Source organism: Desulfoplanes sp. PS50, from assembly GCF_053851535.1.
In genome coordinates this window covers 57672-115342 of sequence record NZ_JBSPZA010000008.1, presented here as the reverse complement: position 1 = coordinate 115342, position 57671 = coordinate 57672, and the positions used below count along the sequence as shown (strand labels likewise).

At 55.0% G+C, this 57671-nt stretch carries 52 protein-coding genes (2 of these 52 cut by a window edge); 38 read left to right on the top strand and 14 right to left on the bottom strand.

Going from position 1 to position 57671, the window contains the following annotated elements:
• Positions 1–1682, top strand: partial view of an MFS transporter gene (locus ACTVJH_RS05630; RefSeq protein WP_455988338.1) — the 3' portion only. The gene continues 745 nt to the left of window position 1, outside the view; the window shows 1682 of its 2427 coding nt (coding positions 746–2427); its start codon lies beyond the left edge, outside the window; the stop codon is at positions 1680–1682.
• A 118-nt stretch (positions 1683–1800) separates the two neighbouring features.
• Complete coding sequence (locus ACTVJH_RS05625; RefSeq protein WP_455988336.1) at positions 1801–3378, top strand: hypothetical protein; 1578 nt, start codon at positions 1801–1803, stop codon at positions 3376–3378.
• Positions 3379–3445: 67 nt separating this feature from the next.
• Here the strand turns inward: ACTVJH_RS05625 and ACTVJH_RS05620 are convergent, their stop codons facing one another.
• Positions 3446–4600, bottom strand: coding sequence for an ABC transporter substrate-binding protein (locus ACTVJH_RS05620; protein WP_455988334.1), 1155 nt, complete (start codon positions 4598–4600; stop codon positions 3446–3448).
• A gap of 169 nt (positions 4601–4769) precedes the next feature.
• Between ACTVJH_RS05620 and ACTVJH_RS05615 the strand changes: the two genes are divergently transcribed.
• Entirely contained in the window at positions 4770–5420 is a 651-nt protein-coding gene (locus ACTVJH_RS05615; RefSeq protein WP_455988332.1) for an aspartate/glutamate racemase family protein, read from the top strand.
• Between the two features lie 12 nt (positions 5421–5432).
• Here the strand turns inward: ACTVJH_RS05615 and ACTVJH_RS05610 are convergent, their stop codons facing one another.
• From ACTVJH_RS05610 to ACTVJH_RS05600, 3 genes are all read right to left on the bottom strand, one after another.
• Positions 5433–6308 (bottom strand): cell division protein FtsX, encoded by an 876-nt coding sequence (locus tag ACTVJH_RS05610; RefSeq protein WP_455988330.1) that lies wholly within the window; start codon positions 6306–6308, stop codon positions 5433–5435.
• A 1-nt stretch (position 6309) separates the two neighbouring features.
• The gene (ftsE, locus tag ACTVJH_RS05605; protein WP_455988328.1) at positions 6310–7038 is read right to left on the bottom strand and encodes a cell division ATP-binding protein FtsE; all 729 of its coding nucleotides are present in this window, start codon (positions 7036–7038) and stop codon (positions 6310–6312) included.
• Between the two features lie 491 nt (positions 7039–7529).
• Positions 7530–8810, bottom strand: a complete 1281-nt coding sequence (locus ACTVJH_RS05600; protein ID WP_455988326.1) for an adenylosuccinate synthase — start codon at positions 8808–8810, stop codon at positions 7530–7532.
• 664 nt (positions 8811–9474) lie between these two features.
• Here ACTVJH_RS05600 and ACTVJH_RS05595 point away from each other — a divergent pair.
• The 8 genes from ACTVJH_RS05595 (at position 9475) to ACTVJH_RS05560 (ending at position 18302) form a co-directional block, all read left to right on the top strand.
• Complete coding sequence (locus ACTVJH_RS05595; RefSeq protein WP_455988324.1) at positions 9475–10875, top strand: transglycosylase SLT domain-containing protein; 1401 nt, start codon at positions 9475–9477, stop codon at positions 10873–10875.
• Between the two features lie 455 nt (positions 10876–11330).
• The gene (locus ACTVJH_RS05590) at positions 11331–12608 is read left to right on the top strand and encodes an IMP cyclohydrolase (protein WP_455988322.1); all 1278 of its coding nucleotides are present in this window, start codon (positions 11331–11333) and stop codon (positions 12606–12608) included.
• Positions 12609–12866: 258 nt separating this feature from the next.
• A complete protein-coding gene (locus ACTVJH_RS05585; protein WP_455988320.1) occupies positions 12867–14921 on the top strand; it encodes a ribonuclease catalytic domain-containing protein in 2055 nt (684 codons plus the stop codon).
• A gap of 501 nt (positions 14922–15422) precedes the next feature.
• The gene (plsY, locus tag ACTVJH_RS05580; RefSeq protein ID WP_455988318.1) at positions 15423–16013 is read left to right on the top strand and encodes a glycerol-3-phosphate 1-O-acyltransferase PlsY; all 591 of its coding nucleotides are present in this window, start codon (positions 15423–15425) and stop codon (positions 16011–16013) included.
• Positions 16014–16240: 227 nt separating this feature from the next.
• On the top strand, positions 16241–16669 hold the full coding sequence (locus ACTVJH_RS05575) for an NIL domain-containing protein (protein ID WP_455988316.1): 429 nt from the start codon (positions 16241–16243) through the stop codon (positions 16667–16669).
• A gap of 70 nt (positions 16670–16739) precedes the next feature.
• The gene (locus ACTVJH_RS05570) at positions 16740–17267 is read left to right on the top strand and encodes a PilZ domain-containing protein (protein ID WP_455988314.1); all 528 of its coding nucleotides are present in this window, start codon (positions 16740–16742) and stop codon (positions 17265–17267) included.
• A complete protein-coding gene (locus tag ACTVJH_RS05565) occupies positions 17264–17995 on the top strand; it encodes a hypothetical protein (protein WP_455988312.1) in 732 nt (243 codons plus the stop codon). Before ACTVJH_RS05570 ends, ACTVJH_RS05565 begins: the two co-directional genes overlap by 4 nt.
• Positions 17996–18038: 43 nt before the next feature.
• A complete protein-coding gene (locus tag ACTVJH_RS05560; protein ID WP_455988310.1) occupies positions 18039–18302 on the top strand; it encodes a hypothetical protein in 264 nt (87 codons plus the stop codon).
• 9 nt (positions 18303–18311) lie between these two features.
• On the opposite strand, the gene ACTVJH_RS05555 is transcribed toward ACTVJH_RS05560, so the two are convergent.
• From ACTVJH_RS05555 to relB, 3 genes are read right to left on the bottom strand one after another with little or no spacing between them, the layout of a single operon-like run.
• Positions 18312–18887: a tetratricopeptide repeat protein gene (locus ACTVJH_RS05555; RefSeq protein ID WP_455988308.1), complete on the bottom strand. Its 576-nt coding sequence runs from the start codon at positions 18885–18887 to the stop codon at positions 18312–18314.
• A gap of 35 nt (positions 18888–18922) precedes the next feature.
• Positions 18923–19195, bottom strand: a complete 273-nt coding sequence (locus tag ACTVJH_RS05550) for a type II toxin-antitoxin system RelE family toxin (protein WP_455988306.1) — start codon at positions 19193–19195, stop codon at positions 18923–18925.
• A complete protein-coding gene (gene relB, locus ACTVJH_RS05545; protein ID WP_455988305.1) occupies positions 19179–19406 on the bottom strand; it encodes a type II toxin-antitoxin system RelB family antitoxin in 228 nt (75 codons plus the stop codon). Before relB ends, ACTVJH_RS05550 begins: the two co-directional genes overlap by 17 nt.
• Before the next feature lie 533 nt (positions 19407–19939).
• Between relB and ACTVJH_RS05540 the strand changes: the two genes are divergently transcribed.
• From ACTVJH_RS05540 to ACTVJH_RS05515, 6 genes are all read left to right on the top strand, one after another.
• Positions 19940–21556 (top strand): FG-GAP-like repeat-containing protein, encoded by a 1617-nt coding sequence (locus tag ACTVJH_RS05540; protein ID WP_455988303.1) that lies wholly within the window; start codon positions 19940–19942, stop codon positions 21554–21556.
• Between the two features lie 172 nt (positions 21557–21728).
• Positions 21729–23102 (top strand): outer membrane homotrimeric porin, encoded by a 1374-nt coding sequence (locus ACTVJH_RS05535; RefSeq protein ID WP_455988301.1) that lies wholly within the window; start codon positions 21729–21731, stop codon positions 23100–23102.
• 658 nt (positions 23103–23760) lie between these two features.
• Positions 23761–24678: a transposase gene (locus ACTVJH_RS05530; protein ID WP_455988299.1), complete on the top strand. Its 918-nt coding sequence runs from the start codon at positions 23761–23763 to the stop codon at positions 24676–24678.
• Between the two features lie 148 nt (positions 24679–24826).
• The gene (locus ACTVJH_RS05525; protein ID WP_455988297.1) at positions 24827–25147 is read left to right on the top strand and encodes a type II toxin-antitoxin system PrlF family antitoxin; all 321 of its coding nucleotides are present in this window, start codon (positions 24827–24829) and stop codon (positions 25145–25147) included.
• Positions 25147–25608, top strand: a complete 462-nt coding sequence (locus tag ACTVJH_RS05520) for a type II toxin-antitoxin system YhaV family toxin (protein ID WP_455988295.1) — start codon at positions 25147–25149, stop codon at positions 25606–25608. Before ACTVJH_RS05525 ends, ACTVJH_RS05520 begins: the two co-directional genes overlap by 1 nt.
• Before the next feature lie 343 nt (positions 25609–25951).
• Complete coding sequence (locus tag ACTVJH_RS05515) at positions 25952–26224, top strand: ComEA family DNA-binding protein (protein ID WP_455988293.1); 273 nt, start codon at positions 25952–25954, stop codon at positions 26222–26224.
• 124 nt (positions 26225–26348) lie between these two features.
• Here the strand turns inward: ACTVJH_RS05515 and ACTVJH_RS05510 are convergent, their stop codons facing one another.
• Entirely contained in the window at positions 26349–27125 is a 777-nt protein-coding gene (locus ACTVJH_RS05510) for a lysophospholipid acyltransferase family protein (RefSeq protein WP_455988291.1), read from the bottom strand.
• Positions 27126–27281: 156 nt separating this feature from the next.
• Complete coding sequence (locus ACTVJH_RS05505; protein WP_455988289.1) at positions 27282–28391, bottom strand: hypothetical protein; 1110 nt, start codon at positions 28389–28391, stop codon at positions 27282–27284.
• A 280-nt stretch (positions 28392–28671) separates the two neighbouring features.
• Between ACTVJH_RS05505 and ACTVJH_RS05500 the strand changes: the two genes are divergently transcribed.
• From ACTVJH_RS05500 to ACTVJH_RS05485, 4 genes are all read left to right on the top strand, one after another.
• Positions 28672–29817, top strand: a complete 1146-nt coding sequence (locus tag ACTVJH_RS05500) for an MlaE family lipid ABC transporter permease subunit (protein ID WP_455988287.1) — start codon at positions 28672–28674, stop codon at positions 29815–29817.
• A 317-nt stretch (positions 29818–30134) separates the two neighbouring features.
• Positions 30135–30911 (top strand): ABC transporter ATP-binding protein, encoded by a 777-nt coding sequence (locus ACTVJH_RS05495; RefSeq protein WP_455988285.1) that lies wholly within the window; start codon positions 30135–30137, stop codon positions 30909–30911.
• 180 nt (positions 30912–31091) lie between these two features.
• Positions 31092–32093 carry an MlaD family protein gene (locus ACTVJH_RS05490; RefSeq protein WP_455988283.1) on the top strand — a complete coding sequence of 334 codons (1002 nt, stop codon included), beginning with the start codon at positions 31092–31094 and terminating at the stop codon, positions 32091–32093.
• Between the two features lie 26 nt (positions 32094–32119).
• A complete protein-coding gene (locus ACTVJH_RS05485; protein WP_455988281.1) occupies positions 32120–32743 on the top strand; it encodes an ABC-type transport auxiliary lipoprotein family protein in 624 nt (207 codons plus the stop codon).
• A gap of 286 nt (positions 32744–33029) precedes the next feature.
• On the opposite strand, the gene ACTVJH_RS05480 is transcribed toward ACTVJH_RS05485, so the two are convergent.
• Positions 33030–33752, bottom strand: coding sequence for a 4Fe-4S dicluster domain-containing protein (locus tag ACTVJH_RS05480; protein ID WP_455988279.1), 723 nt, complete (start codon positions 33750–33752; stop codon positions 33030–33032).
• Positions 33745–36801, bottom strand: coding sequence for a formate dehydrogenase-N subunit alpha (fdnG, locus tag ACTVJH_RS05475; protein ID WP_455988277.1), 3057 nt, complete (start codon positions 36799–36801; stop codon positions 33745–33747). The genes ACTVJH_RS05480 and fdnG overlap by 8 nt, the downstream gene beginning before the upstream one ends.
• Positions 36802–37197: 396 nt before the next feature.
• Between fdnG and ACTVJH_RS05470 the strand changes: the two genes are divergently transcribed.
• From ACTVJH_RS05470 to ACTVJH_RS05410, 13 genes are all read left to right on the top strand, one after another.
• Positions 37198–37905, top strand: coding sequence for a formate dehydrogenase accessory sulfurtransferase FdhD (locus ACTVJH_RS05470; RefSeq protein ID WP_455988275.1), 708 nt, complete (start codon positions 37198–37200; stop codon positions 37903–37905).
• A 101-nt stretch (positions 37906–38006) separates the two neighbouring features.
• Positions 38007–39251, top strand: coding sequence for a molybdopterin molybdotransferase MoeA (locus ACTVJH_RS05465; RefSeq protein ID WP_455988273.1), 1245 nt, complete (start codon positions 38007–38009; stop codon positions 39249–39251).
• A 358-nt stretch (positions 39252–39609) separates the two neighbouring features.
• Complete coding sequence (locus ACTVJH_RS05460; protein WP_455988271.1) at positions 39610–41544, top strand: molybdopterin biosynthesis protein; 1935 nt, start codon at positions 39610–39612, stop codon at positions 41542–41544.
• A gap of 91 nt (positions 41545–41635) precedes the next feature.
• Positions 41636–42883 (top strand): ABC transporter substrate-binding protein, encoded by a 1248-nt coding sequence (locus ACTVJH_RS05455; protein WP_455988269.1) that lies wholly within the window; start codon positions 41636–41638, stop codon positions 42881–42883.
• Positions 42880–44934 (top strand): ATP-binding protein, encoded by a 2055-nt coding sequence (locus ACTVJH_RS05450; protein ID WP_455988267.1) that lies wholly within the window; start codon positions 42880–42882, stop codon positions 44932–44934. The genes ACTVJH_RS05455 and ACTVJH_RS05450 overlap by 4 nt, the downstream gene beginning before the upstream one ends.
• On the top strand, positions 44931–45644 hold the full coding sequence (locus ACTVJH_RS05445) for a response regulator (RefSeq protein ID WP_455988265.1): 714 nt from the start codon (positions 44931–44933) through the stop codon (positions 45642–45644). The genes ACTVJH_RS05450 and ACTVJH_RS05445 overlap by 4 nt, the downstream gene beginning before the upstream one ends.
• A gap of 15 nt (positions 45645–45659) precedes the next feature.
• Positions 45660–46217 (top strand): peroxiredoxin family protein, encoded by a 558-nt coding sequence (locus tag ACTVJH_RS05440; RefSeq protein WP_455988263.1) that lies wholly within the window; start codon positions 45660–45662, stop codon positions 46215–46217.
• 52 nt (positions 46218–46269) lie between these two features.
• Entirely contained in the window at positions 46270–47997 is a 1728-nt protein-coding gene (locus tag ACTVJH_RS05435; protein WP_455988261.1) for a rhodanese-like domain-containing protein, read from the top strand.
• Complete coding sequence (locus tag ACTVJH_RS05430) at positions 47964–48479, top strand: MauE/DoxX family redox-associated membrane protein (RefSeq protein ID WP_455988259.1); 516 nt, start codon at positions 47964–47966, stop codon at positions 48477–48479. The genes ACTVJH_RS05435 and ACTVJH_RS05430 overlap by 34 nt, the downstream gene beginning before the upstream one ends.
• A 415-nt stretch (positions 48480–48894) precedes the next feature.
• On the top strand, positions 48895–49866 hold the full coding sequence (gene wtpA, locus ACTVJH_RS05425) for a tungstate ABC transporter substrate-binding protein WtpA (protein ID WP_455988257.1): 972 nt from the start codon (positions 48895–48897) through the stop codon (positions 49864–49866).
• Positions 49867–49956: 90 nt separating this feature from the next.
• The gene (locus ACTVJH_RS05420) at positions 49957–50745 is read left to right on the top strand and encodes an ABC transporter permease (RefSeq protein ID WP_455988255.1); all 789 of its coding nucleotides are present in this window, start codon (positions 49957–49959) and stop codon (positions 50743–50745) included.
• Complete coding sequence (locus ACTVJH_RS05415; RefSeq protein ID WP_455988253.1) at positions 50742–51782, top strand: ABC transporter ATP-binding protein; 1041 nt, start codon at positions 50742–50744, stop codon at positions 51780–51782. Before ACTVJH_RS05420 ends, ACTVJH_RS05415 begins: the two co-directional genes overlap by 4 nt.
• A 39-nt stretch (positions 51783–51821) precedes the next feature.
• Complete coding sequence (locus ACTVJH_RS05410; RefSeq protein ID WP_455988251.1) at positions 51822–52526, top strand: molybdopterin-guanine dinucleotide biosynthesis protein MobB; 705 nt, start codon at positions 51822–51824, stop codon at positions 52524–52526.
• A 52-nt stretch (positions 52527–52578) separates the two neighbouring features.
• Here the strand turns inward: ACTVJH_RS05410 and hflX are convergent, their stop codons facing one another.
• The 3 genes from hflX to ACTVJH_RS05395 form a co-directional block, all read right to left on the bottom strand.
• The gene (gene hflX / locus ACTVJH_RS05405) at positions 52579–54144 is read right to left on the bottom strand and encodes a GTPase HflX (protein ID WP_455988350.1); all 1566 of its coding nucleotides are present in this window, start codon (positions 54142–54144) and stop codon (positions 52579–52581) included.
• Between the two features lie 53 nt (positions 54145–54197).
• Entirely contained in the window at positions 54198–54797 is a 600-nt protein-coding gene (locus tag ACTVJH_RS05400) for an IMP cyclohydrolase (protein ID WP_455988249.1), read from the bottom strand.
• A 222-nt stretch (positions 54798–55019) separates the two neighbouring features.
• Positions 55020–55577, bottom strand: coding sequence for a tetratricopeptide repeat protein (locus ACTVJH_RS05395; RefSeq protein ID WP_455988247.1), 558 nt, complete (start codon positions 55575–55577; stop codon positions 55020–55022).
• Between the two features lie 394 nt (positions 55578–55971).
• Here ACTVJH_RS05395 and flgB point away from each other — a divergent pair, with 394 nt between their 5' ends.
• The 4 genes in view from flgB to fliF are tightly spaced (at most 57 nt apart) and all read left to right on the top strand, a layout consistent with a single transcriptional unit that may run on beyond the window.
• A complete protein-coding gene (gene flgB / locus ACTVJH_RS05390) occupies positions 55972–56382 on the top strand; it encodes a flagellar basal body rod protein FlgB (RefSeq protein ID WP_455988245.1) in 411 nt (136 codons plus the stop codon).
• Positions 56382–56819, top strand: coding sequence for a flagellar basal body rod protein FlgC (gene flgC, locus ACTVJH_RS05385; RefSeq protein ID WP_455988243.1), 438 nt, complete (start codon positions 56382–56384; stop codon positions 56817–56819). Before flgB ends, flgC begins: the two co-directional genes overlap by 1 nt.
• 12 nt (positions 56820–56831) lie before the next feature.
• Entirely contained in the window at positions 56832–57155 is a 324-nt protein-coding gene (fliE, locus tag ACTVJH_RS05380) for a flagellar hook-basal body complex protein FliE (RefSeq protein ID WP_455988241.1), read from the top strand.
• 57 nt (positions 57156–57212) lie between these two features.
• Positions 57213–57671: the start of a flagellar basal-body MS-ring/collar protein FliF gene (gene fliF, locus ACTVJH_RS05375; protein ID WP_455988239.1), read on the top strand. It continues 1140 nt past the right edge of the window; the window shows 459 of its 1599 coding nt (coding positions 1–459); it begins with the start codon at positions 57213–57215; its stop codon lies off the right edge, out of view.

The following is a 57671-nucleotide window of genomic DNA, read 5'->3' as shown; positions in this document are numbered from 1 at the left end:
CGACCGTGATCAGCATGGTCAAGCAGGATATCGACAAACTTCTGGCCAAAGATGTCCACCTGGAACAAATGCACGGAGTGGACACCTTTTTTTATGATATCATCAGGGTCACTCCGGAAATCGCCTCCATCAGCCTGACCGATACCCACAATCAGGTCATTTTTGCGGCCGACGAACATGGGCCGATCCCACCGCAATTCAAGACCATGCCTGAAAGGGAAAATTCCGAATACGATCTGGACATCGCCTTGCAGCCGACTGGGACCCATACGATCCAGGGGCATCTCAAATTGTCCCTGTCGGCCAAGGTCATTGATAAACGTATCCGAGCCATTGTCCTCGACACCCTGACCGTGGCGGTCATCGCCATTCTCTTTCTCATGGAGATGATCATGCTCCTCTCCCTGATTCTGGGGTTCAGCACATCGACGCGGGGAAAGCCACAACCCGCACCGGGCTTCAAGAGCGCGTTGATTCGACCCGTGGGATTCGCGGTCATCTTTTCCATGAGCCTGTGTTTCACCTTCATCCCGTTGCGCATGGGACAGCTCTACGAACCAATGTTCGAATTATCCAAGGAAATGACCATGGGGCTGCCTATTTCCATGCAGATGGCAGGTGCCGGACTGGCCATCGTTCTGGCCGGATTCTGGATTGAACGACGAGGCTGGCATGAACCCCTGCTCCTGGGGCTCGGAGCCATGTCCATAGGGTTTTCGGCCGCCGGACTGACAGGAAATCCCCTGGGCTACATCCTGGCCCTGGGCCTGTGCGGTGTGGGGTTCGGAATGGCCTTTATGGGTTCCCAGGGATTCGTGCTCAAACATGCCGATCCAACCCGCAAGGCGTCGGGACTGGCCACTTTTTTCGCCGGTGTCTATGCCGGCAACATCTGCGGCAGTGCGGCCGGGGCCATGATGGCAGACCGATTGGGCTACGGTCCGGTCTTTCTGGTCTCCGGCATTCTGTTCATTGTCACCCTGATCCTTGTTCTCATTTTTTTCAGGCCCATGTTCGGCATTCCGATCAAGGGCAGCGCAACAAAGATGATGCCCGCCTCCACCTCGGGCTTGAAGACCTATATCGGCAACAAAAACGTGTTCATTCTCCTTGTGTTCAGTATCGTGCCCAGCGCCCTGGTTCTGATCGGATTCATCAATTACGCCCTCCCTGTCTATCTTCACCTTGTGGGAGCGTCCCAGGCCGATATCGGGCGGATCATCATGGTCTACGGCATCTGCCTGGTCTATCTGGCCCCCATGATCAGCCGACTTATCGAGCGGGCCGGGAGCAGAAAACCCTTTGTCTTTCTGGCCGGCATCCTGGGTGCAGCCGCCATGGGCTGTTATCTTTTTCTGGACGGGCTGACCGCCGCCACCTTTGCGGTCTTCTTCTTCGGCCTTTCCAGCAGCGTGGGGTTTGCCTCCCAAAATGCCTATGCCCTCAATCTCAAGGCAACACAGTCCTTTGGTGAAAACAAGGCCATGGGTCTGTGCAGCGCCACGGAACGGATCGGACAGGTTTTGGGTCCCCTGGTCCTTGGTGGACTGATCACCCTTTTCGGAATGAACAAGGCCATCGTCACCGCCGGCATGGTCTATCTTCTGGTCACGGCCATCTTCTTCATCCTTGCCGGATCCGATAACCAGGGCAGTCCACAGAACACAACAGGACAATCCTGATTCAAAACACCAAACAATCATCCCATCCCGCAGGCAGCGGATCCGGGCATGCCAGGCCCCCGGATATTCCAACCAGAATCCGTATCGATCCGCTGCGCTGGAAAAAACAGGTCCGACCGTGGAACCCAACTCCCGCTCTCTTGACAGCATACACCAGGAGGTACTCTCCTATCGCCCCCATCTGGACGACCTGATCCGAACCCGCGGGGCCACTTCCTTGGGAACATGGTCCAAAGCGTTCTGTACACCCTGGGCCACTCCCCTGGGGACAGACGATCCCTTGTTTCACTCCGTGTACAGCCATACCGCCCGTATTCTCGGCACGGAGGCCGCCTCCCGCCTCACAGCTCATCTCGAGGCCATGCCCAATGTTCTCACCAGTAATCATCTGGGCCTGGACTGCTACTCCCAGACTCTCCAGGGCACCCTGCTCTTTGCCCTGGCCCGATTGCGTCATTCCCAAAAAGCACATCCTTTTTTTCCTGTTCTGGCCTGTGGAAACGTCTCTTTGAACAATCTGACCTATCCCCAGGGGATGCTCCTGGCCCGCAAAATCCAGACTCCATCCGGCCGCAACGAAAACAAATGGGCAGCGGCCAAAATCCCGATCTTTCCCCGCCGGATGCAGCATACCCTGGCCGGTAGACTGGATGCCTACACCCCGGAAATGCTCCAAAAGGCCCGAAGCATTGTCCGGGGACAATCCTCTTGTCTGCTGCCCTCTGAAAAGCAGGCCGTTCTCGAACTGCTCGATACGATCTATCCGGCTGCACTCGGGCATACACATTTTACCGACCAATGTACGCTGCTCAATGCCCGGGCCTGGCAACCGATGTTCTCCCCTGAACTCTCACCTATCCTGCCCCAGCCGGTGTACCTGGGACTGGAAACAATCTGCACCGACCTGCTGATAAACGATCTGAACGACGCCGACTCCCTGGTTCATGCCCTTTTTTTCGATACGGCCCTGTGCACCACCCTGACAAATATGCTCGATGGCATGGTGGGCTGCTGGTCGCGCAAGGGATTACATGCGATCCGCTCGAATCGACTCCCCGTACATAACCAAACCAGGGGCACCCTCTTTTTCTGGACCATCGACCACAAGGGCTGCAAAATGCCCATGGATCTGATCGAGGAAAAAACCGGCACGCGATTGATTCCTGTCAGATCAACCCCCCAGACCCGGGGCGAGGCGTGGACACCCGAAGGAATCACCACGGCATTGCAAGAGGGCCGCATTCTGCCATCGCTGTTCACCTGCTACACGGTTCTGTCCCTGGCGCGGAATAGTGTTTGCCATGGGGGAATCTATCAGACCGAATACCTCCCCGCCATGCAGGCAGGCATCTCAAAAACCCTTCGCAGCTGTGGATGCACTGAAAGGGCAAAGAAAGTCGACCGGGTTCGAACAAACGGTTTCTGTTCGGGCCACAATCTGGCCATGGCCCGTTATCCCGACACCACCTGCGTCCCGGCGGGCAGGGTCGAATTCATGGCCGGCGGCGGGATCACCCCGAGGCATCTGGAAAAAATGGCCGCATTGCCCCTCAAAGAGGCCAGCCTGGCCGCCCTTGCAGAAACCTTTGCGCCGTTTTTATCCCCCCACCTGCAATCCCATCAGGAATATATCCAACTCAACAACCGGATTTTGGCCCGCCTCGGCGATGCAATGCCCTGTTTCGACATCACATAAAAAAAGGGACACTGCGCGATCCGTTGTGCAGTGTCCCTGATATGGCAGAGGAGCGTTCTCCCCGGCGTTATTGAACGTGTTCGATTTTTTCGTAGATCTCGTCAGCTGAAAGCAGAATATCAAACGGAGGGTTATATTCGATCCTCTTGGCTGTCTCCAGATTCAGGGCGATCTTGGGCGGCTCCTCGTAGATCTGGGTCAGATATCTGGGCACGGCACCATTGATGATTTTGCCTATGGTGGAGGCATAAAAGGCTCCGATGTATTTATGTCCTGCCTGAGAAATGGACATGAGCACCCCCAGTTCGACCTCCCGGGAACCGGCCTGGGAAAAGGTCGGAAGCTTGTACTCGAACACCGGGGCCAGAATCGTCTCCATTTTCGGCTCCTGGATCCCCCGGTTTGCCGTTATATAGATGGCGTCCACCTTGGGAGCGAGGGTCTGCATAGCCTTGACCAGACGCTCATACGCCAGATCGAGATCCTTGATATCAAAGGCATCCTCATAACTCACCACGTTAAACCCTTCTTCCCGGGCCACCTTTTCCACCTCATCCACGGCCGCATAGGCGCGACCTGCCGGCGTGTTCTCGTACACCAGCCCCAACCGCTTGAATCCGATGACATCATGGAACAGGCGAACCTGTCGCTCATACCGGGTCGGGTCGATCTGGGCATGCAGATGATCGATGCCGGAATCTTCGGGACTGGTGATGATCCCGGCCTGCAGGGGGTTGCTCGTGGAGATGACCACCGTGGGAACGTGGTGGCGATCATTGGCCAGATCCTGACCGGCCCAGGTTCCCATGGCCATGATCAGATCGATATCCTTGTCCCTGTTCAGCCGGGCGAGCAGGTTCTCCTTGGTCTGCGAGCGCGCATCAGCGTTCCACTGTGACGTATAGAATCCGTCCTTGAGAAAACAGAGATAGTCGCTTTTGGCATGCTCGGCCACATAGTCCCACAGGGCCCGGGTCTCGTTGGGGTCCTTGGTCGGGGGAAGATCGATGGGTTCGATCCAGCCGAGTTCGGCCATGGCCGCGATCGTGCCGCGAAAACTCTTTTGATAATCCATATAGGGGCCGCCTTCCAGATAACCGATCCGAAAAAGAGGGCCCGTATGTTCACCCTCGGGTCGGGCACTCAACCCGTCATCGCGGGCAGCCAGGCCTGGGGAGGCCGTAACAAGGAGAAACAACAGGCAGCAGAAGATTTTTTTCATGATTGATCCGTGCTTTTGTATTGCGGCAGGGGAAGGTTATGCGCTACACATCCCTTTTCGCAATGAGTACACACCAGTTGACGTACATGCTGCACATACATTGTACTTGGTCAGGTACATTTTCAAAAATTGAACATTCTGAACATTCCCCTTGCCAAGGAGCGTGTGTTTGAAAATCGCCGTCATCGCAGGAACCCGTTTTGATACATCCCTGGGCTGCTCCATGCTGGAGCGATCCGGAATTTTTTGTCATCCTCTACCCATGGCCCGAACACCGGAAGAACAAAACCTCCTTCAATATCGTCACGCCGCGGAACTGCAACAGCGGGTGGAGCATGCCGTGTCCCGGCTGGAACACAGGGGATTTGACGGGGTGATGGTCTTTTGCAATTCGTTGGCGTCCTGTATCGATATCGACCGGCTCAAGCAGCAAACCACCCTGCGCATTGTCACCCCACTCGATGTGTACACGACACTTCCCGACACATGGGAGCGCATCTTTTTAATCACGGCCAACGGGCATACCCTGGCGGACATCGAAACCCTGCTCGTGGCCCAAAACAGGCATATGGAAGTGACCGGTTTCTCCAGTCTCGCGTTCGTCAAAATCATCGAACAAAAACCCGCCGATCAGGCCTTTGAAGACTTTCCCTTTGCCGACCTCGTTGCCCTGGCCGAGCTGCAGAACAATCAGGCCATCGTCCTGGGCTGCACCCATCTGACAAGTGTCTTTTCACGAATCCGCGCGATCAGTCGCCTCCCGGTCATCGATACGGGTACGGTCATGGCCGAAATGATCAGGACATCGTGTGCCGACTGATCCCACCGGTTCTCACCCCTCCTTCACAGCCACGAAACTGCTGATGATCCCCACGAACATGAGCACCCCGAGCATCCCCCCGATCTCCTCCAGCGAGAGAAAAGGAACCTCGATCCAAAGGGGCGGGAAGTAGAGCATATCCTGCAGCCCCATGTGGACCAGCCCCAGCAGCCCCAGGGCCAGGATGCCCCCGAGAAGTCCCTGGACAGCCCCGCCCACGATCAGGGGGAAGCGGATATACAAACGACTCGCGCCCACGAGACGAAGAATCTCTATTTCATCTCTGCGCTGGAACAGGGCCAGTTTGATTGTATTACCCACCACCAGACCAACCACAAGAATCAAGAAACAGATCACCGGCCAGAAAATCGTATTGCTCACCCGCATCCAGGAATGCACCAGATCGATCCTCAACGGATTGTAATGGACCTTGTCCACACGGGGCAGGGATTTCAGCCTGACCAGCATGGCCTTGGCCCAGCCGTTTTGATCCTCTTCGGGCAGGGTGAAGGTCAAGAGCGCGGTGGGGGGAAGGGGACTCGCCGTCTTGAATGTTGCCAGATCGACCTGATCTTCAAAGGCCTGGGCGAGAACGTCCAGTGCTGCGTCCGGAGAGAAGGTCTTGCTCGTGATGAGCCCGGGGAGTTCGTCCAGAGACTGCCAGACCTCCCGAACCTCTTCAAGGTCACTGTCCTGCTGCCAGTAGACCTGAAATTGCACCTCGGCCTGACGGCGCAGGATCTGATCCTCGAGGGTGTTCACCAGCATGAGGAACATCCCGGCCAGAAAGGCGACCAGGCTGACAGCGGCAATGGTCAGACACAACGCCCAGGGGGTTCGGAAAATATCCCGGATGCCCTGTTTGAAAAGTCCCGGCAAACCGCTCATCTCATCCCTCCCCGTGACAGCCGGAAGTTTTTTCCGCAAAAAGATTCTGACGGGAGATATTTCCGGATGCGTTTTCCGGATCAACCGGGGCGCCGTCGCGAAGATAGAGAATGTTCGCATGCGGGGTATTGGCCAGGATGTCCCGATTGTGGGTGGCAAAAACAATGGTCGTGCCGTGCTTGTTGAACTGATGAAAGACCTTCATCAACCGCCTGCCCAAATCGGCATCCAGGTTGCCCGTGGGCTCGTCGGCCAGCAGGATCTTGGGTTTGACCACCACGGAACGGGCAATGGCCACCCGCTGCTGTTCACCCCCGGAAAGTTCCTGGCATCGGCAAAGGGCCTTGGTATCCAGCTCGAGACTCCTGAGGACCGCCCGGACCCGACGCTGAACAATGGCGGGCTTTTCCCCCCGAACCCGGAGAGGAAGGGCCACATTGTCGAACACCGTCCTGGCCGGCAGCACCTTGAAATCCTGGAAAACCACCCCGATCTGACGGCGCAACCGGTGCAGGCGACCGGCACGCAGGGTGGACAGATCGATTCCGGCCACCCTGGCCTGCCCTCGCTGCAGGGGCAGTGCGCCATGCAGCACCCGCATGAGGGTTGTCTTGCCCGCACCCGAAGGCCCGACAAGAAACAGAAAATCCCCCTGGTGCAGGGAAAAGGAGATATCCTTGAGGGCCCAATGGGACCCAAAGGCGTAGGAAAGGGACGTGACGTGGATCATGATTGTCCAGAAGGGATGCAAAGTGTTCAACCAGATAATGTACATGGGGATCGTTCTGCGATCCGAACCGAATCTCCCATCTACCCAAAAGCACACAGGGATGCAACGATAACAGGGGCGGCGCCGGGACAAACCCGTTCTTGTTCAGACCTCTGAGACAGTATGGCCGGTTCGCCCTGTTTCGGGCGGCTTGAAACTCCCTCGCCGGCCTCGTACCATCAAACCGTTGCTCTGTAAGCGCAAGCCTTTCAATAGGATGTCAGGCAACGGCTTGATGAACGATGCCTGACTCGGTCAGACAGTCAAGCCGCCCGAAACAGGGCGAACCGGCCAGAAGAACGAATTGATCCGGGAAATAGCGATCACACGGCCGGGTGCGTGGAGGATGAAAGGGAGCTTTCCGTCACAGGAACAATTCCTGGGCACAAAAAAAGCGATCGGACATTCCAGAGTCCGACCGCTTTTTGGGTAGCATGATATGCATTGATGAACTATCGTCTGATGGTCTGATCCCTGTCAGGTCCGACGGAAACCAGAGAGATGGGGACCCCCAGGAGTTCTTCCACCCGGAGCACATAATTTCTGGCCGCTTCGGGCAATGCCGTAAAGCTCGAGCATCCGCTGATGTCTTCCTTCCACCCGGGCATGGATTCGTAGATCGGCTCCACCCGGGCCAGACTGTTCTCTTCCTGGGGGGGATACGTGATCTGCTGCCCCTTGTAGGTATAGGAGGTACACAGTTTGAGCTCGTCCAGACCGCCCAGAACATCCATTTTGGTCAGGGCGATATCCGTGGGACCATTGAGCCGGACAGACTCCCTGAGGATGACCAGATCGAGCCAGCCGCACCGTCTGGGCCGGCCGGTGGTCGCTCCGAACTCTCCACCCCTTTCCTGGAGAAAGGCCCCGGCATGGTCGCCCAGTTCCACCGGAAACGGACCGCTGCCCACCCGCGTGGTGTAGGCCTTGACCACGGCCACGATCCGATCGAGCATGTTGCAGGCGCATCCGCCGCCGGCCGAGGCATTTCCGGACACGGTATTGGACGAGGTCACAAAGGGATAGGTTCCGTGATCGATGTCCAGGTGGGTCCCCTGCGCACCCTCGAAAAGGATGGAACGCCCCCTGGCTGCTGTCTCCTGGATCATGCCGGAAACATCCCCGAGATAGGCGGCCGTGCGCTCGGCAAAGGGCCAGATCGCATCGAGAACGTCATCGGCCTTGAGGGGCTCGAGGTCGTACAGGGACGTAAACAAGGCGTTTTTTTCCACCAGCCCCTTGACGATCTTGCTGCGCACCAGGTCCTTGTCCACCAGGTCACCGGCCCTGATCCCCATACGCGAGGCCTTGTCCTCGTAACAGGGACCAATGCCCCGACCGGTGGTGCCGATCCTGTCCGTGCCGGATTTGAAGGCTTCCCGGGCGGCGTCGAGCATCTTGTGATAAGGCATGATCACATGGGTCTTCTTGCTGATCATGAGATGTTCCGGGCCGATCGTGCGGCCGTGTTCCACCAGTCCGTCCACTTCCTTGCAGAAAACTTCGGGATCGAGAACCACCCCGTTGCCGATGCAACAGATCTTGTCGGCATGCAGGATGCCCGACGGGATGAGATGCAGGATGCACTTGGTATCGCCCACGACCAGGGTATGGCCGGCGTTGTTTCCTCCCTGAAAACGAACAATGAGATCCGCCTCTCGAGTGAGCAGATCAACGATCTTGCCCTTCCCCTCGTCGCCCCATTGCGCTCCCATCACCACGGTATTTGACATAATACATATCTCCTTGAAAATGATCACAGTCCCCATGCAGACGGCAAATAGCAACTTTGCTTAAAAAACGGGCCGTACAAAGTCAATGTGCAAGATTTTCCGTCCGGGACAAAGCTGTTCGCATCCAAGCGTCATGAGAACCAATCAGCACTGTCGGGTCTGCAGGGCACGTAACTATTCAGGTCAAAATTTATCAGGCGGAACAGACTGCAATGTAATGTTAAACTTGAGTGCCGGCCCGTAAATTTTAGAGATTTAAGGATTTCAGAAATTTTAGAAATTAAGGACCTGCACGCTAACCGCCTGTAATTTATTAAATCTCTTAAATTTCTAAAATTTACAATTCTGATTCCCGGGAAATGCACCTGAATAGTTACCAGGGCACATTTGTTCTCATTAATGTACCTGAAATATGATGGCCGGCTTGTCCCGTTTCGGGCGGTTTGACTGTCTGAGCGAGCCAGGCATCGTTCATCAAGCCGTTGCCTGGCATCCCAGTGATAGGCTTGCGCTTACAGAGCAACGGCTTGATGGTACGAGGCCGGCGAGAGAGTTTCAAACCGCCCGAAACGGGGCAAGCCGGCCAGGAGAACCAATCAGCCCTGGTCAGACCTGTTCCTTGTCTTGCCAAACACGGCCCCCTTCTTTAGGACATGCCGAACCCATGCGCACACCTCTCATTCTCTCCCTGCATATACTCGCCCTGATCATCGTCGAGGCCCTTCTGGTCGGCCGGCTCGTCACGACCGGGGATCGGCCTGACGCTCTCCGGGTGGCCTTCATTCCCGGCGAAACCGTCACTTCGCAGCTCTCCCCGTACGGACCCGGATTCGACCGGGAACTGATCGATCGATTCTGTCGCGACCTGCATCTCTCCCCGTCATGGATTCCGGTGAAATCAGCCCGTGCAGGACGTGAAGCACTGGAGAACAACCGGGCCGACCTGTTCATCCACACGGGCGAACCGGTCTTTACCTCCCTGTCGGATAACCTCGCTGCCGGACCGAGCTATCGAACCAATCATCCGGTCATCATCCACAACAAATGGAAACATGACCTGCTTCGTCCCGAGGAGATCTGCGGCTACACCCTGCCGATCTCACGCAATCCCGATATGCTCCCGGCCCTGCGCACCCTGGACAATGTCCTTGATTGTTCGCTCATGGACCCCCCTCCCGTGGGCTCGGCCATGCGCCCCCTGCTTGAAGAGATGACCACGACCCGAACGCGGTTCGCCGTGGTCGGGGCGGAGGCATTTGAACTCTGGCAGCCTTTTTTCCCGGAAATCAGAACCGCCTTCGAACTTCACCACCATGTCTCGACCCGGTGGATCTGGGCCACCCGCTCCGATCTTCTGGCAAATCACCTGGCCGGATTTTGGTCCGCTATGCCCTCATCCCCCTTTCTCAGGGAGCTCGAGGAACGCTATTTCGGCTTTTTCCCGGGGAAGACCGATTATTATGAATTGTCCCACTTCACAGCGATCCTGAATGACAAACTTCCGCGTTACAGGGCAACCATTGCCCAGGCCGCCCGTGAAAACGAGCTGGATCCCCTGCTGGTGACCGCCCTGATCTACCAGGAGTCCCATTTCGACTCCCGGGCCACCAGCAAGACCGGCGTACGGGGGCTCTTGCAGATCAGCCGGATCACAGCCACGGAGCTGGGCCTCTCCAACCGTCTTGACCCCGAACAATCCATCCGGGGCGGGGTGAGCTACCTCAGAAGTCTCATGGACCGTCTGAAATATCTCGAACTCGACCCCTGGAACACCCTGTTTTTCGCCCTGGCCGCCTACAACCAGGGCATGGGCCATCTGACCGACGCCATCACCCTGGCTGAACAGCTCGGCCGCGACGGCCGTTCCTGGCGGGAGATCAGAGAGGTCTTTCCCCTGCTCAGTTACCAGAAATACTTCCAGCATGCCGCGCATGGATATTGCCGGGGCATCGAGGCTGTGGATTACGTGGACTCGATCCGCTATTACTATTATTATCTGACCGGACTGGTCAGATTGAACCGCCCTGAAAGCATCGATCTTGCCCCGCTGTTCGAGCAAAAGTGAAGCCCGGCACCAACCTGTCCTCCGCGCAACGGCTCGATGGTACGAGGCCGGCGAGGGAGTTTCAATCCGCTCGAAACAAAACAAATCGATCCTCCCCGCACCACCTGAAATATCCAGGCCGGCTTGCCCTGTTTCGGGTGGATTGACTGTCTGACCGAGCCAGGCATCGTTCATCGAGCCGTTGCCAGACATCTTATGGAAATATATGCTTTTATGGAGCAACGGCCCGATGGTACGAGGCCGGCGAGGGAGTTTCAATCCACTCGAAACAGGGCAAGCCGGCCTGGGAACCAAATCGCTCCGGGGAGGCACCCACCGGCCCATTTGCCCCTCGATATGGCATGTGCTAGATACATTCGCTTCATCAGAGGCACACCCGTAACAAACAAAACATCCGGCTCGTGATCCGCCATCTTCACCACCCATCCGCCAGGAAATAGTACAAGGAGTCCACTTTGAGCGACCTGAAACACATGTATAAAACCATCCAATCCGACCCCTTCCCCCCGACCATGACCCTGACCCTGGGAGAGACCACCCTGACCTTTCACAAACGGACCTGGACCATCAACGACCAGGAACAGGGACTCCGGTACGGGGAAAATCCCGACCAGCCCGCCGCCCTGTACGAACTCAGACAGGGTGCTCTCGAACTGGGCGGAGTCACTCTCCGGGGCGCAGGTCAGGGCCTGGTCTCCGGAATGACCGAAGAGCAGATGATCCAGGCGGGCAAACATCCGGGCAAGATCAACCTGACCGACGTGGACAACGGGATCAACATCCTTCAATACCTGACTGCCAAACCCGCGGCCGTGATCCTCAAACACAACAATCCCTGCGGAGCGGCCTGGTCGGACGAGGGTATCCACACGGCCCTGTCAAAAGCCTTTTTGGCCGATCGCATCGCCGCATTCGGCGGAGCCATCGTGGTCAACCGGCCCATTGATACGGCGACCGCTGCAATCATTGGAGGCGGCTATTTCGAGGTCGTGGCCGCACCCGCATTCGAACCCGGCACCGTGGAGACCCTCAAATCGCGCAAGAATCTACGTATCCTGGAGATCCCCGGCCTGGCCAGCCTGGAAACCCTGGTCAACACCCCCTTTCTGGATCTCAAGTCCCTGACTGACGGGGGCATCATCGCCCAGTTTTCCTTTAGAAATGCCATTCTCTCTTCGGACGATTTTCTGCCTGCCCAGGCCACGACCAAGGACGGTTCCACCTTCATCGCCCGGGGCCCCTCCAGACAGGAGGCCGACGACCTCGTGTTCGCCTGGGCCGTTGAGGCCGGAGTGACCTCCAATTCCGTGATCATGGCCAGAAACGGGGTGACCACCGCCATCGGCACGGGAGAGCAGGACCGGGTCGGATGCGTGGAACTGGCCATCACCAAGGCCTACACCAAATACGCCGACAATCTCGCCTTTGAGGAACAGGGCTGCTCCCTGTACGAGCTCAAGGAAAAGGCGGGCAGGGACGAGGCCGGCAAAAAGATCCTCGAGGACATCATGGCACGGACCGCCGAAGCCCGGGGGGGCCTGCCCGGATCGGTCATGGTCTCGGACGGCTTCTTCCCCTTCCGCGACGGGGTGGACGTGGCCCTGGCCCAGGGCATCACCGCCATTGCCCAGCCCGGCGGCTCCATCCGCGACCACGAAGTCATCCAGGCCGTCAACGAAGCCGTCCCCCAGGTGGCCATGGTCTTCACGGGACAACGGTCGTTCAAGCATTAGTGAAAGAAGTGCGCAAAAGTGCGCAGGGCCCAGTGCTCTAAAGTGCACAGTGCGCAGTACACAGTGCGCAGTGAAAACTACTCCGAGCGGGATCTGCTTCAGGCTGCCCGAAAATTGACGCACATTTGAAGATTCGAAAACAGATTACAGAAGATGTTTTTTCTGCGTACTGCGCACTGCGCACTGCGTACTTTTACGTACTTTTACCTACGTATATGCGTTCTCTAACCGCATAATTCTTTTTTTTATCAGGAACTAATGACAAATTTTCATTTCGCCCCCCTTCGTGCCGGTATGGTCGTTGAGTACATCCAGGACAACCAGCCCGTGATGGGGTGGGTTCAGGAGGTTCACACCGGCCGGGTCAGGCTCGTGAACATCAACCAGCGGGACATGAAGCTTCCTGCGGCCCGTATCCTGCCATGGACAGGCCCCTGCCTGCCCGAGTCCTCGACACGGTCCGACGTCCTGCAGACCCTCAAAACCCTCGACGCCAGGCGGGAGGAACTCGCCCGAAAGATCGATCCCATGGAATTGTGGGAACTCGCCCAGGGGGAGATCACCCAGGCCTCCCTCTCCTGGCTGGCCGGACTCCTCTGGGAGGATCCCGATGCGGACCGCATGGCCGCCCTGGGACGCAGACTCCTGGCCACCAAGACCCATTTCAAGTTCTCGCCGCCCCTTTTCGAGATCTATCCCCTGGAGACGGTGGAGAAACGGACCGAGGAGATGCGCCGGGCCCAGGAACGGGAACATCTTGTCGCCCAGGGTCAGGCCCTGTTCAAGGAGTTGTGGAAGGTCCATCGCAACGAATCCGTTCTGACCGCCAAACCGGACCCGGAAACAGCCTGCAAACTCGAAGCGTTGCTTCTGGATCGTATCGGCCTGCGTCAGGAAGGCGAAACCGAGGTTCTGTGGAAAAAGATGACCGCAGGTCTCCCGGACATCCCGTTTTTGGCCCTGTTTCTGGCCCAGGCATGGGGGATCGTTCCTGCCCACTACAACTATCTTCTGGAACAGGCCGGCTATGTCTGGGAGGATGCCGCCTGGTCAGCCCCCTTTGAAGGGGATGTCCAACGACTGCGTGCCCGGGTCCAGGCCATGGCCGAGCCCGTGGAATGCACCGATGCGGTGAGCATTGACTCGTCCTCCACCAAAGACATTGACGATGGATTTTGTATCCGGCGAACCGAGCAGGGATATCACCTGGAGATCATCCTGGCCTGTCCGGCCCTGGGGTGGGAATTCGGCTCTGCCATGGACAAAACGGTCATGGAACGGTTTTCGTCCGTGTATCTGCCCGAGGGAACCGCGAACATGCTCCCCCTGGGTCTGGGGACAGATTTCTTCAGTCTCCACGCAAAACAGGACCGACCCGCCCTGATCCTTGGCGTTGACCTGGACGACCAGGGACAAATTCTGGAATCCACGCCCAGACATGGCTGGGTTCGCCTGGACCGCAACCTGAGCTATACCCGGGTTCAGGAGAACCTGAACTCCGATCGGCCGGAGCCCATGCTCCAGGCGGCCCATGAGCTTGCCCAGGCACTCCGGACAAGACGTATCGAACAGGGTGCCGTGATCATGCAGCAGCCCGATCCCAGGATCTCTCTGATCCAGTCAAAGCAGGGGATCGAGGTGTTCATGGCCCCCGGACACGAGGAAAATCAGGCCCAGATTCTGGTCAGCGAGTTCATGATCCTGGCCAATTCCCTCATTGCCCAATGGGCCACAAAGAAGGATATTCCCCTGATCTTCAGGACCCAGAACATCACTCTGCCCAAGGAGAGTGCGGGCATCTGGTCCGCCCCCTGCGATATCTACAGGCTCATCAAATGCATGGGTCCCTCGATCATGGAGGCTGAACCCAAGCGCCACGCCACCCTGGCGGTCGAGGCCTACGCCCCCATCACCTCGCCCCTGCGGCGCTATGCAGACTTCATCAATTCCTCCCAGGTCCTCTCCGTGATCACCACGGGTGAACCCCTGTGGACAGCCGAGTCCATTGGATCCATTCTTCCCTATCTGAGTGCAAGGGCCCAGGCCGTGGGCAAGATCCAGCGCTTCCGCCCCCGGTACTGGAAATATCTCTTTTTCAAGCAGCAGGCCCCAGCCCATCGCTGGACCGGAGAGGTCGTGGAGCATACCGACAGAATGGTCACCCTCTCGCTCAGTCAGGAGCAGCTCTTTCTCAAGGCCCCCAAATCCATCTTTAGCGACAAGGTCCAGCTGGGCCAGCGATTCTCCATCCGCATCGGCAAGGTCGATCCCCTGGCCAACGAACTACGCATTGCCGAGGCCTGGGAAGAGTGACTCCTTAACGAGCGACCTCGGAGGCCCACGAGAGGGCCCATATACGGCATGCCCGTATTCCCCCGTCTGATTCCCGCTTTCCGAGTGTCCCCGAGCTCATCCCGGGGCCGAGCTCGCTATGGCCGGCGAGGGAGTTTCAATCCGCCCGCAACGGGGCGAGCCGGCTATGCGCATTCAGGTGAAGAGTGATAAGAGGTCGGCCCGAAGGAACGCAAGGAACATGGTTGCGCTCGCCTCTGTCTTGTTCTAAAGAAAAAATTCAAATCGAAGTTCAGAAATTCGTGGATTTCAAGAAGTTGAGAAGCAGAGGCAGTCCCCATGCATAATTTCTCAAATCTCTAAAATTTCTTAACTCTCTAAAATCTCTTAAATTTCTTAACTCTCTAAAATCTTTTAAATCTCTTAAATTTCTTAAATCTCTTAAATCTCTAAAATCTCTAAAATCTCTAAAATCTCAAAAATTTCTAAATTGCAAACGTAAAACCCTCTACGGAGACGATCATGGTAACTCTCTTCTGGCTGGGACTCAGCTATCTTCTCGGAGCTATCCCCTTTGGTCTGCTCATCGCCAAGATTTTTTGCAAAACCGACCCCCGAACCCTGGGGAGCAAGAGCACGGGCGCGACCAACATCGCCCGAACCTGCGGTCTGGGGTATGGCATTCTGACGTTGCTTCTGGACATCTTCAAGGGGTGGCTCCCGGTCATCCTGGCCATGAGCTTCTCCGACTCGGCCACCTTTTTGACCCTGACCGCGCTGGCCGCTGTCGTGGGGCACATGTATTCCGTGTTTCTCAACTGGAAAGGCGGCAAGGGCGTGGCCACCACCGTCGGCGTCTTCCTGGCCTTGGCCCCCGGTTCCATCTTTTGGGCCATCCTGGTCTTTGCCGGAGTGATCATCATCAGCGGCTACGTATCCATGGGTTCCCTGAGCCTGGCCACCATCCTGCCCGTTTTCATTCTTTTGAGCGGCAAGTTCTCCCTGCTCATCCTGTCCATCGCCCTGATGGCCCTTGTCTTCTGGAAACACAGGGACAACATCGAACGCCTGCGCGCCGGAACCGAGCATTCCTGGAGAAAGAAAAAGGAATAATGCCAACGAGACAGCACGACAACTCGGTACGAGGCGGTGTCTTTCCCTGGGAACGCCGAGCGTCTGCTCGGGCCATCGGTGGCCGAATAGTCACGCAACTCTTTTACATCTCCACAATTTCTCAACGCTCTTAAATTTCTAAAATCTCTTAAATTTCTTAAATCTCTTAAATTTCTTAAATCTCTAAAATTTCTAAAATCTCTAAAATTTCTAAAAATCATACCTTCATGAAAAACTACAGTCGCATCATCTCCCTCTCCTTTCCCCCGATCGTTTCGGGCAATCCGGTCATCTGCAACCTGGCCAAGCGCTTCGACCTGACCTTCAACATCCTGAAGGCCAGGATCAATCCCCGGCACGAAGGCCATATGGTTCTGGAACTTTCAGGCAGGGAAGAGGACTACAACCAGGGAATCACCTATCTTCAGGAGCACGAGATCACGGTCACCCCGGTGGCCCAGCAGATCTCGCGCGACGAGGAATCCTGTCTGCACTGCGGGGTGTGTACGGCCCTCTGTCCCACCGGCGCCCTGCATCTCGATGCCGAAACCCGACGGATCGAATTCGACCGCGACAAATGCACGGCCTGCGGCCAATGCACCCGCATCTGCCCGGTCCACGCCATGCATGTCGAGGTGGAGGACAACGGATTCTAACCCATATCGTAGGGGCACGGCGCGCCGTGCCACCAGGACGTGCCCCACAGACCGGCCCAACAGGAGCGACATGGAAACCGAACGCAAAACCTACTCCCGCATCGACACCGCACTTCAGGCCTTCATGCGCAAGGTCGCTTCGCCCACGACTCGTCCGGAACTCAGAGGCGGCTTCTGCCAGGGGGTCTCGCATCTTCGCGACGAACTCCAGCGAACCTCCATTCCCGTCCCCCTGATCGACTACCTCGAGGCCATGAACACCAAGCTCGACACCATTCTCGGCCTCCTGCACCAGGACTCCATTCAGGCAGACTATCCCCTTGAGGCAACCATCACCCAGATAAGCGGCGCGGATCTGCAATTCATCTCGCCCCATGATCTGCGTATTGGAGATCATCTGGAACTGGTGATCACCCTGTCACGCTTTCCCCTCTATCTGGTCAATCCGGTAGGGACCATCACCCGGCGCGAGCAGACTTCGGAAACCAACAGCCGCTGGGTCCTGGAATTCACCACCATCCGGGACAACGACCGCGAAGCCATCATCCAGTATGTATTCAGGGAACAGCGAGAAATGATCCGGGGAGAACGACAATGAACAAAACCTTTGAAGACTGGATGAATCTGGCACGGACCTACCTGTCTGCGAATGCCGGCAGGCAGATCCCCGGCATGACCCACAACGCGAACAATTTCTGCCATGTCCTGGAAATGCAGCTGGAACTCTTTCAGAGCAAGATCAACCGACAGCCGGACATGCTGGCGGCCGAACTTTTGCCCAAATGCACCCGATTGAGTCAGGCGGTCGGCAAACTCGCGGAGATACTCAAAGATAACGAGCAGTTGAGTTTTTTTACCGATGAGGGTGTCGCCATGATCGATCTCAGTCAATTCATGGACTGGGTGGACAGATTCTGGACCAACAACCTCTTTTACAAGCACAAACTGGTCAAAACCATTGCGTGCGACGAGTCCGTCCCCACGCTTCAGCTCCCCCCCTTCATTCTGACCCTGGCCATTGACGAGGCCCTGAAAAACGCCATCGAGGCCTGTAAGATCAAGAACCCGGGAGGTCCACACAACGTGCACATGGAAATAGCGCCGCACAAAAAGGGAGCCGTGCTCACCCTGACCTCGCCGACCACCTTCCCCAACGATCTCGATCCCTGGAAGGAGTACGCAACAACCCAACCCGACCACCTCGGTCTCGGCCTTCCCATGGTCAGATTCTTGGCCGCTCAGGCGGGCTGGCAGGTGGATCTTGTGACAGACGGAGAAAACACCACGTTCAGGCTGGAGATTCCCGAACAAAGGACAAAATGGTAGGGGTACCCCTTGCGGATATCCACATCTGCGAAAGGGAAAACCTATGCAGGGCAATCAAAAAAAAGAGTTATACCTTATGGAATCCTTCGCGAACAAATCGCCTGAAATACTGACTGCGGTCACGATTCTCGAAAGCATCGACGAATCCCAAAGAACTCGAGCGGTTGAGATGCTGCGGCAATACGTTCAAGACATCCGGAATGAACAGAAATGGGACAAAATTCTTAGAGAGCACCCTCAACCGATGCTCGATCTCGCGGCCCAGGCTTTGGACGAACATACACAGGGAAAAACCAAAGAGATGTGATGCGATCATTCACTCCTTTTCCATTTCCTGTCTCCGGTCTCCTGTCTCCCTGTCTCCTGCCTCCCTGATTGCGCACCCCGCACTTTCCTCGATTTCCCTAACCACCTCCTCGCAGTCCAACTCCTCGCCCTCCTCAAAGAGCGCCTTGTACACGTTGATCTCCCTGAGTACGTGGCGGTTGTTCATGTCGAAATACCCTTCCCAGGCCTGCATGGCCTTTTCCAGATTGCCTTTCCTGGCCCAGGCCAGGCCGAGAAAGAGCTTAGCGGTGTGATTTTCCGGATTCTTCTGCAGCACCTGCTGGGCACAGACCTTGGCCGGGTTGAGATCGCCCAGCCGGTAATGGCAGACCATCAGCTGAACCCGGGCCTCCACATGTCGTGGTTCCCTGGCCAGAACCCCCTTGTACCCCTCCCGAGCCAGCTCCAGCTCCCCCTCGCCAAAAAGCCGGTCCGCCTCGCCAATCTCCCTGCCGATCCCGGAAACCGGCTTCGCAGGCTTCGGAGCCGCAACCGAAACCACATCATCCATATTCTGCCGTACCCGGCGCACCGCGCTGAATAAAAAATCTCGTCTGGAAACCATGGATTTCCTACTCTCTTTTCTCTGAAGGAAGCAATTCAATGACCGCCATACACTCGTCTCCGGTGCCCCACTCTCACGACAAGTACCGTCAACCGATCATCCCGGATATCAGCGATGATCCTATAATTACGAACACGATACCTCCACAATCCGGAAAGATTTTTCCTCAAAGGCGCCCCGAATTGACGAGGATTCTCGGCCGTTGCGATGCGCTCTTTTAAAAAATGCAGGATATCACGTTGGGCCTTTCTGTCTATCCGGGCCAACTCCTTCTTGGCCTCTCGGACAAACTCAATTTTCCAAGCCAAGTTCCCGCTCCACTTCTTCAAGTGTATAAACGTGTGCCTGGCCTTTTTTGACCTCATCAAGCCGTTTCTCGGCCAAAATAAAATCTTCCATATCATCAAGATATGAGGCAACGGCCTCCTGAATATAAAACGCCTTGGATTTCCCTGTTTCTCGTGAAAGGGAATCAAGCCGTCGCTCGTCTTCCTGTGACAATCGCACCGATGTCGGCATAATGGCTACCTCCTCAAATCAAAAAAACATCTCGTAGCTCGAATCAATACTATAAATTAGTTGCCTGAGACGTACGTGTCAACAAACCTTCCTCACTGGAACAGAATACATGTATTGTCATCCAACCACGTGAAACAGCATGACGGGCTTGCCCCGTCCGGGTCGGATTAACTGTCCGACCGATCCTGGCATTGTCGAGTCCTAAAAATTAGTTGTCACTTTTCTGGGATTCTCCTGTCTCCTTTCTTTTCCTCCTGCTCGTTCCGGTTTGGGCGAACACAAGGTTCGCCCCTACTTCCATTCTCCTTTCCCGTCAGCTTTGCATAAGGTCTGCTAACCTCGCAAGCTCGCTAAGCATTCACTTTTCCCGTCTCCTTTCTTTTAAGCCTAAAACCTAAAACCTAACACCTAAAACCTAACACTTAAAACAGTCCTCCTTGACAATCCCCCCCATCCCAACCAAAAGTCTCCCATCTTCTCCCGTTAAAAATCAGCGGACCTGTATCCGCCCACCCCTGTCTGGAGGAATATCCATGATCCTGCGTCTTACACTTATACTTTTCTGTCTTTTGAGCTTCTCGCCCCAGGCCCTGGCCGAGGAGGCCAGGACCTTTGCCGTGGCCCCGTTCGGCGTGCACGGTCCGCAAACCTATAGCTATCTCCAGCAGGGCATTCCCTCCATGCTCCAGACCCGGCTGACCTGGCCCGGCCATTTCAGCCCGGTTTCCTCGGACGTGGTCAAGGAGCAGATCCCCTCGCCCGTGACCGGCTTGGATGCGGCCGCAAAAGGGCTGGCCGGTCTTCAGGCCGACTATCTGGTCTACGGCAGCGTGACCATCATGGGCAAGGAGTGCAGCCTGGACGTCCAGCTGATGAACAAGGAAGGCACCACCACCCCGTTTGCCTCCCAGACAACCATCGACCAACTCATACCGTCCCTGGAGACCACCGCCAAGCAGATCAACGGTGATGTCTTCAAACGGCCCGAGGAAAAACCGGCCCAACAGACCAATACAGTCAATCAGATGAATCCCAACCTGGTCATTAACCAGGCAACGAGTGGGCAGGAAGTTTACCTCAACCCCAACATCAAATACCAGGCGACCTCCATGGACAATGGAAGATGGCGGAGCCAGTCCCTCAATTTCGTATCCCAGGGCATGGTAATTGGAGATGCTGATAACGATGGCGTAAATGAAATTTTTATCATTGGCGATCATTTCGTCCATGCATACGTGCACGAAAACAATCGCCTCATGGCTGTGGCAACCTATGAAGGGCCGATAAGCACACAAAATATCAACATCAATCTCCTGGATACCAACAGAGATGGGCTGAGCGAAATCATTGTTTCTTCCATCTGCGATAAAGAACCACGTTCCTTCATCCTTAATTACAATCAAGGATCTTTTACAGAAATAGCCACCAGAATTCCTCTTTTTCTCAACGTGATCCGCACCCCCCCAGATTTCATGCCAACACTTCTGGGACAGAAACAAGGTGTAACCCGAATATTCAAACCCGGAGTACATGAAGTCATCAAGATGTCGGGGGAATACTCTCTAGGGCGGAGGCTGGATCTTCCGGACCAATCCAATGTCTTCAGCGTCGCCTTCCTCCCGGAAAATGGTGATTACAAAATCATCCGATGCAACAGTCACGATCACCTTGAAGTGTACAGCTCCGAGAACAATCTCCAGGCTGCCACAAGTGAAAGCTACGCGTCCTCCTCGTTGGGGCTGGAAATCAGTGAAGGATTACCCGGCCTGCCGGTTCCAGAAAAGGCAGGGATTCCAAAAAATTACTATTTTGTGCCATCTAGGCTCCTGCCTATAAATTTAGACAAGGATGATCGGTTTGAACTTCTTGTCGGGCACAATATTTCTGTAGCATCACAGTTTTTCAACGCCTACCGCTCGTTTGCTCAAGGTGAAATTCATACCCTTTTCTGGGATGGTATCGGTTTGAATCTCGCATGGAAGACCAGACGAATAAAAGGCTCAATCATCGACTATGCTATTGCCGACACAGACAATGACGGTAACGAAGAGCTTGTTATCTGTATTCTAACCCATCCCGGCGCAACCGGTCTTGGGAACAAACGAACCATGCTTCTCAGTTATCCCCTTGAGTTGACACCACATAATTGACAATTGAGTTGGTTCAAAATTTTGTACCGTACAAAATTTTGAACTTTTGTCAAAAAAGAGTCAAAAAGTCCTTGCATCCGACAATGCTTGTGGCTAGAGGTTGATCACCCGGTTCGATCCGGGTGCGGCGATGGAAATCTGTTTAACCAACACACAAGGAGGAAGTATCCCTATGAAACGTGTAGCACTTCTCGCAGTGGCAGCACTTTTTGTCCTGTCCACTGTTTGCACGGCTTCCGCTGTGGAACTCAATGTCCGCGGCGGACTCGATGTGCATGGCGACTGGCTGGTCAATGGTGACCACAACTCTGACGAAAGTGATGGCGATAACTTCACCGCTCGTCAGCGTCTGCGCACCTGGTTTGATTTTGTTGCCAATGAAAATTTGAAGGCTGTTGTTGGTATTGAAAGCAACACATACTGGGGTGAATACAAAAAAGGCGATCTCAGCACTGATGGAGATTCCCTCGTTGTGAAACATGCCTACCTTGATTTTACAGAGCCCACTGCTGGCATCAACGTCAAGGCCGGTTTGCAGACCATTGCCTTTCCTGGCATATTTGGTAACCCCATCCTGGATGACGATGCTGCTGGTCTGCTCGTTTCCAAACAGATCAACGACATGTTCGCCATAACTGCCGGTTGGGTTCGTGGTTACGACCTGGATACTCCTTATGACGAAGGAACTGACAAACTGGAAGGCGACGATGTCGATGTTGCCCTCCTGGTTCTCCCTGTGACCGCTGACGGTTTTTCCGTGATCCCGTACTTTGCATATGCATGGATTGGCCAAGGTGCTACAGAAGCCCTTGTCGCCCTCGATGATACGCCAGAAGGCTTGGTCGCTTCCAACCCGAAACTTCCTCTTACTGACGATCTGTCCGCCATGTGGCTGGGCGCAAACTTCAGTGTTGACATGTTCGATCCCATTGTCGTCGCTGGTGATCTTATGTATGGTAATGTAGATGGTGATTGTGGTCAAAACGATCGCGCCGGTTACGTTTTCGACTTGGCCATTGATTACAAAATGGACATGATGACTCCTGAGCTGTTCTTCATATACGGCACGGGTGAAGACGATGACGCAACAGATGGCAGTGAACTCATGCCCTTCATTGACGATGCCAACTGGGGCGCTTCGGTTGGCGTTGGTTACGGTTCCATGTTCTGGAACAGTGCTGACGGAGTCGCCGTTGGCGCTCCTGTTGGTATCTGGGCCATTGGTGCTGCCTTGAAGGATATTACCTTCGTCGAAAAGCTGTCCAATACTTTGAAGGTTATCTATGCTCAGGGTACCAATGACGAAGACCTCTATCGCGGTGCTGGACGAGTAGATGCTCCCGGCTTGGGTAGCTCTGCTGGCCTGTCTGAAAATGATTCTTTCTTTGAAGTCGACCTGGTCACCAAGTACCAGATCTTCGAAGAACTTGTTGCCGCTCTTGAGCTTGGCTACATCAACCCCGATCTGGATGACGAAGATCATGGCGGATCCGTAGAAAGTGACGCTATCTGGAAGATCGCCACTGGTTTCCAGTACCGCTTCTAGTTTGACGTAATTAAATAGTTTTTCCACCGCCGCTTTACCCAAAACAAAAGGTCGGGTTTTTCCCGACCTTTTGTTTTGGTGAATCATTGAATAAGGGGACAGGTCTATATTGAAATAACTCGATCCATCTGTTACCCATCATCTCAATTCCTCATTTTCATACGCATCCGGCTTTTCGAGCTGTCGCTCTCTTTCCTCCTGCACCCCAATTCCGGAGGTCTTCACATGCCGCGCATGAATTATGGGGACATCCATGATAAGTAAGTCAAGTGAATATGGGGACAGGTTCCATATTGAAATAACTCGATCCATCTGATACCCCTCATCTCAACTCCTCATTTTTATCCGCACCCGCGTAATCAGGCCTTAACTCTTAAACCTTAACCCTTTCCCTGATACCTGCTGTCCCTTTTCCTCCTGCACCCTCAATTCCGGAGGTCTTCCCATGCCGCGCATCGCCAGATTTGTTCGTTCAGACACCCCAACAGAGCGAATATGGGGACAGGTTCCATATCAGAAAGAACATGGGGACAGGTTCCATATTGAAATAACTCGATCCATCTGATACCTCTCATCTCAATTCCTCATTTTCATACGCATCCGGCTTTTCGAGCTGTCGCTCTCTTTCCTCCTGCACCCCAATTCCGGAGGTCTTCACATGCCGCGCATCGCCAGGTTTGTTCGTCCCGACACCCCGACCGTGTACCATGTCATCTCTCGAACCGCTCTGGATGGATTTCCGCTTGGAGACAGAGAAAAAGACCATCTCCTCGATACGATACGGTTTCTCTGCCGGTTCTACTTCGCAGAGGTCCTTGGTTTCTGCATCATGTCGAACCACTTTCATCTGGTTGTGCGCATGCATCCCCCGGATCATCTTTCAGACGAAGAGATGAACAAGCGACTTGAAAAATGGTTCCCCGAAGGCCGGGAAATCACCCCGAAAACCATTGCCGATTTCAGGGAGAGGTGGTCGTCTCTTTCCAAACTCATCAAGGATATCAAACAGAATTTCACACGCTATTACAACGCCCTCCACAACCGCAAAGGCTATTTCTGGGGAGACCGGTTCAAATCCCTGATCGTGCAGAACGGTCATTCCCTGGTCAATCTCCTGGCCTATGTGGATCTGAACCCCATCCGTGCCGGGATCGTCAAACGCCCGGAAGACTACCGCTGGTGCTCACTTGGCTATCATGTCCAGACGAACAACCGGGAGAACCTGCTCTCCATGGATTTCGGGATGAAGGAGTGGGGCGAACACGAACCCGCTACAATCCTCCGGTCCTACAGACAATTTGTCTATGAAACCGGAGCGGTGGACACGGGCAAGGGCAAGCCCATGGATGCCGGGATCGTAGCCAGGGAGAGAAAAAAGAATTTCGAGCTCAAACGGTTCGAGCTCTTCCGCTACCGGACGAGATACTTCTCGGACGCCGGTATCCTCGGATCAAAAGAGTTCGTCCAGGAGGTCTTCGACCAGATCAAACACCTTCTGAAATCAAAGGACACCCGAAAATTCACCCCCATGAGCGGAGCCAACGGGGTCTATGCCATGAAGAGATTGCAAGCGTAAGGCGTAGAGGACCCCTTCAGGTGCACACCCCGCTACAAGCGAGCAGCCAAAGAAGACGTAAGATGCGATACGCTCCACCGAACACATATCCTCTCCTTGACCGTGTAAGAAAAAATTCTTACACAGATGTAAACCCAGGAGGCCCCACATGATGCCCATTCAGGAAACAGCAACAGTCACGTCCAAAGGGCAAGTCACCCTGCCCAAGTCAATCCGCAACGCTCTTGGGGTTACCAGTGGCAACAAACTCAGTTTCGAACTCCAGGGCGAGCAGATCGTGGTCCGTCGTTTGCGAACGGACGAACACAAAGACCCCGCCATCGCCAAATTTCTCACCTTGGTCGAAAAGGATCTTCGGACGGGAAAACATGTCCGCAACCTGCCTGAGCACCTGCAAAAATCCATGCTTTCCATGCTCGATGCCCCCATGGACCTGGACGAGGAAATTGATGGTGAGGTCGATCTGTAATGCAGCGACATGGCTGGACATTGCTCTTCCATGACGGTTTTGTGAATCAGATCGAAAAACTTGCGAAATCCGTCAGCCGGATCAAACAGAAACGCCCCCATGAGCTGAGCTCGAATGCGACGTACAAACTCTATGCAGCCCTATCTCATCTCGTGATGGACGTGATTCCCCAAGATCCGAACAGTGATCGATTCCGGCAAGGCAACACTTTGGGAACAGAACATCGGCACTGGAGACGAGCCAAAATCGGCAGACGCTTTCGACTTTTTTTCCGTTTCGACTCCCGTTCAAAAGTTATCGTCTTTGCCTGGGTCAACGATACACACTCCTTGCGCAGTGGGGGCAGCAAGTCAGACCCCTATGCTCTCTTCACCAAAATGCTCGAACAAGGAAACCCTCCTGACGATTGGGACACGCTTCTCGAGCTGTGCCGGCCGAACCCATCCATATTCCAAGAATAATACATCCCGCCATACAAAGAGATTACACAAAACAAACAAGCAGCGCCCAAATGCCCCCCTGGTTCACCGAGCCCGCCGATCAGGTGAGGTTCACTGGAGCTCCGACCTCCCGTCTGCAGTGGTCCTGCATCACTCATCGAGTTTTCCGACCGCTCTATTTTGTCAGACATACGCTACTTGCTGCACTATCTTTTTATTATAGCGCTAAGAATTTACAAAATAAAAATGTAAGACATCACAAAATAAATTTTTCGTGGATAAAATGTTCTCCTTGTGGCATGTGTATCACAATTTGTGATACACTTTTTTGTTCTCTCACTTTCACCGCACAAGGAGGATTCACATGTTGTCCATCAAAACCCGTATCGCAACCCTTGTTTTCATTTTTTCGATATGCTGTATCGGCATCGGAACAGGCCTCTGCGCTGACCAGGTGGACCTCAATACGGCGACACAGGAGCAGTTGCAGACCCTGCCCGGTATCGGCCCGGCCATTGCCCAGCGGATCATCGCCTACCGGACAGAACACCCGTTTCAAAGCGTTGATGAAGTGCAGCAGGTCAAGGGAATCGGCCCGAAAATATTCGAGCAGATCAAGCCGCTGATCAAAGTCTGATCCGATTGTCATGGCCGGTCGCACAAGCATGGCAGGCCGACCATTGGTCAATAGATCTTGCACCATCGCAAACGAAAAAGGCCGGGATTTCTCCCGGCCTTTTTCGTTTGTCCTGAACATTGTTCTACTTACCCCACGCCTCCAATCGCTCCCGCACAAAATTCACGCAGGCCTCGTGCTGCTGCTTGCCGTTCCCCGTGATGGCCATGGGCTCTCCAAAGGCAAACCGGATCGTTTTGTTCGGATCGATCCGGCCAAAGTCCTTGATCCACGTGCCGTTTCCCCAGGCATCGGTCTTCAGTGCCAGGGGAACCACCGGGACACCGGCCCGTCTGGCCAGTTTGACGCCGATGGAATTGAACCGGGCCGGATCAAAGTCGACCATCCGGGTACTCTGAGGGAAGACAATCACGGATCGTCCTGATTCGATCCGTTGCTCCCCTTGTTCGAGTACGCATCTGAGATCATCCCTGGGGTTTTCCCGACCCACGGCAATGGGATCCCATCCGGACGTGACTGCCCCGAAAAAAGGAATCTTGAGAAGTCCTTTCTTGACCACAAAGGTCATCCTCGTGTGCTGAAGAACGATCCAGGGGAGGACAAACGTTTCCAAGGTGCTCATGTGATTGGCCACGACCACACACGGACCTTTGGCCCTGTCCAGAGCCATGGCATTCTCCACGGCAACCCGGCATCCCACCGATTCCAGCGAGCGGACAATCCCGTAACTGCAACTGACAAATTTTTCAGGGGTAAAGGAACGCTGTTTGATAAGCACAAAGGCCCTGGCGATCTGGAACAGATCCCGGGTATAAAAACACAAACTGGGAAATTGCCGGGCCATAAATCCGGGATGGGCAGGAGGAGAGGCATAATCGTCCAGGACGGCAGGTAGGTGCATAACGTTTTCCTCATGATGACGATTCACATGGAAACCCAGCTGGTCGAACAGTCGGATAGTTTCAAAGCCATGAAGGGAACATAAAGAAAGGGAGCACCGATCGCAACCGGCACTCCCTGTTTTTTCCAGCTACCTGACTTTTCAGGAAAAGGCCCCTTATCGTTTCGAGGCAGTCCGCTGTCCGGCCAGGGTTCTGCAGGCCGAGGCGTCCACAGGGCTCTCTTGGCCCAGGATCTCCTTGAGATACCCCTGGACCAAAATCTTGACCATGTCCTCCTTGGGCATCTTTGCCAGATATTCTCCTGAATCGAGCATTTTCTTGAACGGGGATTTGCGAACCACGGGGTCATCCACGTTCTTGATCTGTTCGATATACGGCTTGACCAGCCCACGCAATTCGCCCGGAGTCAGATTTTCACAGATATCGACCTGCTCCGCCATCACGTCCTCGGAAGGCAGCTCAGGACTCTCCAGAATCGCCTGCATGGCGGTTGCAAAGCGTTCGCAGCCCTCCTCGATGTGATGGGGCCGGACCATATTGATTCCGGCCCACCCGGCCCGAAGCCATTTGAAGACCCCGGCCTTGATCGTCATCCCCTCGGGGGTGGGAACCTCGCAAAAAATGGTCACGGACATGGCACCGTACATGTATGAGCTGACCCATCCGAGTCCGCCCTTGGTCAGACCGTCCACACCGGAATAGAGATACTGCCAGTCGGCATCATTGCCAACCACAGCCCCTTTCTTGCCCACATCGGACTTGTCGTCCTGCCTGGTGATGGAAATAAGCACCGGCCCGGCTTCATGGGGCAGGAGGATCAGGGCCCGATCCATGTCATAGCTGTAATACCCGCCCGTGGACATATCAGGGGTGATCTCTTCGTGTTCCACGCCATGCACCACAACGGGCTCGTCCAGGTGACCCAGATGCTCCCAGAGCCTGGGCAGGGGTTTGTCCTGGCCGTTTACCGATGTCCATGCTCCGTGACGTACCGTGTTCGGGGCCAGAATATAATTGGGCAGATCGGGATTGTATCCGTATCTCAAAAGACGATCCATGGATACCTTGACCGAAAACGGATAATAGGCAGAGGTCATACTCTCCTTGTCCGGCAGTTCAAGTTCGGTCTCGTTGGAACTCGATCGAACCATATCCACGAGCAGATCGACCTCGTCACCGGCCGTAAAAACCGGGGGCGAGGGTTTGACCTGCGAAAGCATGGCCTCCAGTGCCTGGTCCAGGGCATCAGGTGTATGCTTCGGCATTCCGGACGAAGTCCATCCGGATGACAACATGCCAACCAAACACAAATATATGGTCAGTACCGTGAGTTGCATGTATCTTTTTTTCATTCACTCTTCCTTGGGGCTGTGCCCCTGCATGTTTCTCCCAAACACAAATAAATATAAGAGATGGCGGGCAAAGGCAAGAACACGATCGAGCCCTGAGGTACCCCTTCATCGTGGTGGACGAAACCGCCCGGGTCATGTATCCGGAGTCCATACATCTTTTCCCGCAGGCGCGCAGCCATCCGCTGGCCATCCCATGAACACACAGACCCATTCTCACGTCCTTCCTGCTGATTCCGGTATCGCCGTTTCCGTGGATGACGATTTTTTGACCATCGCCCTCAAAGGCCCGGTGGACAGATCGACCAGTGTCGCGCTCATCCAGTCCCTTTCCCGAAAAAATACCTTTTCCCAAAGGGCCCCGGTCCGCGTGAACATGCAGGAAGTGACCCATATGGATGATTTCGGGGCCGTGGTTCTCATGCATATAGCCCGCCTGTCCGACAATTTGGTCAGATTCGACCAGGTTCCTGCCGGCATGGATCGATTCGTGAACATGGTCCGCAACAACGGACATGCCTGCCCTCCCCCGGATCAGGGCCAAGATCGACCGGGGTGGATCGAAGGACTCGGGGACACGACCATCTCCATTTTGAATGACTCCCGAGCCATGCTTACTTTCGTGGGAGATGTGCTCCTATCGTTCGTGGTTGTGCTCCGCAATCCCCGCAGGCTGCGTGGAAACGACACCCTCATCCATTTGCAGCGGGTCGGGGCCGATGCCCTCCCCATTGTCGCCCTGATCAGTTTTCTGCTCGGATTGATCATGGCCTTTATGTCTGCGGTTCAGCTGGAACAATTCGGAGCCAATATATATGTAGCCTCTCTTGTGAGTTTGTCCATGGTCCGCGAACTCGGGCCCATCATGACCGCGATCATTGTTGCCGGTCGCTCCGGATCGGCCTTTGCCGCAGAAATAGGCAGCATGCGTGTTGCCGAAGAGATTGACGCACTGACGACCATGGGCTTTGATGTCACGGTCTTTCTCGTTCTGCCGCGACTCCTGGCCACGCTCATCGTTCTGCCCATGCTGACCCTTTTTTCAGATCTTTTTGCCGTTGCCGGCGGTCTTGTGGTCGGCGTAACCATGCTTGATCTGACCACCCACGGCTACATGGTCCAGACCATCAACACCATTTCTCCGGGGGATGTCGTCTGGAGCATGTTCAAGACCATGCTCTTTGCCATCCTCATTGCGGGAACAGGCTGCTTCAGAGGATTTCAGGTCCGCGGCGGCGCCGACGCCGTGGGTCGTGCCACCACATCATCCGTGGTCACGTCCATCTTTCTGATCATTCTGGCCGACTCCATTCTGGCCGTGATACAACGCTATTGGGGCTAATGCGGGCTGGCAGCAGTTTGAAGTTTTAGGTTTTAAGTTTTAAGTTCAAGCGGTTATAAAAATTTTTGTAACTATTCAGGTGCATTTCCCAAGAATCAGAATTACGAATTTAAGAAATTTAAGAGATTTAAGAAATTACAAGCGGTTAGCGTCCAGGTTCTCAATTTCTAAAATTTCTGAAATTCTTAAATCTCTGAAATTTACGGGCTGGCACTCAAATCTAACGATATATTCCAGTCTGTTGCTCCTGCTGAATTTTGACCTGAATAGCTACAATTTTTTTTATAACAGAACATCCTGAATAAGGTACTAAATGCATGTCCGATCCATCCTCTCCGGCCATAGATGTCCGTAACCTGACCATGGGATTCGGCTCACTCATCCTGCTCGAGGATGCCAGTTTCACGGTCAACCGGGGCGAAATTTTCGTTATCCTGGGGGGCAGCGGATGCGGCAAATCCACCCTGCTCAAGCATCTCATCGGGCTGCATGCTCCCCTGGAAGGTGACATCTTCATCCGAGATAAACCCATGGATCCGAACGATCAGAAAAGTTATCGAAAAATTCTGCAATCATTTGGTGTCATGTACCAGGGCGGGGCCTTGCTCGGTTCCATGACCCTGGCCGAGAACGTGGCCCTGCCCATCGCGGAATACACGGATTTACCCAAGCACGCGGTACGTGATCTGGCCTGCGTCAAGCTCGGTCAGGTCGGACTGCGAGGATTCGAGGATCACCTCCCCCTGGAGATCAGCGGCGGGATGAAAAAAAGGGCTGCTATCGCCCGGGCCATGGCCCTTGATCCGGCCATTCTCTTCCTGGACGAACCTTCAGCCGGGCTCGATCCGATCACCTCGGCCGAGCTGGACGAGCTCATCCTGGAGATCAACGATTCCCTGAAAACCACCATGGTCATCGTCTCTCACGAGCTCCTGTCCATCTATGCCATTGCCCATCAAGCGATCATGCTGGACAAGGAAACCGCCTCGATCATCGCCCAGGGAGATCCGCGATTTTTGCGCGATCACAGCGACAATCCGTTTGTGAATCATTTTTTCAACCGCAAACCGGGAACATCCCGTTCAACCCCCTGATCCGGCTGGAGTGCATGCATGTGATCAATACGATAGAGCGCCTCGGGTACGAACCGACCGGCTCATCACTCAACAACCTGCGCGTGTGTGATAAAAATCGTTTCAACGATCCCCAGACGCACCATGCAGGCTACAATCTGCGCCCTGTGCCCTGCGCACTTTTTTCCAACAGGACCATCCATGGCCACAGCCAGAACCAAATTTACCGTGGGACTCTTTGTCGTTGCAGGACTCGCATTGGGCGTGGTGATCATCATCACCCTGGGCATGACCAAATTTCTGGACCGGGGAGCGACCTATGTCACTTTTTTTGACGAATCCGTACAGGGATTGAATATCGATTCGCCGGTCAAATACCGGGGCGTTCCCATAGGACGGGTCAATTCCATTCAGGTAGCCCCTGATTCCCGACTCATCGAAGTGATCATGGACATTGACAAGGGCGTCACCATCAAGCCTGACTCCGAGGCCCGGCTGAGTGCCGTGGGGATCACCGGAAGCATGTTCGTCAACCTGGACATCCGCTCCCAGGACAGTCCCGGGCAATCCCCCATCCTCACCTTTGAAACCGACTATCCGGTCATCCCCTCGACCCCGTCGGACATAACCCAGGTCATGAACAGTATCTCCGTTTTGTACCACCGTCTTCTGGAGATCGATCTCAAGGGAATCGCCGATGGGATCAAGGAGAGCCTGGATCACTTCAATACCGCCATCGATGATCTCGCTCTGGCCGAGCTTTCCCGAGATGCCCGAACAACCCTTCAAGATATCGATGCCCTGGTCAACAACCCGGGCTGGAAATCCACCCTGACCTCGACCTCCGACGCAAGCCGGGCACTCAACACGGTCATAGAGCAGACCAAAACCACGCTGCAACATGCCACAGCGCTCCTTGTCCGGGTCGATGGGCTGATCGCCACCAATGAACCCGCTGTCAACGCCACTCTTCACGAGCTGCGAGATGCCGTGGCTCAGACGACCACCTTTGTTACCCAGGGAACGACCATGGTTGCAGGCAGCCAGGACAATCTCGAGGCCATGCAGAAACATCTGCTGGTGACCCTGCAGAACCTTGAAAAGGCCAGTCAGGGGTTGAACCGTCTTTTAGACGAACTCAAGGATCAACCCTCCCGTCTGATCATGAGCGACCCGCCTGAACCCCGAAAAATTGAAAAATGACCACCCTTTCATAGCGAGCATTGACCATGAAACTCTCGACCATCTCTTTTCTCCTGCTTGTCTCCCTGTTGCTGATCGCCACGGGCTGCATGCCTTCGGGTCGCACCCCCCCGAAGATCGATTTCTATACCCTGGAATACGATGCCCCGGTTTCGCCTCTGACCTCCGCTCTTCCCGTTGTGCTGGATATCCCCCGCTTTGCCATTGCTCCCGACTACAACACCGTACGCATCGTCTTCAAGGACACCCCGTTCGAGCGAAACGAATATGCCTACCACCGCTGGCATGCCGATCCGGCTGACCTGGTCACCGCGTTTCTCCGCAGGGACTTCATCCGATCCGGAAGCTTCCTGGCGGTCAACGATCCCGGGATGAAACTCTCGCCCACGCATGTCCTCAGCGGCAGTGTGGATGCCTTTTACGAGCAGGACCATGCCGATGGATGGGAATCTGTTCTTGAAGTGACCGTCACCCTGTCACAGGCCGATGAACCCGATGTGAGCCAACGCATCCTGTTCCAGCGTTGTTTTCAAAGCGTCCAACCCTGTCCGACAAAATCCCCCTCCGGTGTGGCCCGGGCCATGAGCATGGCTATGAAGGATATCTCACAACGGATTCTTGCCGAGGTCACTGCCGCCCTTGCCCGGTAATAAAACCTCTGCCAAACGTCGACCCAGGGCTGAGTTGTTCGCATGGCCGGCTCACCCCGCTTCGGGCGATTTGAAACTCTCTCGCCGGCCATCATATTTCAGGTAATTATTGTGTCTTGATCGTTGACCCTCTCAATTTTCTCGACTCTCTTAAATTTATTCAATCCCCCCTCCACGCTCAAACATACAAAAAGGGCATCCCGTAACGGGATGCCCTTTTTGTATGATGGTTTCTCCAAACAGGACCGCCCACACAGTGGGCGGTCCAGCAACAAGGGGAGGGTGTCTATCCAACCCGGCGTTTAAGGGCCGGGAAGATTTTTGCCAGGGCCTGGGCCCTGTTCATGGTTTTGGGATACTTGGCCGAAGCAACGGCAAAATTGTGATACCAGGAGGGCGGATAGATCGAGAGATAGATCGTACCCACGCTGTCCGGATCAAGCAATTGCGCATCGGGATAGTCTTTCTTCAACTCGGCCAGGCGTTTCTCAGCCAGGGCGAGCATCTCATCCCGTTCTCCAAAATTCATGGTTCCGGTGGGACAGGCCTGAACGCAGGCAGGCAAAAGCCCGTTCTGAACCCGGTCCAGACACATGTCACACTTGCTCCAGACCCCGGTTATGGGATCACGGCGGGGGATATTGTACGGGCAGAGATCCAGGGGGTCGAGGTCACCAAGCTTTTTGGTGTAATCGGTAAAGATGACCGCACCGGTATCCCGATCCTGGACGATCGCCCGTTCGTCATAATCGTCGGCCATGTACTTGCAGGGCGGATCAATACAATGACGGCACTGCTCGGGAAAAAAGAGCCATTTCACGCCGTCCTGGGCATCCTGTTCCGTATACCTGACCAGTTTATAAGTTGTGAAGGACAGATCCTGAGGATTCTGGTAACTGCCCATGTTTTTTGTTTTTTCTGCCGGGAGCTTGTGCCACTGCTTGCATGCAACCTGGCAACCCCGACACGCCGTGCACCGAGAGAGGTCTACAAGAAATGCTTTAGGCATTGATCTCACCCTCCTTTGCTTTGCGTACGTTGACCATGAACGCCTTGGTTTCCGGGATTCCCGTGTTGGGATCACCTACGGCCGGGGTGAGCAGATTGGCTGCGTCGCCTCCGCTTCCGTCCTGAGGGAACTGCCAGCCGAAATGCCACGGAATGCCGATCTGATGGACCGTATTACCCAGAACATGGAAAGGCTTGAACCGGGAGGTTACAATAGCCACGGCCCAGAGCTTGCCGCGCACACTTTCGAGCATGACTTTTTCTCCATTCTCGATCCCGCGCAGTTTAGCCAATTCCTTACTCATTTCACAGAACATCTGGGGCTGAGCCTCCAGCAGCCAGGGGGTGTGTCTGGTCATAAGTCCGGTCTGCCAATGTTCGGTAACCCGGTAGGTGCTGCAGACAAAGGGATACCTGGGATCACAGACAGCCTTTTCCTCGTTGTCGAAATGCAGGGCAACGGGGCTGCGCAGCCGTTTGGAGAAGGGATTCCTGTCCACAGGACATTCCATGGGTTCATAGTGCTCGGGGAACGGACCGTCGTTGCGCCCCGGACCGTAAATCTGCCCGAAACCTTCCTTGCGCATAATAAAAGGATATTTGGTCCCGGGAGCCCATCCGCCGTCGGGCACGTCGCCTTCCCATGTCTTGGCCGCAGCGTTCCAGGCGATGACCGGTTTTTCAGAGGCATACGGCCTGCCCTTGAGATCCACGGAAGCCCGGTTGTAGATAATCCTTCGGTTGACAGGCCAACACCATGCCCAATTGGGATACAGACCGATCTTGGCCTGCATCTCTGTCTGGGTCTTGTCCATCCGGGCGGCCATGTTTCCTTTCTCCGTGAAGGAATTACAATACAACCAGTTCCCGGAATTGGTGGAGCCATCATCCTGGAGAAAGGCAAAGCTCGGAACCAGGGTGCCCTTCTTGTAGGTTTTGCCTTTGATAGTGGTATCCTTGAGAAAATACCCATTGATCAGCTTGGCCGTCTTCTCGGCATTGAACCCGTGATCATCCTGCCAGGTGTCGATATCCAGATTCAGAATCGGACCGGCAAAGGCACCTCCGTCTTCCAGATACTTGTCTTTGACCCTCTGGGCCAACTCACAAATGATATGCCCGTCGGATTTGGTCAGTCCCATGGGTTTGGGACCGGCCGTGCGCCACTGCATCCAGCGGCCCGAATTGGTGATCGAACCTTCTTTTTCAATGGACGTACAGCAAGGCAGGAAAAAGACCTCTGTCTTGATCTCACTGGGCTTCATGCCGGGCCCACGCCAGAAGGAACCGGTTTCGTTGTCAAAGATGTTTACGTTGACCATCCAGTCCAGTTTGGTCATGGCCCGTCTGGTCTTGTTGGAATCGGCACCACTGCAGGCGGGATTCTGTCCCCAGGCAAAAAATCCCCGGAATTCTTCCTTATCCATGGCATCGAAAAGCTGGAGCCATGTATAGGTCTTGCCACTTTCGGCCTTGGGCAGCCAGGTATAGGAAACTTCCTGGTCCGTTTCCGGGTACATGGCCCGGAGCAGACTGACCGAGTACTTGGGGTAGTTCTGCCACCAATTGGCGCTCTTGGGATCGTTGCTGTGCGGGGTATAGGCTTCGTTGTACGCCTTGAGAGTAGGCAGGTTCGATTTGGGAACACTGAGGTATCCAGGGATGATATGCCAGAGCAGGCAATGGTCCGTGGAGCCCTGAACATTGGATTCGCCGCGCAGGGCGTTGACGCCGCCGCCGGCCACACCGATATTTCCCAGAAGAAGCTGAATGATGGCCATGGAACGGATGTTCTGGACACCCACGGTATGCTGGGTCCAGCCCATGGCGTACATGATCGTGGCTGACTTGTCCGGCGTGCCCGTTGCCGCATAGGTCTTGTAGACTTCAAGGATCTTGTCCTTGGGCGTACCTGTAACGTCGGCAACCTTGTCCACATTGTACCTGGAAAAGTGCTTCTTGAGCAGCTGGAACACGCACCTGCTGTTCTTCAGGCTCGGGTCTTTTTTGGGGTTGCCGTCCTTGTCCCGTTCAAAGGCCCAATAGGACTTATCGTAAATCCCTCGGTAGGCACTTCCGGGAGCGTTTTCCGTATATCCGGAAAACAACCCGTCCTTGAATGCGAACTTCTTGTTGATGATAAAGGAGGCATTGGTGTAATTGACCATGTACTCCTGGAAAAAGAGCTTGTTATCCAGAATGTACTTGATCATCCCGCCGAGGAAGGCGATGTCGGTTCCACCGCGCAGGGGGGCGTAGATGTCCGCCTGGGTCGATGTCTGGGTGAACCTCGGGTCGACACTGATCAGTTTGGCCCCGTTCTCCTTGGCCTTGTTGACCCATTTAAAGGAGATGGGATGGTTGGAAGCCGCGTTACTGCCCATTACCAGAATGACGTCACTGTTCTTCAGATCGATCCAGTGGTTGGTCATTGCACCGCGTCCGAACGACTCTGCCAGAGCCGCAACAGTTGCGCTGTGTCAGATACGTGCCTGGTGCTCGATCCAGACCAGGCCAAGGGATCTCAGAAATGCCTGATACACCCAGCACTCTTCGTTATCCATTGCGGCAGAACCGACATTGGCGATCCCGTCGCACCGGTTGACCTCTTCACCCTTGCGATTTCTGTGATTAAAGGTCGCGTCCCTGGTCTTTTTGACCCTGTCGGCGATCTGATCAAGGGCCCACTCCCAGGAAACATATTCCCATTTGTCACTAAAGGGCGCCCTGTACATAGGTTGCAGGGCACGGGAATCGTTTTCCGTGAGCTGCCAGATCGAAGCGCCCTTGGCGCACAGCGAGCCTTCGTTGATGGGATGATCCGGGTTGCCCTCGACATTGATCGACCGGTTCAACCCGTCCTTGGAGGTGTGAACCAGAAGTCCGCACCCCACAGCACAATAGCAGCAGACAGATGTAGTTTCCTTGGCCCAGCGAAGTTTCAACAGCTGCGCCCGGGCCAGGGTCGGTTTGAGACTGATGCCCAAACCACCCAGCGCCATGACTGTTCCGGCCATCGCCGAAAATTTGAGAAACACTCTGCGTTTCATTTTTCCTCCTTTGGTTACAGGTCAGAACCTGAATCCATGGTATTCCAATGCATATCCCCGGACGTGGGAATACGCAGTAGCAGCCAGTTTTTCCTAATGAATAGAGTCACCTATTTAGCACAACATTTCTCGATGATGCAAGATCTTTTTAAAAAAAATCAAATGATCTTAAACTTATATGCCGAAAGTGGCATAGAAGAATCTATCCCCCCGCCGGAACGGAACAGGCCGGCTATCATATTTCAGGTACTTGCATGAGAACAAATGCGTCCTGGCTGCTGTGCCCCCGTCCATGGACTTTTCCTTTCTGTCCGGATATTACTCCACGAGTCTGCATAAAACCAAGCAGTTAACAAAGATTTTGTTCCCCCTTGCTGTACATCAGAGGACGATTTCATGAATTCCCCACCTATCACCACCTACCCATGCCGCAGGTTTCATGACAATGCCTGGCATAAAATTGAAGACACTATTCCTCAAGAGACCCGAATCAATCTGGCCTGGCCCGGCAAACAAACGACCTTGTGGGCCTTTCCCCATGATCTGGATATGCTCGCGCTCGGTCACGCCCTTGTCGAATGGAGTTCTTCCGGTCAGATTCCGGTTATCGATCAGGTGAACCAAAACACCTATTTTCTCAAACCCTGTTCTCGTGAGCAGCCCGGCAATCGATCCATGGATTTCTCCATCTCCTCCAGGGCTCTTCTTCCGGCCATGGACCTCTTTTTTTCCCGCCCCGGGATGTGGGAAACCACCGGCTGTTTTCACAGAATGGCCCTTTTCGACCCCAAGACAGCCACGATCGTACACTTTGTCGAAGACATCGCCCGGCACAATTGCGTTGACCGACTTGCGGGATGGTCCGTCCAGACAAACCGCCCCTTGGATGACCTGGCACTTCTCTGTTCCTCGCGGGTGACCGGCTCATTGATGCGCAAAATCATTCGCCTGGACCTGCCCATGGTCGTGAGTCGATCCGCCACGACCATGGGGGCCATCGACCAGGCGAAAGATCACCGGGTAACCCTTGTTGGATTTTCCCGGAACACGCGATTCACCGTGTTTTGCGATCCGAATGAGATGATTTCTGCCGGGGAGAACTGACCGGTTGCCATCTGGCCCTTGTTCTTGCATACAAATTTCCCTATCATCCGGTACATGAACAGGAACATACACGTACATATATCACTCAAGGCATATTCATAATGAAACAGGATTTCTTCCAGGTTATTTCCCCCTGCGCTTTTCTCGATCTTCTCCAAACATTTCATTTGGTTGAAGAGGAACGGATCGATTTCCAGGAGGGTGTCCACCGGATCCTGGCCAAAGACATCGAGTCGCCCGAAAATCTCCCCCAGGCAAACCGTTCCTCCATGGACGGTTTCGCCGTTCATGCCCAGGACACCTTCGGGGCCAGCGAAGCCAACCCGGCCTATCTTGAAAACAGATCCGACCTTAAAATCGACGAACTCGCACAAGCCCCCCTTGCCCATGGCGAATGCATGGGTATCACCACCGGCGGCACCCTGCCCGAGGGGGGTGACGCCGTGGTCATGGTCGAATACTGCCAGGAACTCGGCGCCGGGACCATTGAGGTCCGCAAGAGCGTGGTCCCGGGAGACAATGTCATGCTCGCAGGAGAAGATGTTGCCAGAGGATCGATCGTGCTCTCCAGAGGGAAGCGTCTTCGAGCCCAGGAGATAGGTCTTTTGGCGGCACTGGGTATCACGAAGATCGATGTGTTCAAACAGGTTCGGGCCGGGATCATTTCCACAGGCGACGAACTCGTGGAGGTCCATCAAACCCCGCAACCGGGTCAGGTCAGGGATGTGAATACCTCCACCCTGTCCTGTCTGCTGGGCCGGGTGAATGCCCTGACCACCCCCTACGGTCTGGTCAAAGACGACCTCACGAGCATCACGACCGTTCTGGAACAAGGGCTGGCTGAAAACGACGCCCTTTTCATCTCCGGTGGATCGTCCGTGGGTACGCGGGATCTGACTATCGAGGCCATCCTCTCCCTGCCCGATGCAAAAATCATGGCCCACGGGGTTTCAATAAGCCCGGGCAAGCCGACCATCCTGGCGTCTGTCAAGGGCAAGCCGATCATGGGCCTGCCCGGCCAGGTCACTTCGGCGCAGGTGATCATGCTCATTTTCGGGTGCCCCTTGCTGGATCATCTCGGCGGGCACAAACGGGCCCTGGATATTTCACTGCGTCCGCGTATTCCGGCCACCCTGGCCACCAATGTATCTTCCAAACAGGGACGCGAAGACTATGTCCGGGTCCAGCTGACGAATCCCGAAAACACGAAAACACCCCAGGCCGTCCCCAGAACCGGGAAATCAGGCCTGCTCAAGACCCTGGTCCACTGCGACGGACTCGTACGCATCCCGGCCGAAAGCGAAGGACTGCTCGCCGGCAGCGAGGTCATGGTCTGGATGATATGAAGGAAAAGTGCGCAGGGCACAGTGCGCAGGGCGCAGTACAAAACATGCCCATACCCAAGAGCAGGGGCAATGAAATAATCAGACTCGGATGGAGACACCATCCCAAAATACGTCCAACATAACGAGTAAACAATCTTTTTCCTGCGTACTGTGTACTGCGTACTGTGTACTGTACACTGTGCCCTGCGCCCTGCGCCCTGCGCCTTGGGCACTGCGCACTGCGTACTGCGTACTGCGCACTGCGTACTGTGTACTGCATACTGCGCACTGCGTACTGCGCACTGCGCACTGTGTACTGCGTACTGCCTACTGCGTACTATAATACTGCACACTTCCTCCAACCCTTGAGGATTTCTTTATGGAACGAAATATCTATCTCGATCTGATGTCCATTCCCGAGGCCATTGCCAAGGTGACTGCGGCCCTGGACCGGGACGCGTTGATCAACCTTGAGACCATTCCTTCCCACGAGGCATGTGGCAGAGTGTTGGCCCGACCCGTGTACGCCAAGACCTCTTCCCCCACCTTTCATTCCGCGGCCATGGACGGAATCGCAGTCAAGGCGGCGTCCACCTTTGCCGCCCGGGAAGGCAGCCCCGTCCGGCTTGCCAAGGATACGGATTATCTCCCCATCAACACGGGCAATCCCCTGCCCGAGGGCATGGACGCGGTGATCATGATCGAGGAGATCCTCGAAGACACGGGCGAGAGCGTGACCATTGAAAAAGGGGCCTTCCCCATGCAGCATGTCCGGCGGATCGGCGAGGATATCGTGGCCACGGAGCTGCTCCTTCCCCAGAACCACACCCTGTCGCCCTACGACATCGGGGCCCTGCTCAGTGCCGGAATCTGGGAGATCGCTGTCTGGGAGCCCGTGCGCATGACCATCATCCCCACGGGTGACGAGGTCCTGGATTTCACCACCCGTCCTGCCCCGCAATCCGGCCAGGTCATCGAGAGCAATTCCCAGGTCTTTCTGGCCATTGCCAGTGCCTGGAACTGCACAACGCAACGCGTCTCCCCTGTGCCGGATGATCCCGATGCCCTGAAAACTGCCATTAATCGAGCCATCGACCAGGGTGCCCATGTGGTCGTCGTGGGAGCCGGCTCATCGGCCGGGAGCAAGGATTTTTCAAAATCAGTGATCAATGAATTAGGTGAGGTGCTGGTCCATGGGATTTCGGTCATGCCGGGCAAACCCTCCATTCTCGGCACGGTGCAGGGACGGCTCGTGGTCGGCGTACCCGGCTATCCGGTCAGCGCGGTGGTCTGCATCGAGGAACTGCTCGGTACCATCGTGGCCTGGCTCTCCCGGGCCAGGGTCTGGGAACGCCCGGAAATTTCTGTGGAAATGGCCCGCAAGGTCCCCTCCAAGCTGGGACTCGAAGAGCGGGTCAGACTGGCCATCGGCCGGGTCGGCGACAAGAACGTGGCCATCCCCCTGGCGCGGGGGGCGGGCATGATCACCACTCTGACCAGGGCCCACGGGGTGACCTCCATCCCCGCCACCAGCGAAGGGGTGGAACAGGGCGCCACGCTCACGGCCCGGCTGCTGGTGCCCAGGGCCGAACTCGAGCAGACCCTTTTGGTCATCGGAAGCCACGACAACACCGTGGATCTGCTGGCCAACGGACTCATGGGGCTGGAAGATCCCCTCTACCTGGCCTCCAGCCATGTGGGTTCCATGGGCGGACTGATGGCCCTCAAATCCGGATCGACCATGGTTGCCGGAGCCCATCTCTTTGACCCGGAAACCGAAGATTACAATTTTCCCTTTATCCGCAAATATCTTCCCGACATGGACCTGATCGTGGTCAATCTGGCCATCCGTCATCAGGGATTTATTGTCGCTCCAGGCAATCCGATGGGAATTATCTCCATCGAGGATCTTGTCCGACAAAAAGCCCGCTTCGTGAACCGCCAGCGCGGGGCCGGAACCCGGATCCTCTTTGACCACGCCCTGAAACAGGCCGGCAAGTCCCCTGCGGATATCGTGGGATATGCAAGCGAGGAATTCACCCATATGGCCCTGGCCGCCAATGTGCTCACAGGTGCGGCCGATTGCGGTCTGGGCATCTTTGCCGCTGCCAGGGCATTGGGCCTCGGGTTCGCCCCACTGGCCAGGGAACGCTATGATCTGCTCATCCCCAAGGCCCATTTCGACGACCCCAAGATCCACACCCTGCTGGCCATGATCCGCCAGGACACCATCAAGGAACAGATCGAGTCTCTGGGAGGGTATGAAACCACCCTCACTGGTCAGATCATGCAGCCCGGACAAGGACTGGGATAGGGCCGCAGAAATCTTCTGCCGGCATACACCGCTAACGAGCACCAGGAATCAGTATCAACTGACCACCACCTCTTGCCCCAGGTGAGACATCATGCAACCACACCGCAGGATCATTCTTGCCATTTGGCTCGCGGTATCGGCCTTTACACTCGGATTGAACGCATGCACTCCCAATGAATATACAGCCAATCCGGACAAACTTTCTCCTGGGGTAACCCCCACCGAGGTGGTTTTTGGATCCTCACTGCCGCTTACGGGTCACGCCAGCTATCTGGGGCGTCAGATCTCCGTCGGGGCCAAGGCCTATATCCAGCATGTCAATGAACAGGGCGGGGTGCATGGCCGACAAATCCGGATCATTACCTACGACGACAGCTACGACCCTCCCAAATGCCTGGCCAACACCCAGAAATTGATTATCGATGACCAGGTTTTCGGCCTGTTTTGCTACGTGGGCACACCAACCACGGTCAAAATCATCCCCCTGGTCAAGGACGCCCAGATTCCGCTGATCGGCATGTTCACCGGGGCCAATGCCCTGCGTGTGCCCTTTAACAAATATATCATCAATATCAGGGCCTCCTACTACCAGGAGACAGAGGCCGCGGTAGAACACATGGTCAAGGATCTGGGACTGAAAAAAATTGCGGTCTTTTACCAGTACGACACCTATGGATTCGACGGATTGACCGGCACGGAGCTCGCCTTGAAGGAATACGGCCTGGCTCCGGTTGCCAGGGGATCCTATATCCGGGGGACCATGGATGTGGAGGAAGGTCTCGACCATATCGCCTCCTCCGGAGCCGAGGCCGTGGTCATGATCGGGACGTACGATCCCTGTGCCAAATTCATCCGGCTGGCATCCTCGAGGAATTTCAATCCCATCTTCTATACGGTCTCCTTTGTCGGGGCCGAGGAATTTGCCCGTCACTTCAGCCCCAAGAGCCGGGAAAGAATCATCATGTCCCAGGTCGTTCCTCCGGTGGCCGGGCCTGAAACCGAACGGCTGCTTGGTGACGCCACGGAATTTACCGACCTTCTGGCCCGCTATTTTCCTGAAAGCAAAGCGGATTTCGTGGCCCTGGAGGGATATATCAACGCCAAGGTCCTGGTCGAGGCCCTTGAAAAGGCGGGGCCGGACCTGACCAGGACCAATTTCATCACCGCCATCGAATCCCTGCAGAGTTTCCATCTGGGCGGGGACACGGTCATCAATTTCAGTCCGACCGACCACCAGGGCATGGAGCGGGTCTATTTCACCCGGCTGGTCAACGGGACATTCGAACTCTTCGACAACTGGCTCGAACTCCTCGAGGACATTCCGGGAGGTAACCAATGAATCCCAGGTCACTCCCCGGGCGCATCTCCCGCCATATCAAGGAGTTCTCTCACAAGAGTCTGAAAAACAAAATCTTTTTTTCCATTCTGGTGGTCATTCTGATCATCAGCGCGACCATCGCCCTGCTGGCCCGGTGGATCCTGGTCTCCAGCCTCTCCTCGGAACTCCAACTCCGCGGCATCGCCATTGCCCACAGTATTGCCGAACGCGGCGGGGGGTATGTGCTCGACAAAAACTACCCCAAACTCCTGGCATTGATCTTTGACGAAGCGACCCTTCTCGAACGCCAGCACATGATCAATTACATCTATGTAACCGATCGGGACAACAAGATACTCAGCCACACCCTGTCCAAGCCCTTTCCCGAGGAGATGTCCCAGGCCAATCAGGTCCCTCCGGACAGGGAGCACAGCGTCGTACTCATCAATTTCGACCGCCATCCTACCTATGACATCGCCGTGCCCATCAAGGAGGGAATCTACCGCATCGGCACGGCCCACGTGGGGCTCAGCAAACAGCACATGGACAATCTGGTCTCCAAACTGAGGATCACCTTTCTGGGGTTCATCTCCGCGGTCATCGTGATCATCTTTCTTATCAGCCATCGTCTGGCCCAGAACATCACCCGCCCCCTGACCCGGCTGACCAGCATTTCCGACGAAATCAGCAAGGGGAACTTCGATACGAACATCAACCTGAATCTTGGAGACAGGGAAAAAGGATGGGACGCATCGCAATGTCCCGCCTATCGGGACAGCAATGTTCCCTGCTGGCATTTCGACCAGCAGTGCCGACTCGGTGAAAATGGTCAGAACGAGGAATTGCTGCACAATTGCAAAAATTGTGTGTTCTATCGCAAACGCGAAGGGGACGAGGTCCTTCAGCTGGCCGACTCGTTCATGAACATGGTCTGGAGCATCCGCCTGTACCGTAAGCGGCTTCAGGAATCCGAGGGCAAGTATCGCTCCCTGTTCGACAGCGGTCCGGATCCCATATTTGTCGTGGAGAGCGACACCTATTCCATCCTCGATGCCAATCGACGGACTGAAGAAATCTATGGTTTTAAAAAAAAGGAACTCATCGGCAGGTCCTTTCTCGATCTGGGGTCCGAACAAAACGAAGATTTCACCAAGTTCTTTGAAAAAAGCGACCATGCCTCAGATTACGTCCAATTTCTCAAGATGATCCAGTACAAAAAGGACGGATCTCCTTTCTACGTCAATGCCCATGCCTGTCCCATCAGTTACAAGGGGAAACAGGCCATCATCGTTTCGGCAACAGATATTACCGAGATGATTGAAAAGGATGCCCAGCTCATCCAGGCGAGCAAGATGAAAACCCTGGGCGAAATGTCCGCCGGTATCGCCCACGAGTTGAATCAGCCCCTTAACGCCATCAAGATGGGCAGTGAATTCCTGGAGATGTCCCTGGAGGATGACCGGGAGATCCCCAAGGATCTGGTCAGTCAGGTGGCCACGGACATCTGTCAGCAGGTCGATCGTGCCACAGATATTATCAATAATCTCAGAGCATTTGGTCGGAAATCAACCATTTTCAAAGAACGCATCAACATCGATGAACCCATAGAAGGGGTGCTCTCCATTGTCCGGCGTCAGTTCCTCCTGGAAAAGATCGATTTCGATCTGCACCTGGGGACCCATCTCCCGTTGATCGTCGCCCACAACAATCGTTTGCAACAGGTCTTTTTCAACATTATAACCAATGCCAGAGACGCCATCGTTGAAAAAAAACTGAAGACAGGCAAGGATGTTTCCGGCAGGATCAAAGTGACCACCGGACGAGAGTCCAATCGGGTGGCCGTCAGGATTGAAGACAACGGCATCGGTATCCCCGAAGAGGTTATCAACAGTATATTCGAGCCCTTTTTCACCACCAAGGAAACAGGGCAGGGCATGGGGCTCGGCCTGGCCATCACCTACGGAATCATCAAGGATTACAATGGCGATATCCGGATCAAGAGCACGCCGGGCCAAGGGACAGAATTCACCATTTCCTTTCCCGTGCCCGAAGAACCGGAGGCGAGTGCATGAGTAAAAAAATTCTTGTCATTGACGACGAACGTCCCACCCTCAAAATGTTCGGCCTGTTTTTGAACGTTTACGGATACGAGATGCTGACCGCTGAAAATGGGGAAGAGGGGATAGAGATTTTCAAGACGCACAAACCGCCCATTGTTTTGACGGATATCAAAATGCCGGGCATGGATGGCATCGAGGTTTTACGAAGGATAAAGAAAATCGATCCGTCCACAGAGGTCATCGTCATCACAGGTCACGGAGATATGGATCTGGCCATCGAGGCCCTGAATCTGGACGCCACGGACTTTCTCAACAAACCCATCCAGCGTCACGCCCTGGAACAGGCCCTGCAGCGGGCCAATGAACGTATCGACATCAATCAATCGAAAAAGGATGAAATTTCTCTGGAAGATCATGCCAGCTATGCCGTCATCAACCTCCAGGGAAACATCACCTCCCTTTCCGAGCCCTTTCTGCAGGAAACCTACAAACAGGCGTTGGCACTCAACAGGGACAAGCTCATCCTCCATTTCAGCGAGAACGCCTCCATCAACGGTGCGGGCATCGCTATCCTGACCCAATTGCTCCTGGACAGCGAAAAACAGGGCGTACCCGTGAGTATTTCGGGATTGTCGGAAAATTTCCGCAAGGTCTTTTCCCTCGTGGGAATGACCAATCTGGTGACTATCTACGATACCATCGAAGAAGCCGCGCAGGCGTAACCCCTAGGAGTTTTCATGCAAATGCCGAGAGTTTGGATCGCGACAATAAGCCTGGCACTTTTTTTTGCCTCTGCCGCACCCTCCCTGGCTCAATCCCCTCCAGAACCCGGGCAGTCTCTCTCCCCCATAACCTTTTCCCTTCCCGGAAAACCCGAAGACATGGCCTATCTCGGTATCGACGCTGCTGCAAAAGACTTCACGCTTGCCGATATCCAGGCCGATCTCATCTTTCTCGAGATCATCGGTGTCTATTGCCCCCAATGCTACAGACAACTTCCGCTGTTCAAAGATGTACATACCCGCATCGAACGCGGCAAACTCAAAAATCGGGTCAAGATGTTCTCCGTGGCCGCCGGAGGCAACCAGCCCGAGGTGGATCTGCTCACAAAAACTCAGCAATATCCCTTTCCTGTTCTTCAAGACCCTGACTATACCGTGCACAAGGCACTTGCCGAACCCTTGACCCCGTTCACCATGCTTCTACGGCCCGATGGAACCGTACTATTCACCCACCTCGGGGTTATCGAGGATGTCGATTCCTTCTACCGGACCATCAAAAAACTGGTGCTCTGACAGCCCGCTTCCCAACATGACCCGCAACGGCAAAAATCCCGACGAGGTGATCATGGAATCTCCCCCTGCACCATCGGTAGATAACGGGATGGACAGGCAGCTTTTCTATCTCACCTCCTTTTTTCATACCTCCCAGGAACTGGTCGGTCTGCGACAACCCGTCAAGATCATGGAAAAATTCTTGCTCATGGTCATGGGACCCCTGGGTGTTTCCCAGGGGGTGATCGGGCTGGTTGACCGGGAACGACAGACCGGAAACGTTATCGGACGCAATGTCACCGATCAGGAAAGAGAGCGGCTCCAGGAAAATCTCATTCATCTTCAGGATCGACTCGAGGTTCTGCATTCCGAGGACTCGACCAAGGGGCCGGCGATCCCCTTTTTTGTTCTGCACGCAACCAGCCTGGGTATGGATTTCTTTCCCTTTGAAACCTCTCTGATTATTCCATGGACCATTGACGAGCGGTATCAAGGCGTTCTGGCGCTCGGGAAAAAAATTACCAACGAGGAATTCACGCCTGACGAGCGGTTCATCCTGACATCCCTTGTCCCGACCCTGACAGCCTCTCTGGGATCGGCCATTCTGACCAGCCACGTCCAGCAGCTGAACAATGAGCTCCGTCAGAAAAACAAGAGCCTGGCAGACGCTGTAACCTGTCTGGAAGGCAAGGAAAAGGAACTCGACAGAGAAATCCTGGAGTTGTCGTCCTTAAACGAGGTGAACAAGGAACTCAGGCAGCTGGGTGAACCTGAAACCATCATGCGTTCCTTTCTCCTGCACGTGCTCGGCATCCGCTGGGCCAAACAGGGATTTCTGATCCTGCTCAGACGCGACACCCGAGAGGTGTTGCAGGTCCAACGGGGGTATTCCTGGTCCGAGCTCACCATTGAAAACGCAGAAAAACTCATGTTCTGCGCCCTATCCAATCTGGGCACCAAGACATTGGAGCCGCTTACCTGCGGACAGATTCAGGATACAGGATGTTTTGCACAACTCGAATTCCAATTCCCGGGGGTCGAGCAGGCCCATCTCTTTGTCCTTGAGCAGGATACCCTGGGTTTGATCGGATTCTCGCACTTCCACCAGGTCACCTCCGAGGGCACGGATGACGATGGAACCTTCCAGGCCCAGATGACCAGCTTCATGGTCCACATGAAAAACGTGCTGGCCTTTGCCACCATCACCCGATTGAACCGGGATCTCGAACGCAGAAACACCGAACTCCAAGCGACCATCGACAAACTGACCCGGGCCCATCAAACGATTGATGTGCTGGAAAAAACCAGGGAAAAATTCAGACAGACCCTGGACAGGGAATCTCACCGCATCCAGCGGGCAACGGGCTTTGATTTCGTGCTCATTCTGCTGGTGGGGACCCTTCTTGGCCTGTTGTTCAACTACAAGAGCCCGCAGGGAATCTCCATCATCCCCCAGGAGTGGACACATTCCAAGGTGGCCGAGATCAGGCTCGAGGAAGTCGTTGCCAATCAAAAGACCGAGCAGGCATTGCTCATCGACGCCCGACCCCAGGAATTTTTCCGGATCGAACACCTTCCAGGGGCCATCAATCTCTCTCCCGATCTTTTTGAAATGATGTACCCCATGCTCCTGGGAAACGAGGACCTGGAACGACCGATCATCGTATACGGACGGACAGTGAGCCGACATTACGATCAGGATATCGCGTACAGGCTGGGATCCAGGGATCATGAACATGTCAGGATTTTCATTGGAGGACTCAGGGAATGGAAACATCGAGGACACCCGCTATCCCCATAACCTGGGGAGAACGATTCCTTGCTTTGCTCTTCAACCGATACATCGCCTTCATCCTGAGGCTGTATATCGGGGGAATCTTCATCTATGCCAGCCTGAGCAAGATAAGTTATCCTGCTGATTTCGCGACCAATATCGCCAATTACATGCTCGTGCCCTATTGGGCGGTCAATCTGTTGGCAGTGGTCATGCCCTGGCTGGAACTCATCTGCGGCATCCTGCTTATCGCAGGGGTCAGATCCCGCGCAGCGATCATGATCATCGGGTCGCTCATGTTCGTGTTCACCCTGGCTATCGGGATCAATCTGTGGCGGGGAACGGCCATCAGCTGCGGGTGTTTTCATGCCGTTGAAGATCCCATGACCATGACCACCCTGATGCGGGATATCATGTGGCTGGCCATGTGCGGCTACATCTATTTCTTTGATTCCTGGCTCCAGCTCGACCGGGTCCTTATGAACCGACTCCGCCAGGCAGAGACCTGACCCGTTCTCATCATTTACGCTCTTTTCCGCCCGTTGACAGCCCCTCACCCCCTCCTCCCATCCCTTTGGCAGGTCTGCCCGTATTGAAACTGCCATACCGAACGGATTCTCCTGCACGGTGGATCCATCCATGGACATCGAGAACTCATTGTTGTAAGTTATGTCTGGTTTCACTCAAGACATCATAGCGTGAGCAATGGATATATCCCGTTCCCGGCACGCATCAAAGAACCTGCAATCAGGAATTGCGGATGCGATCCAAGGATGAACGGCTCAACGATCCTATCCAACGAAAGGTCCCGGATTCCCATTCATCCCTCCAGGCGTCTCGGACTATGATGACACAACAATCGCAGCCGTCCGCAGACGGCATTGCCCTGTGGACGGCTGCATTTTTCAACCCAAGGAGAAGCAGATGAAAATTTTGGTATGGACTCTGGCCCTTGTTCTGGGTATCGCCCTGTCCTCGTCCCCGTCCCTGGCCGCACCTTCAGGCAAGGTGGTCATTTTCCACGCCGGAAGCCTGACCGTGCCCCTGGAACAGATCGAAAAGGATTTTGAAGCCAAATATCCCGGCGTGGATGTTCTCCGTGAAGGCGGCGGTTCCACCAAGATGGCCAGGCTCATCTCCGAGGTGGGCAAGTATGCGGACATCATGGCCTCGGCCGATTACACGGTCATCGACAACAACCTCGTCCCCAAGAGTGCCGACTGGAACATCCGTTTCGCCACCAACCAGCTCGTACTCTGCTACACGGACACAAGCCGATACGCTGACGAAATAACCACAGACAATTGGTACGAGATTCTCCAGAAAAAAGACGTCGTCTGGGGCCATTCCGACCCCAATCTGGACCCTTGCGGCTACCGGAGTCTGATGGTTCTCCAGCTGGCCGAGAAGTTTTACGGGGTCAAGGGGTTGTATCAGAGCCTCCTGGACAACCGGCCCATAAAAAACGTCCGTCCCAAATCCGTGGAACTGGTCAACCTGCTCAAGACCGGCAACATGGACTATGCATGGGAATACCTTTCCGTGGCTGTTCAGCACGGGCTCAAGTACATCACCCTGGACGACCACATCAACCTGGGCAATTACAAGTTCGATAACTTCTACAAGATGGCCGAAGTCAAGGTGAGCGGGAAGAAGCCAGGGACGTGGAATGTCAAAAAAGGCAAATCATGCACCTACGGGATCACCATGATCAAGGAGAGCACCAATAAGGAGGCGACCATCGCCTTTTTGAAATATATGCTCGATCCTGAAGGCGGACTCAAGGTCTTGAAAGACATGGGGCAGCCCCCGTTCATCCCCTGCCGCATCGCCGATCAGGCGGAGTACGACAAGCTTCCCCAGGCCCTGAAGCCTCTGGTCGAGGTCAAGAATTAGAACGGCGACCCTGAATCCTACCTTCCTGCATTGCGACCCATCCCGTGCAGGGGCGGACCCGCGGGTCCGCCCCTGCAACCCTGACGCATCATGACCATCAAAGCCAATTCCTTCTCCTGGACATTGATCCTTTTCAGCCTGCCGCTCATCGCGCTGATTGTCTTTCCCCTGTCCAAAATGGTCTTTACCCCCACCTGGGCGGCCTTGTGGGAAAGCCTGAACGACACCGTGGTTCTCGAGGCCATTGGCCGCAGTCTGGGAACCTCCCTGGCGGCAGCCCTGATCTGTTTCGTCTTCGGCACCCCGCTGGCCTATCTCATGGCCCGGCACGATTTTCCGGGAAAAAGTCTGGTCGAGGCGATCATCGACCTGCCCATCATGATTCCCCACCCGGTCATCGGCATCGCCATCCTCAGTCTGGTCGGCCGGCATCATCCCTTTGGGCGATTTCTGGCCGACATGGGCATCGAGATCATGGGCACCCTGACCGGGATCATCGTTGTACTGACCTTCGTGGGCATGCCTTTTTACGTCAACACGGTGAAGGCCGGATTCGAGGCCATCCCCAAACGGCTGGAAAATGTTTCCCGCAGCCTGGGGGCGTCCATGGGAAAAACCTTTTTCAGGATCACCTTTCCCCTGGCCTGGCGGAGCATGGTTCTGGGAATGATCATGTGTACGGCCCGGGCCATCAGTGAATTCGGGGCCGTGGTCATTGTGGCCTACCATCCCATGACCGCGCCGGTTCTGATTTACGAACGATTCACCGCCTACGGGCTCCGATACTCCCAGCCGATTTCCGTATGGCTCATCTGCATCTCCCTGCTTCTTTTCGTGGCCATGCGCCTTGCCTCCAGCCGGAAACAGGTGAGGGCATGATAGAAATATCCCATCTGAACCTGATCCTGTCGGATTTTTCCCTCGAGGATATCAACCTTTCCATTGACCAAGGAGATTTTTTCGCCCTGATCGGACCAACGGGCGCGGGCAAATCCCTGATTCTGGAGACCATGCTCGGCATGCTCCCCCCTGATGGGGGAACCATCACCCTCAACGACCGGGATATCACCCGACTCGCCCCGGAAAAACGGGGCCTGGGAATCGTGTATCAGGATTTCGCCCTGTTCCCCCATCTGAACGTCCGTAAAAACATCCTTTACGGAACCGCTTTTCACGATCTCCCCCAGGACAAGGTTGCAGGCCATCTGGAATTTCTGGTCAAAAAACTGGGGATCAGACATCTCCTCCACCGCAGACCGACCACCTTGAGCGGGGGCGAAAAACAACGCGTCGCCCTGGCCAGGGCCCTGATCCTCGAGCCCGCGGCCCTGCTCCTGGACGAACCCCTTTCAGCCCTGGACCCGGTTTTGCGCGTGGAGATCAAGGATCTGCTCAGGTCCATCCACCATGAACTGGGCACGACCATGGTCATGGTCTCGCACAGTTTTTCCGATGTCTTTTATCTGGCCAACAGGGTGGCCATCCTGAAAGAGGGACGCATCGTCCAGCAGGGCGCAGTCTCCCAGGTCTTTGACCAGCCCAATTCACGGTTCACCGCCGGATTCGTGGGCATGCGCAATATCCTGGATGCCACCATACAGGGAAACCAGGCCCTGACCCGGGGGCCGACGGTCATCCTCCCGCCCCACAGAGATCCTTCTGCCCGGTTTCTGGCCATCCGTCCCGAGGATATCTGCCCCCTGCGTCCAGGCCATAACGGCTTTGAGAACACCTTTACCGGCACCATCACCCACATCGCCCACCAGGGATTTTATTTCGATGTCTGGCTCGATGTGAACGGACTCAAACTGCAGGCAGTCTGGGACAAGCATTTTGTCCTTGACCAGAATATTGAACCGGGAAAAACTGTGAACATCGGCTTTCATGCCCACAAGGTCCATGTCCTGCCGGGATAACAGCATTTTTTTCGCCATCACCAACCAAAGGAAGCAAGCATGCCTATCGCCATTAGTATTATCGGCTACAAGAACTCCGGCAAGACAACCTTGACCATTGGTCTGGCCGAAGAACTCAAAAAAATGGGCTATACCGTGGCCGGGGTCAAATTTTCTCATGTGGGATTCGACCAACCCGAGACCGACACCCACGCCATGGGGCAGGTCTGCGAACAGGTCATCGGCATCGGTCCCGAGGAAACGGCCATGTTCTGGCCCAGAAAAAGCTATCTCCCGGACCTCCTTCCCCTGGTCAAGGCGGATGTGATTCTGGTGGAAGGGGGTAAATCCCTGACCTGGCTGCCCAGGATTCTGGTTCTCAGATCGCCTGAAGAGGCCGAATCTCTGGACAATGGACTGGCCCTGGGAACCTGGGGAAAAGTCGGGGCCGAACCGCTGACATCTTTTACCTCCATGGAGCAACTGGCCAAGATTGTCGTGGCCCGGGGATTCATCCTCGCCGGGCTCGACTGCAAGACCTGCGGTCGCCCCGACTGTCTGACCCTGGCTCGGGAAATCGTACGGGGGGAGGCCCTGCCCGGCGAATGCAAGGCCTTCAAGACGGGCATGAAGATCACCATCAACGGTCATCCCCTGCCCATGAAATCCTTTGTGGAGGACATGATCGCGGGATCCCTCAAGGCCCAATTGGAAACCCTCAAGGGATACGTGCCCGGATCACGGATCGAAATCACTCTGAAATGAGGTCTTCTGGATATTCTGCATACAAAAAGCCCGCATGAATGCGGGCTTTTTGTTATGGAATCCGGGACAGGATCGTCTCGACCAGGGGGGCGAGGGAGGGTCGATGTCGGGCCGAGATGAACAATCCCTGGGGAAAGATGTTGCCAACCGTCTCCCGCCTGGAATCGTCCAGCAGATCGTCTTTGTTCAGGACCAGAATCCTGGGGATCTCATGGACCCCGAGTTCGGCCAGGATGCTGTCCACAGCCGCCACCTGGGCCTCCACCTCAGGATGGCCGGCATCGGCCACCTGGATGAGCAGGTCGGCCACCTCCAATTCCTCGAGGGTGGCCATAAAGGCCTCCTTGAGATCCGCGGGAAGCTTTCTGATAAACCCCACCGTATCCGTAAGAATGATCTCCCGATCCTGGGGAAATCGAAGACGCCGGCTCGTGGGATCGAGGGTGGCGAAAAGCTTGTTCTCGGCCACAACCCCGCTATGGGTCAGGGTATTTAACAGCGTGGACTTGCCCGCATTGGTATATCCGACCAACGCGACAATGGGCACCCCGGCCCGGGCACGATTCGACCGGGTGGCATGGCGATGTTTGCGCAGCCTCTTGAGTTCTCCCTTGAGCAGGGAGATACGGTCCCGGATCTTGCGTCGATCCAGTTCCAGTCGGGTTTCACCGGGTCCGCGCCCCCCGATTCCCCCGGCAAGACGGCTCATGGCCCGGTTTCTGCCCACCAGCCGCGGCAGAGTGTACTTGAGCTGGGCTAGTTCCACCTGGAGCTTGCCGGCCCTGGTCACGGCATGCTGGGCAAAGATATCCAGGATGAGCTGGGTCCGGTCCAGCACCTTGCGCTCGGTCAGCCGGGAAAGATTGCGCATCTGGGTCGGGCTGAGTTCGTCCTCAAAAATGATCACCGCGACATTGTGCTGCAGGGCCAGAACCTCGAGCTCGGCCAGTTTGCCCTTGCCCAGGATATGTTTGGGATTGACCCGACCGATCCGCTGAACGATCTTGCCGACCACACGCAGGCCTGCCGTATGGGCCAGATCCGTGAGCTCATCGAGCCGGGATTCCTGAATCTCTTTGGCATCCGTTCCCACGCTGACCAGCAGCGCGTTTCCCTCCCTGGCCTCGGTATCAATCCGTTGACCCGTCCTGGCCAGTTCTTCCTCCAGAGATTCGGCCTGGGCGGTGAAATCCGTGTCCACCCGGTCCCAGGGCATTGGAGGATGAATCATGTAGGGGGTATCGCCCGCACCCTGGGGCAGAAGATGGGCCCAATGCAACCGTTGGGGCATACCATGATGGATGGAAAGTACGGCAAAGGAATCAAGGCGCAAAAAGACCATGTCCATGAGGTCTTCCTGGGTGATGGCCGCGTCGGTGAACCGGGTCAGCAGAAATCTGACCCCGCGAAGTCTTCCGGCACTGGACCTGAAACCGGTCAATTCAGGGATGAGCATGGCGTCATGTTCACCGATAACGACCATGACCGGCCGACCCTTGCGGTCAATGACCAGACCGATCTGTCTGGAGATATCCTCGCTGAGCAGAGCCAGTTCCCGGGCCTGTTCCAGTAAATATCCCCCCTGAGGCGGAAATCTCCGGTTGTACAACCTGGTCAGCCGCTTGATCTGACCGGGTTTGAGCCCGGTCAGATTCCCCTTGAGTTTGGTGGCTATAGCCCGTCCCTCCCCAGGTATTCAGCGATCATCCCATCGTATGCGGAGATCATGGAAAAGGTCTTCACGGCCATGCTCCGTCTGAAACCGAGAGAAACCTTCATGCCGTTGGCCTGAAGTTCCTTGATGAAGCCGGGGTAGTCCCCGATGTCCGGCAGCACGGTCATGGAATGAAAGTTTTTTGCCCCGGCCCGAAGCAGGGTGGGCCCCCCGATATCGATCTGTTCCACTGCGGAACGAAGATCCATGGTCTGGGAAACCGCCTGGGCAAAATTGTACAGGTTGACGCAGATGAGATCGAAAGGGGCAATCCTTTTCGCATCAAGGGTTGCCAGATGCTCGGGATTGTCCTTGTCGGCCAGGACGCCGGCGTGGATATGGGGATGCAGGGTCTTGACCCGGCCCCCGAGAATCTCCGGAAATCCGGTCACTTCGCTGACCGATACTACCGGAAGCCCGGCATCGGCCAGCATCTTCCGGGTTCCTCCCGTTGAAACCAGTTCCACACCATTATCGACCAGAAATTGGGCCAATTCCACAAGTCCTGATTTGTCGGTCACGCTGAGAAGCGCCCTTCTTATGGGTAACAATTCCATATATTCCTCGTTTATCGTTCAGACCCGCTCTTCTGAAAAATGATCCCTGACAGGCAATCCAGGCAGGGATCAAACCAATGATCATGAGGCTGCCTGCCAGAATCGCACAGAATATGCAAGCCGTCCAACCAACCAATCCCACCCTGCCTGATGGCGGGGTGGGATTGGTTGGTACAACGAAAAAGTAAACGCGGATGGTATCTGGTTGTGTCCCTACAGCCGTTAGAGCTGCTCGAGCATGTCACGGGCGTCCTTGTGACCGGGTTCGGCCTCAAGAATGGTTTCCAGATGGGTTCTGGCCACCCCTTTCTCACCCATGGCCAAAAAACATCCGGCCAGGGAGTATCTGACCTCGTGCTTGTTGGGATCAAGGGAAAGATAGGTCTCCAGAAAAGGGATCACATCCCCGAGTCTGTTTTCGGCATGTCCCAGTTGAACCATTCCGAAAATGGAGATCATGTTCGAGGGGTTCTTTTCCAGAGACTGGGCAAAAAGATCAAAGGCCCTGTCCTTGTTGCCCATTTCCATCTCAATGAGTCCCATGCCCGCCAGGGCCTTGTCCCCGGGGTCTATGGACGCGGCCTTCTTGTACATCTCCATGGCCGAATCCAGCTCGCCCTGCTGCACGGCAATGGTGGCCAATCCCAGATAGGGATCGGAATGGACTCCGTTGCTCTCTGCCGCCTTTTGATAATAATCTCTTGCCTTGTCCAATTCACCCATGAACAGGTAACATTCACCGAGTTCCTTGTTGATTTCATAGTCCAGATGGCTGCTCATCGTGTCCTCCTCCTGGTTGGTTGCGTACACACTTCCTTACTATTTGACAATGATGTCGGAATATCCATTCCGACCTGCCCGTATCTCTCTGGCAATCCGGGCAGGATCCCGCAGAATAGCGTTTGAGGAACCTTTTTTCCGGAGGTCGATCATGCATGTCGGGCGACAAAGTCAAAGCAGACTTCGTGCCAAAGCAAAGAAAGCCACCCTGCCGACATGTCGAATGAAATATTTTATCTCTGTATTTCAAGATATTGTACTTGAAAAAACCAAAAACTGTTCTTCTGGAACAAAGGTTGCTTATCTCGAGATGTCCCTGATCACAATGGTGAGCATCTGGACAGATAAAAGACAACAACCACCTATAATACTGAATCTTTCAAAGAAAAACGCCATGAAATCTCTTTTTTCCCCAAACATAAATCTGACAGAAAAGGTTCTGGATCTGAGGCTGCAACGTCAAAATCTCGTCGCCTCAAACCTCGCCAATATCGATACCCCGGGGTACAGGGAGCGGCGGATCGAGTTTGAAAACCAGCTCCAGGAAGCGCTGCGAACCAACGGCAAGGGACAAATGACCCGAACCGCTCAAGGGCATCTGCCAACGACCTTTGATCCCGATTCCTTTGAGGGAACCCTGGACAAGGATATGAACGGACAGATCGTTCAGGGCAAGGACAGTGTCGATCTGGACAAGGAAATGTCTGTCATGGCCAAAAATACCCTCTTGTACAACGCCATGGCAACGGTGCTCAAAAAGAATTTCGAAGGACTCAAAACCACCATCCAGGAGGCAAGTAGATAATGGATTTCATGACTGCCATAGATATCGGGGCGTCAGGGCTCACGGCCGAACGAACCCATCTCAACGTCGTCTCCATGAATCTGGCCAACGCCAATACCACCAAGGGGGCTGACGGCCTCCCCTATCGGCGCAAGCAGATCTCGTTCAAGGCGGTGCCTGCGGAAGAATCCTTTCACAAGCAGATGCAAAACGCCCTGACACGGGAACTCCGAGGGGTCGAGGTGGACTCGATCAAGGACGATCAGCACCCCTTCAAGCGGGTCTACGATCCCGGACATCCCGATGCGGGTGAAGACGGGTATGTCGATTATCCGGACATCAACGTGGTTCAGGAGATGGCTTCCATGATGACCATCATGCGCAGCTACGAGGCCTGCGCCTCGTCCATATCCACGACAAAGACCATGTTTAACAAGGCCCTTGAACTGGGCACATAAGGAGAACGGTCCATGGCAATCAATCCCATAGCTCTCAAGGCCTACACCAATCCCCTGACCAACGGAGCCGAGGCCACGGGCAAGGTCAACAATTCCCTGGCCGGCGCCGGAGACACACAGTCCTTTGCCAATACCATCAAGGATTCCCTGAACAAGGTCAATGACCTCCAGGAAAACAAGGATACAATGATCAAGTCCTTTGCCACGGGCGAGAAGCAGAATGTTCACGAACTCATGGTCTCGCTGCAAAAAGCGGGTATGGCCATGCGCATGACCTCGGCCGTTCGCAACAAGGTTCTCGAAGGATACAAAGAACTCATGAAGATGCCGTTCTAGATAGCAACGATGGCACCAACATTTTTTTCACTCATCACTCTGCAACGGGCTTAGGCTATGCATCCTCTCGCGCAAAAGACATTTTCCAAAGTCACCTCGTTCTGGTCGGCAAGCTCCATGGCACAACGGATTCTTGTCATCGGCCTGTGCGTCAGCGTCATCGTCGTTTTTCTGCTGATGCTCTTCTGGTTCAACCAGACCTCCTACAAGGTCCTCTATTCCAATCTGTATCAGGAAGATGCCTCCCGAGTGGTGGCCTTTCTGGAGAAGGAAAAGGTCGATTACAAACTCGAGGCCAATGGTGCGACCGTCCTCGTCCCGGAGAACAGGGTCTACAACCTGCGCCTCGCCCTTGCCGGTGCCGGGGCCCTGCATGGTCAGGGTGTCGGTTTCGAACTCTTTGACACCACCCAGATCGGACAGACCGATTTCATCCAGCACATCAACTATCAGCGGGCCCTTCAGGGTGAACTGGCCCGGACCATTACCGAGTATCCGGCCATCAGCTCGGCCAGG

Bases quoted from the DNA above. Each gene is read 5' to 3' on its own strand.
- ACTVJH_RS05500 (WP_455988287.1), top strand. From the start codon at position 28,672: ATGAACACACAGACCCATTCTCACGTCCTTCCTGCTGATTCCGGTATC.
- ACTVJH_RS05565 (WP_455988312.1), top strand. From the start codon at position 17,264: ATGAACAAAACCTTTGAAGACTGGATGAATCTGGCACGGACCTACCTG.
- ACTVJH_RS05395 (WP_455988247.1), bottom strand. From the start codon at position 55,577: ATGAGCAGCCATCTGGACTATGAAATCAACAAGGAACTCGGTGAATGT.
- ACTVJH_RS05555 (WP_455988308.1), bottom strand. From the start codon at position 18,887: ATGGTTTCCAGACGAGATTTTTTATTCAGCGCGGTGCGCCGGGTACGG.
- ACTVJH_RS05520 (WP_455988295.1), top strand. From the start codon at position 25,147: ATGCAGCGACATGGCTGGACATTGCTCTTCCATGACGGTTTTGTGAAT.
- ACTVJH_RS05510 (WP_455988291.1), bottom strand. From the start codon at position 27,125: ATGCACCTACCTGCCGTCCTGGACGATTATGCCTCTCCTCCTGCCCAT.
- ftsE (WP_455988328.1), bottom strand. From the start codon at position 7,038: ATGATCCACGTCACGTCCCTTTCCTACGCCTTTGGGTCCCATTGGGCC.
- ACTVJH_RS05575 (WP_455988316.1), top strand. From the start codon at position 16,241: ATGAAAAACTACAGTCGCATCATCTCCCTCTCCTTTCCCCCGATCGTT.
- ACTVJH_RS05465 (WP_455988273.1), top strand. From the start codon at position 38,007: ATGAAACAGGATTTCTTCCAGGTTATTTCCCCCTGCGCTTTTCTCGAT.
- ACTVJH_RS05460 (WP_455988271.1), top strand. From the start codon at position 39,610: ATGGAACGAAATATCTATCTCGATCTGATGTCCATTCCCGAGGCCATT.
- ACTVJH_RS05595 (WP_455988324.1), top strand. From the start codon at position 9,475: ATGCGCACACCTCTCATTCTCTCCCTGCATATACTCGCCCTGATCATC.
- ACTVJH_RS05620 (WP_455988334.1), bottom strand. From the start codon at position 4,600: ATGAAAAAAATCTTCTGCTGCCTGTTGTTTCTCCTTGTTACGGCCTCC.
- ACTVJH_RS05600 (WP_455988326.1), bottom strand. From the start codon at position 8,810: ATGTCAAATACCGTGGTGATGGGAGCGCAATGGGGCGACGAGGGGAAG.
- ACTVJH_RS05440 (WP_455988263.1), top strand. From the start codon at position 45,660: ATGCAAATGCCGAGAGTTTGGATCGCGACAATAAGCCTGGCACTTTTT.
- ACTVJH_RS05470 (WP_455988275.1), top strand. From the start codon at position 37,198: ATGAATTCCCCACCTATCACCACCTACCCATGCCGCAGGTTTCATGAC.
- ACTVJH_RS05495 (WP_455988285.1), top strand. From the start codon at position 30,135: ATGTCCGATCCATCCTCTCCGGCCATAGATGTCCGTAACCTGACCATG.
- ACTVJH_RS05515 (WP_455988293.1), top strand. From the start codon at position 25,952: ATGTTGTCCATCAAAACCCGTATCGCAACCCTTGTTTTCATTTTTTCG.
- ACTVJH_RS05530 (WP_455988299.1), top strand. From the start codon at position 23,761: ATGCCGCGCATCGCCAGGTTTGTTCGTCCCGACACCCCGACCGTGTAC.
- ACTVJH_RS05410 (WP_455988251.1), top strand. From the start codon at position 51,822: ATGCCTATCGCCATTAGTATTATCGGCTACAAGAACTCCGGCAAGACA.
- ACTVJH_RS05455 (WP_455988269.1), top strand. From the start codon at position 41,636: ATGCAACCACACCGCAGGATCATTCTTGCCATTTGGCTCGCGGTATCG.
- ACTVJH_RS05535 (WP_455988301.1), top strand. From the start codon at position 21,729: ATGAAACGTGTAGCACTTCTCGCAGTGGCAGCACTTTTTGTCCTGTCC.
- ACTVJH_RS05560 (WP_455988310.1), top strand. From the start codon at position 18,039: ATGCAGGGCAATCAAAAAAAAGAGTTATACCTTATGGAATCCTTCGCG.
- ACTVJH_RS05525 (WP_455988297.1), top strand. From the start codon at position 24,827: ATGATGCCCATTCAGGAAACAGCAACAGTCACGTCCAAAGGGCAAGTC.
- ACTVJH_RS05450 (WP_455988267.1), top strand. From the start codon at position 42,880: ATGAATCCCAGGTCACTCCCCGGGCGCATCTCCCGCCATATCAAGGAG.
- ACTVJH_RS05540 (WP_455988303.1), top strand. From the start codon at position 19,940: ATGATCCTGCGTCTTACACTTATACTTTTCTGTCTTTTGAGCTTCTCG.
- ACTVJH_RS05480 (WP_455988279.1), bottom strand. From the start codon at position 33,752: ATGCCTAAAGCATTTCTTGTAGACCTCTCTCGGTGCACGGCGTGTCGG.
- wtpA (WP_455988257.1), top strand. From the start codon at position 48,895: ATGAAAATTTTGGTATGGACTCTGGCCCTTGTTCTGGGTATCGCCCTG.
- flgB (WP_455988245.1), top strand. From the start codon at position 55,972: ATGAAATCTCTTTTTTCCCCAAACATAAATCTGACAGAAAAGGTTCTG.
- fliE (WP_455988241.1), top strand. From the start codon at position 56,832: ATGGCAATCAATCCCATAGCTCTCAAGGCCTACACCAATCCCCTGACC.
- ACTVJH_RS05490 (WP_455988283.1), top strand. From the start codon at position 31,092: ATGGCCACAGCCAGAACCAAATTTACCGTGGGACTCTTTGTCGTTGCA.
- ACTVJH_RS05430 (WP_455988259.1), top strand. From the start codon at position 47,964: ATGGAAACATCGAGGACACCCGCTATCCCCATAACCTGGGGAGAACGA.
- ACTVJH_RS05420 (WP_455988255.1), top strand. From the start codon at position 49,957: ATGACCATCAAAGCCAATTCCTTCTCCTGGACATTGATCCTTTTCAGC.
- ACTVJH_RS05415 (WP_455988253.1), top strand. From the start codon at position 50,742: ATGATAGAAATATCCCATCTGAACCTGATCCTGTCGGATTTTTCCCTC.
- plsY (WP_455988318.1), top strand. From the start codon at position 15,423: ATGGTAACTCTCTTCTGGCTGGGACTCAGCTATCTTCTCGGAGCTATC.
- ACTVJH_RS05485 (WP_455988281.1), top strand. From the start codon at position 32,120: ATGAAACTCTCGACCATCTCTTTTCTCCTGCTTGTCTCCCTGTTGCTG.
- ACTVJH_RS05435 (WP_455988261.1), top strand. From the start codon at position 46,270: ATGGAATCTCCCCCTGCACCATCGGTAGATAACGGGATGGACAGGCAG.
- ACTVJH_RS05610 (WP_455988330.1), bottom strand. From the start codon at position 6,308: ATGAGCGGTTTGCCGGGACTTTTCAAACAGGGCATCCGGGATATTTTC.
- ACTVJH_RS05505 (WP_455988289.1), bottom strand. From the start codon at position 28,391: ATGCCGAAGCATACACCTGATGCCCTGGACCAGGCACTGGAGGCCATG.
- flgC (WP_455988243.1), top strand. From the start codon at position 56,382: ATGGATTTCATGACTGCCATAGATATCGGGGCGTCAGGGCTCACGGCC.
- relB (WP_455988305.1), bottom strand. From the start codon at position 19,406: ATGCCGACATCGGTGCGATTGTCACAGGAAGACGAGCGACGGCTTGAT.
- ACTVJH_RS05585 (WP_455988320.1), top strand. From the start codon at position 12,867: ATGACAAATTTTCATTTCGCCCCCCTTCGTGCCGGTATGGTCGTTGAG.
- ACTVJH_RS05400 (WP_455988249.1), bottom strand. From the start codon at position 54,797: ATGGAATTGTTACCCATAAGAAGGGCGCTTCTCAGCGTGACCGACAAA.
- ACTVJH_RS05570 (WP_455988314.1), top strand. From the start codon at position 16,740: ATGGAAACCGAACGCAAAACCTACTCCCGCATCGACACCGCACTTCAG.
- ACTVJH_RS05445 (WP_455988265.1), top strand. From the start codon at position 44,931: ATGAGTAAAAAAATTCTTGTCATTGACGACGAACGTCCCACCCTCAAA.